Below are 57,671 nucleotides of genomic sequence, written 5' to 3'. Positions count from 1 at the left end.
AACCTTTACCAACTTCTCAAATGATGGCGTTAGAGGAACTAGAGGTGGAAAAATTAACTGTTTGGCAACTATCCAATAAACTTAGATTAGAGACTTCAACTGTAAGTAGATTGGTAGATAAGTTAGTAAAAAAGGGGCTTATTTATCGTGAAGTAAATGAAAAAAATAGAAGAGAACTTTTTCTGCACCTCACAGAAAAAGGTCACATAACTGTTAATTGCTTAAGAGAGCAATCCATTACATTTTATCAAAGTATTCTCAATAATTTATCAGAATCAGAACAAAAAATAGTTGTGGATGGTTTTGAATTATTTATTGATTCTATTTCTAAGCCTTTTGATTAGAGCGAGGTAAATCATAACATTTGGAGGGTAAAATGAGTTTGGATTTTGAACGTCCTATTATTGAATTAAAAGAGAAATTTGATGAATTAAAGAAAATTATGAAAGAAAATAATGTAGATTTATCGCCAGAAATTCATGTATTAGAAAAGCGTTTAAATAAAATGCAAGATAAAATTTATTCTAATATTACACCTTTTCAACGAGTTCAAATTGCAAGGCTACGTAACCGGCCCACGACATTGGACTATATACCTTTATTGTTTACAAACTTTCTCGAACTTCATGGTGATCGATTATATGGTGATGATAAAGCAATGATAGGTGGTATTGCAAAATTTAAAGGGATGCCCGTTACGGTTATTGGTCATCAAAGAGGTAGAAATACAAAGGAAAATATAGAAAGAAATTTTGGAATGGCACATCCAGAAGGTTATAGAAAAGCGCTAAGACTTATGAAACAAGCTGATAAATTTAATCGCCCTATTATTACATTTATTGATACAATAGGCGCCTATCCAGGGAAAGGGTCTGAAGAACGTGGAATTTCTGAAGCGATAGCTCGAAATCTATTTGAAATGGCTACACTTAAAGTGCCAATTGTTTGTATTGTAATTGGAGAGGCATCAAGTGGTGGAGCTCTTGGCATTAGTGTCGGTAACCATATCCATATGTTAGAGTATTCATGGTACTCGGTAATTTCGCCAGAAGGAGCAGCATCTATCCTATGGAAGGACGCTAAGTATGCTCCAGAAGCTGCTGAACATATGAAAATTTCAGCAAAAGATTTAAAACATTTAGGAGTTATTGATGAAATCATTCCTGAAATTAAAGGTGGAGCACAAAATGATATAAAATCACAGGCAAAAGTGATTGAGTCTGTAATCGAATCATCTCTAAAAAAATTGATACTATTATCCTCGGAAGAGCTTATACAACAGCGGTATGAAAAGTATAGACAAATAGAGAATTATAAATGAAAATATTTAAAGTCCGTATTACATTTCGGAGCATTCCCGCAAAAAAATTCTAAATATTTTGTAAGTAACCTCTTAAACTAGGATATGCTGATACTATTACTCTACAAAAGGTGTGTGATCGGTATGGAAAAGGAAAATTTGTTCAAATGGAAGCATTATCACATACCCATCAACTTAAGAAATTGATTGTTCCCCAAAACGAAAAAATGAGCTGAATTCTCATAAATAACTGTAAAAAGGTGAAAATTTCGGTATGGGGGTATCTCAAAAACTTAGGTTGATGGCAATGTGGCGTGACCCCTGTATGTAAAAATACATCCATTAAATCAATCTTTTTTGAGATAATGGATGTATTTTTTTATTTTTCATTTACCTACATTTTGATTATTATATTACATATAATACCGTAGATATTTAAATGTAACTACAATAAAAAAGGCACTACATCATTAAAATGTAATACCTTTTTAGTAGTTTGATTATAAATATTTTACCCTAGATAATAATTGTTGCAAGTTCTTTTCTATAAAACTATATTTTAAACGACTTCTTTATTAACAGCATAAACCAAATTAAAGTAACTGCCATCAACGAATGAGAAAAACCAACAATATAAGTTAACCCTTTAAAATCCGCTCCATTTAACTGAAGAAGCCCTCTTGCTGCCAATGAACCTAACATTAATATTAATGCGATATTATGTACAACAAACCACTTATTAAAACTTTTTGCTTCATGAAACGCGAATACTTTTGCTAATCCTAAAGCAATTAAAAAGAAGAAAAATCCAAGTACAAGTGTATGGGTATGCAAAAGATTTAACAAAGTAGATCCTACAATCCCCTTATACTTTCCATATTCCCTAGCGAAAATCCCTGATAATAAACCGATAATCAAATACGTAAACGATGCATTATATAATTTCTTCATTATGTACCTCCTTGAGTAGAATGTGTAGTGTGTCATATTTAGTAATAATGATAGTTATATAGTAAAAACTCCTAGTCACCTAGGAGTCATTGTATAAGCATCTCACTCTTTACAATCAATTTTAATTATAGAATATCCCTTTATACAAAACAAACGAACTTTATGTGAACAATCCGGACTATTTTAAAATATGTTGCGATTTTGCATTACACAATCCATACTAATTATTATAAATGTTAAAGGTGGTGCAATAGCTTGATAGTTCTTGAAACTGAACGCCTCGTTCTTCGCTGGTTTGATATAAAAGATGCTCCATTTATTCTTAAATTAGTAAACGATCCTGCATGGATTCAGTATATCGGTGATAAAAGGATTAAAAACTTAGAAGATGCAAAAAAATACATCTTAAACGGACCCATCGATATGTATAATAAAATGGGCTTTGGCCTTTACTTAGTAGAACGAAAAGAAGATTTCACTTCACTTGGTATGTGCGGTCTTATTAAAAGAGATTCATTAGAAGATGTTGATATTGGCTTTGCCTTTTTAGAAGAATTTCGTTCAAAAGGATATGGCTACGAGTCAGCCTCTGCTGTAATCGAATACGGAGTACAAAAACTAGGACTGAAACGAATTGTAGCAATTACTACTATTGATAACACCAATTCAGGAAAGCTTTTAGAAAAAGTAGGATTACAGTTCGAAAAGATCATTTCGGACTCAGGAGAAGATTTAAAATTATTTGGGTATAACGCATATTAAATTGACAGCGTTCTCTTTTAACCTAATCAAAAAATATTTCTTCAATATATGATTAAAATACTCATCTGTTTTTTAACGATATAACAACGCTAACATTTAAATCACAACCCTAATTTTCAGTACTGTATTTATTCTTAAAAACCCTCTATCTTGTTCTTAAATTTGTCAAAACTCTTATGTAGTTACACGAAAAGTTTATGCTAATATGTTACTAAGAAACTATGCGTTCCCTTAACCCTGTATCCGGCTCTGTATTTATTACAGGGCCTTTGTTTATTTAATTGACTTATCACGTGCTTATACACATTAATAGTCATTTCAAATGTAATAAACAATAAATAATAAAATAATTTTAAAATGAAATGTCCAAAAAAGCCTAATCTTTCTACAATACATTGAGAAATTAGGCTTTTTAATAGGAAAATTAAAATTCATAAACAATGAATAATTTACATGTTAGGCTTATCTGTTAAAGCAGAAATAATCCTGTTCACTAAGTCTTCTGGCATCCATTCATGATTTGTATCATTCGTTTCAGTTGGTCCTAAAGAATCAATGAACTTTTTAAACTTTGGAAATAAAACAATAGAAGTGATCCAATGTATCGTATGATTTATGGAGAAAAAATGAAAAACTCCTTGTTTTTCACCCTCCTGTAATATTGCTTTTAACTGTTCAAAACTACCTATAAAATACGGTTTAATCTTTTCTAATCTTGCACTTTCCTTAATAATCTCCTCATATGCCAATGTGCCAATTTCAGGATTTTCTTTTATATGTGTAATAAAGACTGTTAAATATTCTCTTAGAGCATTAATAGGATTAAATTGATTCTTCTCAAGAAAATTAGGTAACTCATTAGCAAGACCATATTTCTTAAACACCTCATAATATAGGTTTTCTTTCCCATTAAAATAGTAAGAAGCCATAGCAACATTCACTTTCGCTTCTTTTGCAATTTCTTGTATGCTCGTACCTTCATAACCACGCTCTCCAAATTTTTTCTTAGCAGCCTTCAAAATATTTTCCATCGTCTGCTCTCGAGATTTCCCCATTTCACACACCTCAAATAATATATATTTCACTTCAAAAATCCACTAAGGACTTTGAATAGAGTATCTTTTTAATGAAGTTTAATTATATATTTAAAGTAATAACTTAACAACCGATGAAGACTTGCTTACTTTAAACTATTCGCCACACAACATACTCCTCAAAAAGAAACATCTCCTGAACATCGCCTACCCTATGTCATCATACAAAGAATTCATTTAAAAATGAAATAAAAATAAACACCCTACTTAAAACAATATCTCCCTGCGTGGCATGAATAGCTTTCAAATACCTCACGTTCTTTTCTAATTGCGTATAAGAATGAAAAAAATAATAAGGGCCAGAGTTTATCTATCTTTACAGATAAACTCTGGCCCTTTCATTTGCAATTCATTTACTGATTAGATTTGTTTAATCTCAATATAAGGTCCTTTGATGTTTAATTTGTTAATGTCATTCGAAATATTACCTACAGTTGTTTTTTCATTAAACGTATAGATCTTTTCACCATTCACAAAGATACCCCAATTTTTATCCTCGTAACTAATACCATAACCAGCATTGCTAGATGTCGCTTTGAGCTGATTTCCATTCATTGAAAAAGATAATTTCCCTTTGCCTTTGTTAAGTTGGTTATTCACATTGTTGATACTACTCATTTGTTCTTCAAGGGCTTTTTGGTTATCAAGAGTAACTTGATGGTTTTTCCAGTCTAACTTATAGTTGTTTGTAAAGAACTCATTATATGTATCTTTATTATTTGTTCCCCACCATTTCGAACTTACCCATTCGATATTGTACTGATCTGATATTCTACGATTTGTTATTTTTAAATCAGATGTAGATTCTGTTTTATCTGCAGTAATAACTGCTACTACATTAGGAGAAAAACCATATCCTGTTAAAGCTGGTACTGTATCTTTTGAAACAAAATTATTCGTTCCTTCATTATAACTACGTGATTTCATAAATAGTTGATTACCGTAGAAAGTATTAAATGAATCACGATTATAAATTCCCCACTCCGGGTAATTAAATGATTGGAATCCTACTTTCCAATTTAATTTTTTATCTGTGTGAGTCTCTAATACCGTTTTATAGTCTACTTGATCATAAGATACACTTTCTTTCCAAGCAAAGCTACCTGTAATACTTGCATCAGCATTTGGGCCTTTATCATTTACCCCAACTTTAACACTTCCGCCAAGTGTATACCCTACTTCAGAAGTAACCTTTGCTGAAGTCATTGTATTAACTGGGGCAGCTTTATGGAATTGAGCGCTATCACCACTTGTTATTTCTGCTTCAGTATGATAAGCCGATGGCCATTTTAAACCTGCGTTATAGAATCCGCCATTAATTGTATATTTAGCATCTATATTACTACCATCTGTTGTAACAATTGCGATTTTTTTATCTGCATAAGGATCCTCAATAAAAGAAACCTTTATTGAATTTTTGATATTCTGCTTCATGTCATAAGTAGTTTTAAAACTATTATAGACTTTTCCACCATTTTGAAGATTTTCTACAGTTCCTTTAGAATCTGCAAATGCAGATGTTGCTTGTGCACCAAGTGATCCAGACATAATAACGGACGCTACCGCAACACTTTTAGCTATTCCTTTTGCTTTTTTCATACAGACATCCACTCCTTCTTAAACATTTAAAAGGTATAAACATATTACTTTTAGCTCTCAATACTAGAGATAGGTTCATAACTTTACAATGTAGAAATTTATTAATCTTTATGACAATAACTATCAACACTTGTTTTTCTAATTTCCATCTCTTTTTTTACTGATAACTATTATCAATATTATTAAAACACATAATAACGATTTAAACAACAATTTTAAATACACATTTAAAATTGTTGTTTAAAAAAATGCAAAAAAATTATAGAATTCTTTATTTCGAGAATTACTATATATTCATTTACTTATTGCAACCTATATTCAGATACATTATTCCCTTTCCATTCATAATAATCTAAAATTCCCTCATAAATGGCTTCTGCTGCAATCTGTCTTCCGTTTTCTGTAGATAACTTACTGTAATCAATACCATTATCTATAAAAGCAAGTTCCGTTAACACAGCTGGCATGTCATTTTCTCTTATAACATGAAGATCTCCATGTTTAACACCTCTATCACGTGTTTGAAGTGCGTCTACTAATCGTTCTTGAATTTTTTCAGCTAAAACACGACTTTCTTCCACATGAGGATTTGTTTTTTCAGATTTAGAAGATTTATAGTAATATGTTTCTGTCCCTTTTGCATTACCGTTAAAAGCATTTGCATGAATGCTTATAAAGATATCACCCTGATTTTGCTTAGCAAACTTAACACGTTCCTGTAAAGAGCTTTTTTGATCATGTCCAGGTCTAGTATCAGATTCACGAGTTAGTAAAACTGTAAATGGAGTATGTTTTTCAAGCAATTGTTGAAGACGTAAAGAAGTATCTAGTACAATCTTACTTTCAGGTAATCCCTTTGTGTTTTTTCCAGGATCTTCGCCGCCATGTCCGGGATCAATAATAATTGCTTTATTTTCTAAAGGATTACTTTGACTATATTGAAGCATATCTGTTTTTGCGGTTAGTTGTGCAGCTTCAGCACGTGTTATAAATCTATTTGGTTGCCAACCATGATCTGTACCAACTGAAATTTTCAAATCAATTAAGATGTTTGCGAACTTTTCACCCCAATGTCCCTTTAAATCTTCAAATTTACTTTGTCCATTGTTAATGCTTTTATTTTGTAGTTTATATGCATTCACTAGCATAGTAGCCATAGCAGCACGAGTAACTTTTCCAGAAGGATTAAATATTCCATTTCCTTCACCTTTAATTATTCCTGCCTTTTCAGCTGCGGCAATATATGGAGTTCCCCAGTGGTTTTGTGAATCTTTAAAAGATGGTTTTGCATTTAAATCAATTTGTATACCAAGAGCCCTTGTCATAATGGTTGCTGCAGAAGCTCTATCTAATGTGTCATTTGAACCAAAAGTTCCATCTGGATAACCACTCAATACTTGCTTATCAACTAAATAAGTAACGGATTTGTCAGCCCATGCAGGAACATCTGGGAATTTGTGAGTATCTGCAAAAATACTAGAAGAATAAGATAGTAGACTTCCAGCGAGAATTCCTGTAGCAATTAATTTGTTCTTCAAAATTTAGCACCTCTAAAAAATTATTACAATTTGGTAAATTATGTAAAGTATAGTTAATCTTTAAATAATATGAATTCGAATAAAGTATAGATTAAGTTGGCGTCATCACTATTATAAGATAAAGAATCTAGTATAGAATTATCATTCCGAAAAGAACCCTTCGACATACACTTATAGATTGAGACTATTACATATATTCACCAACATTGTGTAACTAGTATAGTTACTTATATACATGAGTGTCAATTGAAACAACCTTACATTTTTGTAAGGTAACCAAATTAATAATATATCAAGTAATTATTAAACGATGTAAATAATTATCTTTTATTTTAAGAAAAGATTGATTTAAAGCACACTCCTTCTAAATTATCATTGATGCCTCTTTCAATTCCTAATGCCCATCTTAAAAAGAGCACTTTTGAAAAGTGCTCTTTTTAAGAATTATGAAGCTACAAACCTAGAATTCCTACAATCTGGCGAGCCTTAACATTATCAATATAATAATGCATCTCTAATCCTCGTCTTTCTACACGGAGCACAGTTCCCCTTAATTTTGATAGATGCTGTGAAACAGTGGATTGTGGGAGTCCTAATATTTCTGTCAACTGTGTAACATTACACAGTTTATGGTGCATTAATTCATTTACAATTTTTAATCGAACGGGATGTGCCATTACCTTTAATACATCTACATCTTCCTCTCGGATTTTAGCTAGATCTCTATTAGATATTAATGTTGTCATTTCGCATTCCCCTTTATTATTAATTTCTATTTTCCAATTATCCTTATAAATAGTACTTATAGATATTTACCATTTGTCCTGTTGAGAAAATGTATTCTCGTTTTTAAACAAAAAAAGACACCAATCCAATAAACAGCTTTTACTGTTCCAATGAATTGATGCCCTCTAATTTTTAGCCAAACTATATTTTGTTTTAAAAGGATTATTTTATAGTCTATTATATGATTTTGGATGAGACTTAACATTCTTTGTTACATAAAAAGTAATACTTTTCTCCCTAGTTTAAGTATAAATTAAAATTCTGATTTTTCTTTCTCATATTGTAAAATTAAGATGAAATGTTTCTTCATTTCATCTTATACAGCATATATTATGTATTTCTCAACACCAATAAACGTAGCTAAATCCCCTCTAATGGTACCTCCAGATGGTAACTATTCCTTTTTAAAAGACCCTTTTCTTTAATTACAGGGCATTTTAACTTTCCTCGATTAAAATATCCTTTTTATTTCATTATCTTGTTAACCCCAATGATATGTAAACTTCTTTTAATCTATTAATCCCCTATTACGCTCCTTCATGTAGAGATAAGGGAGACTTCTCGTTCAAATAATAAATTATGCAACATTGCATTTGATAACCATTTTCATCGTAACTATAATGGTTACAGGATTACTGTTAATCCAAATACTCTACGTGGAGGTTTTATTATGTTTAAAAAAATCATTGTATCTTCTATGGCACTTACTATGTTGGGTGGGGCTGCAACTATGCTAGAAACACCTACCGCTCAAGCGGCTTCTTATAACTCAACATCATCTTCTTACTTTGATGTCACTCCTGAAGAAGCGGCTACTTTTTATCAATCTCAGGACTATAAAAAATTAAAAGTCTTTATGGATGACTTTGAAGCTAGAAATCCTTATGTTCCTGGTGGAGGCTACGCTCAAGGTAGTGTTCGTATGCAAAAATTCAATGATGCTCTTAGAGATGCTAAATTAACAAATGTATACCAAGAATTTATTAGAATTTCGTACTACAATCATTATCCAGAACCAAAATAATCTAAACAAATAAAATGCTTATTACTTTAACTTAGCCTAATTTTAAATGTATAGCCTAAAACTAGAAAAACCACTTATATAAGTGGTTTTTCTAGTTTCTTATGTAATTTAACTGAATTTCAAGTCACCTTCACTTTAAGATTTCTCAAAATCGACATTCTCATTTCAATATAGTTTCTTTCCAGTAAGTAAAGACTAAATTAACTTATAAAAAAGGTGTTTTAAATTTAATTCATAGATCTTACTGCAACTTGGAATTGTCCCTTAGAACCATCATTATTTGAAACGTAAATACTATACGTTCCAATTGGTAATGGAGATAAAGCATTCCGTACATTTGTAACATTAATTTGTTGTTCTCCAGGTTTTATATAACCACCAACAATTAGCTCCATATTTGGACCTTTGACACTATATCCCATTGTATGTTGACCATTATTTTTCATAAAGAAGCTTAAATTTTCACTCCCATTATATAAAAAAGAAGTTATAGCCTCTCCACTATAATCCATTGTTTGAGTTAATAATATGTCTGTAGGAATATGTTCAACTATATGAATTTTATCATTCAACTTGTTTACTTCTTCAGCATAAGTATTATTTCCTAACACACCAAGTGTTAATGCTGAAATTACTCCACAACTAAACACTAGTTTATTTAACTTCATTTTAAGTTCCCCCTTGATGTTTGTATTCTATTACCATCATACATTCTTTTTTAAGTACGTTTTTATGTAATAATTCATATCTTTAAACCTATATATCCTAAATTTACACCTTAATGGTTATTAAGAAACTGACATAGATAAGGCTACAGTATTATGCTTCATAAAAAAGAACATGTAAATTTCAAAGTCTTTTTCCCACAAGAATTCATACAATTAAATACCAAGACACTCAAATAAATAGTGTTTCCATTTCAGATAAAGTATACTAATAAAAAATTTTGAAATTTTCACTTTGTAATTTGATATATTCCATGTTAATATAACGAAGGTTACAAAACAGCAGTCACTACATACATTATCTTCACAGAATATTCACACTTAAAAATCATCATTTTATCAGTAACCCAATCCAAATTTCACCTATTCAAAAATCAAGTTCTAGTTTTATATATAAATATCTAAGTAGATTTTTTATCTATTATTTTTTCTAACTTCCTTATCAATTTTAATACGGATAATATAATAGTGCTTTTTCAAGTGCTCTTCCTATTTTAGATAGAAAGTCTACTGATACTAAACATCTAGGTTTAACTCATACATAATCCTATATACAAACTATCGGAGATGCAAAACTATGGGAATTTCTACTCTTTTATTAAATACCTTTATAATAATAATTTGTATCCTTAGCTACCACGTATTTTGGTTAGAATTTAAAGAAAAAATAACATGTAATCATATATTGATTTCTATCCTTTCCTCCGTTGCTATTATTTTTTGCATGACGTTTCCTTTTCATTTACATGCTGGATTTATTTATGATTTACGTTTTATTCCTATCATATTAGTTTTTCTATACGGAAATACAAAAAATATTGTTTTTATAGGAATTTTATATCTTTCTTATCGATTTTACCTAGGCGGAAATGGCGTTCTTCCATCATTTATTATCTTTACTATTATTTCTGTTATAACAATGTTCTTTCGTTACGTATTACCTAAGTATGTTAAAGAAAAAAAGCTATTATTAAGCTTGCTTCTTATTTTAGTATGTACAACTTCACTTTCTATCTGCGGTTTTGTAACTCAAATAAATAAAGGTGGTAAAATAGACTCTACTCTCATAGAATTTTTATTAAATTATATAATCATTAATATTTTCACAGTATTATTATCAGTTTATTTAATAGAGGGAATGATTGAGAAATATAAAATGAAAGAAAAGCTGCAACGGGCTGAAAAATTTTATATAGCTAGCGAACTAGCCGCGTCCATTGCACACGAAATCCACAATCCACTAACCACAGTACATGGATTCACTCAATTGTTAAATGAAAAACATGCCTCTAAGCTACCTCAGGATCAGTACTTAGAAATCATGTTAATTGAAATGCAGCAAATACAATCTACTATTAATAACTATTTATCTTTAACAAAACCACAGAACACCCTAAAAGAGAGAATAGATATTAATCATATTTTAAATCAAGTGAAAGACACTATTTCACCACTCGCTCTATCATATAAAGTTGAAATAAAACAAAATAGTACAGATTCCTTTTATATAAATGGAGACCCCGAAAAATTCAGAATCTGTCTAAACAACATCATACAAAACGGAATTGAAGCCATGATAAATGGTGGCGTATTACAAATAAATATACAGAAAATAAAAGGGAATATTATAATCGATATTATTGATTCAGGGTTTGGAATGTCCTCTCAACAAATAAAACGAATTGCTTTGCCATTCTATTCAACAACAGAAAAAGGGACTGGACTTGGCACTATGATTGCTTATAGCATTATTAAAGAATTAAACGGTGATATAGAAATAGAGAGTAAATTAGGTCAAGGTACACGATTTTCCATTAGTATCCCCTGCTAATATGACGGAATTGTTTAAATAATAAAATTTTTATATTTAACTTATTAAATAAATTTCAAAAATGCCGCTACTTAACTCATTAATCATCTTGATTTCGTGAATAAATTAAACGTAATAAGGACCAGAGTATATCTGTTTTTACGGATAAACTCTAGTCCTTTAATTAAATCAAACATACTTAAATTTTATTACTTTGCTCACATCTCTATGAAATCATAATTCATCGATTGTATCTCATTTACTGATTAGGTCTACTTAACTTCAAGATAAAGTCTCTTGATACTTGATTTCTTAATATCATTAGATACATTACCTATAGTTATTTTTTTATTTTAAATATTAAATTTTCAACATTCATAAAGATACCAATTTTTATCTTCATAACTGATATTGTAACCTGTATTACTTGATATAGACTTAAATTGATTTCCATTCATTGAAAGACAATTTCTCTTTTACTATTTCACTTCTACCGTATAATTCCCTGTTCCTCCGCCATACTGATACACATGTAAATAATATTTCCCTGGATATGTGTAGTAACTTCCTACTAACTTATTCCCTTCTTGCTGTGCATACGTAACATAATTATTTAAGTCTGTTTCCGAATAAAGAACCCAGTTTACTCCAATATTATTTTCCTTCGTTACATTAATTTGTAGGTTTTTCGCAGTTTCCACATTTATTTCAAAGTAATCACTCGTATCACCATTCCCTAAGCTTGCACGTAAAACTTGATTTAATTGCAGTTTATTTGCTGTTTGGAATGAGTTATTTGGCTCTTTTTCTACACTGTTATCTTCTTTCTTTTGAACCGTTACATTCGTTGTAACAGTATTCGTTAACCCTTTGTCGTCTGTTACTGTTAATTTTGCCGTGTACGTTCCTTCTTTTGTATACATGTGAGTTGGATTTTGTTCATTGCTTACAGTACCATCACCAAACTCCCATTTATAAGCAACAATTTTTCCATCTTCATCTTTTGATCCATCGCTTTTAAACGAAATTGCTTCATTTACATTTCCGTTATATGGACCATTCATAACCGCAACTGGTGCTTTATTCACAGCACCTTCTTCTGTATTCATACCATGGAATACAACATCATATTCAAATTGTCCTGATGCATTCACACGATAATTTACAAAGTAAGCTGTTACTGTTTTATAGCCTGTCCATTCTTTTGCACTTAAACGTTTTAACGTATCATTTACGTTTTGTGTAATTGTTTTCCAGTCTTCATATTCCCCTTTTGCAGTAGTACCTGTATACGTTCCTTGCAGTGTAAATGTATTAAAGAACTGTGATTTATTTTTCTTAACTGATACATTACTTAATTTTGCTTCTGCTGTAATTTCTGCCGCAATATCTGAAACTGGTTTTGGTGCGTGAGTTGCTAAATAATCATCTGATACTAATGGAACATTAAATTTCTCACGGTTATCGACTAACATTTGCATATAATCTTGATACTCTTTATTTAAATTCGCATCTTTACTTAAAGTAGAACGGTATGCATCATATGCTGTTACATCATTTTTTCTAATAAGATCATGAACTTTGTCAAACATATCATATCTCTTATTATACATATACGATTGTAAAGCGAATGAATAATTATAGAAATCCCACGTTCCATACTTTGCATTTAACGTTCGCTCTGCCGTATAACGTTCTGCTGGATTTGAAGATATTCCTCCTATAATGCTCTTTCTCGGTACAACATTATCCGTTCTCGTTGCCCCCGCAAAAAACTCCGCATTCCCTTCTTCAAACCAAGATAATCTCTCATTCTCATACATCTTACCTTGTCCCCAAAGCCCTGGTACTTCATATCTACCTTGTAAGTAATGAGTAAACTCATGTCGGAACAATTCTTCTAAACTATAAATACTTTCTTCTGGCGTACGTTCATAAGTAAAGAACGTACCTGTTCCTTCTATATAAAGGCCACCGTTATTCGTTTCATATCCGTACAATTGACGATTAAATTGATATTCAGCTGGACTATTATAAATAACCATCGTTAATACATCATCAGGATTTCCTTTTTCTAAAGGTTGATCACTTTCAACTGTACGATGGAATTGTGCCTTTACTTCTTTTGCCGCCCAATATAGACGTTTTACTTTTTCTTCTGTCACTTTATCTCCAGCCTTTAAAACAATTGCCCCATCATCAAACGTATACGTTTTCGGTAAATACTTTTTCTTCCCGTCTTCTCGTATTTGATCTAAATTCACAACATTTCCATTTGCATCTTTCCCGCCATAGTTCGTCGCAATTTGCTCAGCCGCTACGAAATATTGCTCTCCTAAATACGGATACATTTTCATTGCGTCCGTTACAACTTGCAATCCTTTCGTTCCTGTACTATGGAACGTACCAAGTCTACCTGTATAATAAATACCATTATTAATTAACCAACCATCCTTCTCTGTCACCGTTCCACTTAAAGCAAAACGACTTAATTCATTAATATAGCTATCAATTTTTTGGTACCATACTGTATCTTTCGGTGCTTTTCTCGTATCATACAAATACGATTGAATGTCGTAATCAACACCTTGCATAATATCGTAAATTGCATTTCCAGCTGAAAGATTGTCTACCAATGCAGAAAAATTATCGTTATATTGTTTAAAAATCTTTGCAGCTGATGTTATCGTTTCCACATCACTCGAAGCATTTCCTATTAATTTTCCGTATGATGATACTACTCTATTTTGTTCTAACGTATCGAGTTTGAAATTCGGGTTATTCGCAATCGTTTTTAATGCAGGTAAGCATTTATCATGATAGCTCCGCTCATTTAGTTTACTTAATTCTGTATGATAAAATCCTAAATAAAACCCTGAACGTAATACTTCTACTAAAGTCTCAATCCCTTTAGAATCATCTTTCGTATAAACTTGTCCTTGCTGCTTCAATTTATCAATAATTGCCTGCATCCTACTATCATTTTGATAGAATGCAAGGCTATCCTTATTAAATTGAAATAGACCCGTAATTTGCTCCCAATCAATTGTTACAAGTAAATCTACTAACTGCTGATTGCTTAATTGATTTAGTTCAGCAATTGTATAAGTTTTCGCTGCAGCTAATTGCTTACTTTCTTTTTTTACTTCAGGTGGTCTTTGCGACAAATCAGCAAATTGTAGCCTTTTCTCAAAAGACTTATTTTCAAGCACTTTTGATGAATGAGCTAATTCTTGCATTGGCAGTTGCACACCAACTGGCTCCATTTTGAGCACATTCCGATAAGAAACTTGCTCTCCCTTTTTACTTTCTGCCAATGTGCTCCCTTGAAAACCCCCTAACATTAAACTAGCAAAACTTACCCCTACTAACACTTTTTTTGAATAGCCTTTCATGCTCTCCCCTACCTTACATTTTTTAGTGTCCCGCACCATTATTTTACTATTCTTACTTTTTATTCTGTATTGAGAAAAAATAAGGTAACGTTCACATATGTATCCATACCGCGCAAAATTAACACTTGACTTTATTTGAATTTTATATCAAAAAAAGATAGATAATAGCGAAATTCCTGCTATATCTATCCTCGTTTTCACCGCTATGATTTTAACTTTATAAACGTAACTTCCGGTAATGTTTGCATATGCTGAATAAATTCATTCTTTTCTTCTGACGATATATTTTTCAGCTGCATCCCTACCTTATAAACTATTTCCGTACCTCGCTGTAAAGTTTCCACTTCATATGACAGTATTGGAATACCTTTCACTTGTAGCGTTTCTACTATTTGTTGTACCGCCTCATGTTTATTTATACACATTTGCACTGTTATATTTTGCGGAAATAAAAATTGCACCGTGAACTACTCACCACTTAACGTCCCTACGGACTATTTGAAGTGGGAGCTTCTTGGGAAGTAGATACTTTTATTAGCTATCTATATTTACCAAGCTATAAGGGTAGTACCTACCCCTAAAGAAAATACCAATTACGTGGCTAATTTTAGTAAGTTTATACTTGCGTTTACATCTCTATCATGATGGCTATTGCATTCAGGACAAGTCCACTCTCTAAGGCTTAGATTCTTGACTTCCTTATTTTTATAACCACAGCAAGAACACAATTGGCTACTCGCATAATTCTTAGGTGCGACTATCAAATCGCGACCTTTCCATATTGCTTTATAGTCAAGGTGCTCTCTGAATTTAGCCCAAGATACTTCACTGATTGCTTTTGCTAATTTGTAATTCTTTTGCATGTTCTTCACTTTCAAGTCCTCAATCACAATTACTTGGTTTTCGTTTGTGATTTCATTGCTTATCTTGTGAAGAAAATCATTGCGTTGATTCGCAATCTTCTCATGAAGTCTTGCAACTTGTAACCTGGCCTTGTTTCTATTGTTTGAACCTTTCTTTTTGCGCGATAAAGAGCGCTGCAGAAGAGCTAATCTTCTTTCGGCTTTTCTCAACCATTTAGGGTTCTCATATTTCTTGCCATTAGACAATATTGCAAAGTCTTTTAGCCCAACATCAATACCAACTTTTGCATCAACTTTAGGAAACATTTGCACATTTTCTTCTACTAAAATCGATACAAAGTATTTACCAGTAGGTGTTTGAGACACTGTAGTAGACTTAATTAATCCAAAGAATTGTCTGTGCTGTTTAATCCTTACCAAGGTCTTTAGTTTGGGCAGCTTGATATAACCACTCTCAATGTAAACCGTGCCTTTTTGGTTATTTGTTGTATAACTACGATGGTTATCTTTCTTACTTTTGAATTTCGGGAATCCAATAGATTTATCCCGGAAAAAGTTAGCGTATGCTTTATTCAAATTCATTTGAGCATTCGCCAACGCAAGACTATCAACTTCCTTTAGGAATGGAAATTCAGCCTTATATTGTGCAGGCGTAGGATATGTAACAGATTTATCAAGTTTATCCTGTGATTCTTGATAAGATTTGATTCTATCTGCAAGCATCTTGTTGTATACAAATCGAACACATCCAAATGTTTTTGAGAAAAACATTTGTTGTTCTTTATTTGGATAGATACGATATTTGTATGATCTTAACATTTCCTACACCTCACTTTCCTCTTGATCTTCAATATATTTCTTTACTACATCTATCGGTGAACCACCCATAGTAATCAAGCAAAAGCTTCTTGACCAAAACATTTCTTTCCAAAGTTTCTTTCTCACATGGGGAAAGTCTCTCTTGATGAGTCGAGAACTTGAATTTTTATAAGCATTAATGAACTTTGTCAGTTCTGTATTCGGATGTGCCTTGAATAAGATATGCACATGGTCTACATCATGATTCTATTCGATTAATGTAATATTGTGATTTTCAGATAGTTGGACAAACATATCTTTTGCATAGTCCGATATATCATCATCAAATACATTTCTTCTGTATTTCACGACCAATACAAGGTGATAATACAATAAGAACACTGAATGATTATTGCTATCTAACTTCATTGATATACCAACCTTTACCCTTTATAAGATTGATTATATTGGAGGTGAAAATAAAAGGCAAAGCCTTTTGGCTGCGCCAAACCGAAATTCATCTCTCACCTATCGTTGGGCTATGCCCTTCACACGCTTGAGGAAGGAGAATTCTTTCGGAAAATTCGTTAAAGCATTCCCTACCGCTACTAGGAAATGTGTTTTTAATCCCGCTTCTTTTGATCGAATTTCCCTTTCTATACCGATTATTGCTCCCAACAAACCCGCAACACCGATTCGTATAATTAAATCAAGATTTACACTCACGAGCCCTTCCCCCTTTCATTCATTATAGATAGATAAAACAAAAATTATCACACACATCCATTTATCGATATAAAAGCATTTCATTAAAATATACTTAATATCCTAGGTGATTTATGTTAATATTGAAAATATTAACATAAATAGAATTCAGCCCACTTTTTATACGAAAAACCTTAAACTTTACTTTCCATTTAAAAACGGGATATGGATTGCATAAAATGAGGTTGAGAAAGTTTAGAAAACGCTTACATTTTACACCATATTTTTTTATACATACTACATAAATAAAGGAGCTTACTAACAATGAACGTCTCTTTACTTACACCTACTATCGATTTACAAGAAGAATACTTAGATTTTTATAACGAATGGAAAGATAGCGGTGAAACAATGATTCCGTGGGTTATCTCAAAAGATCCCTCTAATTTCACGGCAATGATTCAAGAACTTCACGATGCACATAACGGAATAAACCTCCCTGAATCTTGGGTACCAGACTCTACGTATTGGCTCGTTACAGATGAAAATAAAATTGTAGGTGCTGTTAATATACGTCATAGTTTAACCGAGCATTTATTTAACGCTGGCGGTCATATCGGTTATGGCATTCGCCCTTCCGAAAGAAAAAAAGGTTATGCTACGAAGTTATTAAAATTATCCCTAGAAAAAACGAAGGAATTAAACATCAAGAAAGTACTTGTCGTTTGCGACGAAGTGAATACAGCTTCAGAAAAAACAATTTTACATAACGGAGGGATTCGTGATGATGATTTCATTGAGGAAGATGGAAATGTAGTAAGAAGGTTTTGGATTGAGCTATGAAGAAGTCATCCAATGAAAATAACCTTATTATAGAGAAATATAGTAGAAGTGACGAGCTAAAAATAAAACAACTTATTGATTTATACAATGAAGAATCTTATCTATTTAACTTATTACGAGATAATAAAACAAAATGTGCGTATGTTGCCTACTATAAAAAAGATGTAGTAGGCGTCTTTTTCACGTGGAACAGTAACTTCCATCCATACTGCACATACTTTCGAATATATACAAATCCTTTCTATTCAGAGCTACACATTGAACAATTTTTATTAAACGAGATTCAAAAACGAGAAAACTTCAAATTACCATTACAAACCTCTATATGGGAAACATCGGCTCATTTAAAAGCCTATTATGAAGAACATAATTTTACGGAAATCCGAAGAACATATATGCCGATATTAGACGTACGAAAAATCATAGCTATCGATACAATGCTTCATTCAAATTATGATGTACAAACCTTATCAAACATCTTGTCTAATAATAGCTTCTTTGAAAAGCTAGCTCACTTAGTAAAAACGAATTATGAGGATACTCACTTAGCAAATCCCGTTGCCTCATACCCGCTCGAAACTTGGAAAGAACAGATGTTAACTGATGATGTGTTACTAGATGGGAGCTTTGTAATGATAGATGAAAAGAATAAAATTATTGCGTACTCTTTCCTCCATACATCAGAAAAAGATGATACGGTAGAACTAGGATGGTGTGGGACTCACACTACAGAGAATTTATCCTTACTGAAACTTCTCGTTTTCAAACAAGCTATGTATGCAAGTAAACATGGTTATTCTTTCATTCAAGGTGAATTCGATTCAACGAGTATATATGCAATGGAGATATTAAAATCCTTTCCTTTCAATCCTTGTGCTACTTGGATTACGTATCAAAAAGAAGTCGGAAAGTGATTATACACCTTCCGACTTCTTTTATGCTGTCTCTATTTCAAACTGCACTGTAATACCACTAGGATCTACTACTGTAAATCCGTTTGTACTTTCGTTTACTTTATGTTGTTTTTCTATTAATCTTTCTTTCACTCCATCTAACGCTTCTTTATGCGGTAATACAATTGTATATACCTTAAGTCCAGTTGCATGCGCTGGTGGGTGCGGATTATTTACTCCGTTCCACGTATTTGCACCGATATGGTGATGATATCCTCCTGCAGAAATGAATAAGCAGTCATCTTCACGCTGTTGTACTTCAAATCCTACTGTCTCTACATAAAACTCGTGTGACTTCTCTATATCCGCTATTCGTAAATGTACGTGCCCAACGACAGTATTAGCAGGCAACCCATCAATCTCATAATCAACGAGTGTTGCCAGTTCTTTTAAATCAAGCGGCGTACTGCCTCCTGGTCCTTCTCCCCATTGATCGCGCGGACGGTCTGCATAAATTTCAATACCATTTCCCTCTAAGTCTTGTAAATAAAACGCTTCGCTATACGTATGATCGCTTGCGCTATTAAACCTTGAAATTGGTAAAATTTCATTTGAATATGTATAACGTCCCTCTTGCTCAGCCGGACTATCAATTACGTTCTTATTACGAATCACACCAAATAATGCCGAAGCAAAAGCCTCACGAGTTGGAACTAAAAAGGCTACATGATATATACCAGTCGTACGCGGTTCTTGCAGTACCCCGTCCTCTAATTTTTCAAGAACAAGTAACGTGTTCTTTCCACCTTTTCCTGATAAATATGCTTTATTCTCCTCACGCTGAATTACTTCTAAGCCTACTACATTCTCATAAAAAGCAATTTGGCGCTCTAAATTTTGCACTTTAAATTCAACATGACCAATACGTGTTTTCGGATGAATTTGTACCATGAATAACTTCCTCTCCAGTTCCCTTTTATTTTTATATAAGTTGATGGACAATAGCCACATTCAACGAACATATTTTAATTTTGTTTTTTTGTAGCATCAACTTTCAGCCATTTTTTTGATATTTCGCTTAATGTCCCATCTTGTTCTAATTCTTTCAACGCCTTGTTTATATCTTCTAACTTTTCGCTCTTTTTGGCAAATGGAAATGCAATCTCTCCCCATTTAAGTGGACCAAATCCTACTTTCACATTATCTAAATCCGCTTTTTTAATTGTTGTTTCTACTTGCACTTTATCATTATAGTAAGCATCTACACGGCCAAGTCCTACTTCATTTAATTCCGCTGTTGGATCCTCTGAGAACGTTTTAATTGTAAAAGCATTATTCTTATTTAAAGCTTTTAATTCTTGTTCCCCAGCTGTACCAAGCCCAACACCTACAGTCTTTCCTTTTAGATCTTCTAACGATTTAATTGTATTATTATCTTTCTTCACCGCGAAAACAGATCCTGAATATACATATGGAATTGAAAAATCATATTTCTTTTTTCTTTCCGGAGAAACCGATAATTCATTTGCAATCGTATCAATACGACCTGAATCTAATAGACCAAATAACCCTTCAAAATCAGAAACATTCCATTCAACTTTATATCCAGCCTTTTTAGCAGCAGCTTCAATAATTTCAGCATCAAAACCTTTTACTTTCTCACCCTCTTTAAAAATAAATGGGCTACGACCTGCAGACGTCCCAACTTTCACTACTTTTTCATCTGTCTTTTTGCTCGCTGTATCTGAACCACAAGCAGATAAAAGCCCAACCGATACTGTTAATGCCAATGTTAGTAATAATGATGATTTCCTCATAATTCTCCCTCCTAAATAACGAAATGATTGCCTTCTTCTGAAGCATTCAATTGTCGTAAAAACTTTTTCGTACGTTCATTTTGTGGGTTCCTAAAAATCTCCTCCGGCGTTCCCTGCTCTACAATAATGCCATCAGCCATAAATATAATGCGGTCCGCTACCTCTTTTGCGAAATTCATTTCATGTGTAACAATAACCATCGTTATATGCTGTCTTGCCAAATCTTTAATTACTTGTAATACTTCATTCACTAATTCTGGATCTAGTGCTGAAGTCGGTTCATCAAACAATAATATAGCTGGATTTAATGCCATCGCTCTCGCAATTCCAATCCTTTGTTGTTGCCCACCTGATAACATCGTTGGGTAGAAATCTTCTTTTTCAGCTAAACCTACTTGTTTTAATATTTCTCTTGCTATTCTTTTCGCTTCTTCTTCACTTTTTTTCTGTACAACTGTTAATGGTGTTGTAATATTTTGTAATGCTGTTTTATTTTTAAATAAATTATAGTTTTGAAAAACCATAGCTGTTTTTTGACGTAATTGTATTATTTCTTTTTTATAAAGCTTCTTTGCATGAATCTCTAAATCTTCAATTCTAATACTTCCATCCTCTGGTTGTTCTAATAAATTTAAACATCTTAATAATGTCGATTTACCTGAACCAGAAGGCCCAATAATGACTACCACTTCTCCTTTATTTACAGTAAGTGAGATTCCTTTTAATACTTCATTACTTTTGTAAGATTTATACAAATCACTTATCTCAATCACACATATCACCTCATTTCTATTACAAATACGGTGCATCAAGTTTCTTTTCTAACTTTTTCTGTCCCCAACTAATTACTATTGTAATAATCCAATATACAATCGCTACCGCTAAGTAACTTTCCATATAACGATACGATTGTGCCGCTAGCATCTTCGCCTGCGCTAAAATTTCAGCCACCCCAAGTGCAAAAGATAACGAAGATTCTTTTAACAATCCGACAAAATTATTTCCAAGTGACGGTACTGCGACACGAATAGCTTGTGGAAAGATAATCTGTCGCATCGCTTGCGCCTTTGTCATTCCAACTGATAAACAAGCATCCATTTGTCCTGATTCCACAGCATTTAATGAGCCCCGAATAATCTCTGACAAATATGCTGCATTATTTAAACTGAGACCGATTAAAGTCGCTTGCATCGCTGTAAGTACTGTAAAGGCTGGAAATATTTGCGGCAATCCGAAATACAACACAAACAATTGAACTAATAAAGGTGTTCCTCTAAAGAAAGATATATATACTCTTGCAATAGAATATAAAAATTTCGTTTTGTTTTTCGTTATGATCGCCAAGCCAATCCCTATAACAAAAGAAATAATCATTGAAACTACAGTAATCCCTAAAGTTATGTATACATACTTAAATAATTGCGGAAAACTTTCTAAAAAATACGTTACATCAAACTTCACTTTATCCCCCCTCTCTAAACAAAAAACTCTTCTTACACATATAAGAAGAGTTGAATGTTAATCCATTTCCCCTCATCTTCCAAACGCTTCATACGTTTGCTGGAATTAGCACAGTACTTTTGTAGCCTGTTGCTGAGATTTCATCGGGCCAGTCCCTCCATCTCTCTTGATAAGAAAACTAATAAATATTTCCATTTATTTAGTTGTTAATATGAAGAATACAGTTAATTATATATAATGTCAATAGGAAAAATAAGAATTAAATTCAACACTTTTTCGAATAGCTTATCCCTCACATTCACCCAGTCTTAAGGTGTATAATTTACACTGGATAAATCGCACAGAAAAAGCCATTATTTCTATTCTTAATAGAAATAATGGCTTTTTTATAGATTAATTATTCTTATCTCATTTTATGTACTTCGGCAACTAACTTTCCACCCTGAATGCCCATATAAAGTTTCACAGGTGCATCATTCGTGTTTTCAAACACTAAGTCTAAGTATGGATACGCAATTGTAGCATCTCTTCCTTGTGGAACATAACCTACCGTTTTAGAATGTGTCGTTCTCTCTACCATTTTCAAACCAGCTTGATCTGCTGCATTGTATAAAGTTGATGATGTTTGACAAACACCACCGCCGTATCCATCTACTAATTTACCATCTACAATTTCTTTTCCTAATTGGTATCCTTTATCTGGCGTTGTATCACCAATTAATGCATTGAAAGAGAAACGGTCTCCTTTCGCTAATACAACCCCATTTATGCCCGCTGCTGACAAGCGAATATTCTCAATACGGCCACCTGCTGAGCCACCTAAATTCGTTTCATATCTACCAATTACCGTACCACTTCCTTGCGCATCACTTAATGTTGCGATAGGCTTTTTCTCAACAATAGGTAATTGATAGGAAGAATCCCACATACCAACGTTTAATAATTTATCTACTAATTCTTTTTCCATTAACTCATAAGCAGGTTTTCCTTCTTGCCAACTTCCATCAGGTGCTACGCGTGAAGGAACCATCTTTTTATCAACGCTTTTCCCAACCTCACTAGCAACCTTCGTTACCGATTTTTTAAATTTTGCTTCATCTTCAAAATAACCTAGACTCGATAAATCTAGCTTTTTCACTTCCGTACCAGTACGACCATCTACTAAACTAATAGAATCCTGCACCTCTGCTTTAGCCTCTACCGTGTGGCCACCAATGTCACTTACTAATGCAACATCACTTACTTTTGCACCACAACCACTCACTATAGCTACACATAACACCCCAACTAATATACCCTTTACTTTACGGAACAATATACTCTCCCCTTTTTCCCAATATTACTTTTATGTATTATTTCATTTTTATGTATGTTTTGTTACAATCATTTTACAATATATTTATAAAATGTTACAAGTTATTTTTTACTCTATATAAATTACTCTTTTCTTTTCTAAATGTCTATACATATTTACATAAAAGTTGGAGTTCGATAGAATTGTAACCTTTATGTAACCTCACCTTTTTATCCAGTATATACCATAAAACGAAAGAAATACAAATGTAAAACTCCATATTCTTATTTATAAAGAAACACCTTGTGAACATAAATAGGTATTTGCCGTGCCACACTCCGCTTTTACACATACATTATGGTGAATTAACCTATTTTAAAGAAATGGAGGATGTTTTATGTACCCCTACAATCCATACGATCCATATAACCAAAATGCTTATCAGCCTCAATATGATTTACAAGCACAATACCAACAATATATAGATCCAGTAGAACAAGTTAATCCATATGATCAAAATCGACAATTCCAACTTCCAATCTCTTTTCCTGGTACTGGAAACCGTCAACTAGAAAGACGAGTAAATGAACTTGAGCAAAGAGTACGTCAATTAGAAAACACGGTTGAGCGTCATACACGTAGATTAAACCGCTTAAACCAGCGTTTACGTACAGTAGAAAACAGACTGAACATTCCATTTTCAGCATTAGAAGACGGATTTTAATTTCGAAAGTAAAAAATATATAAAGGAAGGGGCTCCCCCTTCCTTTATATAAATTGACGAAAGTTTTTTCCATCTCTATACTGATAAGAGTTAATGAAATGAAACAAGGTGATAAATATGGATTTTGAAATAAATTATCTTTCCTTTTATGTTGTACAAGTAGAAGGAAAAGGTGAAGCTGTTGATAAACGCTACAAACATTTTCAAACGTTAGACGCTGAAGAGTATGAAGATAGCTCCTTAAAAGAATTTTTGAATGGTGAATTATTAAAAATTTCAAAGCGAAAAGTAGAACGTCATGCGAAAACAGAACAAGCTCCGACAAAGATTGGTCGCTTCATTGTAGAAGAAGGGCACGAACTTGATTCAAACCCTCATTACAACCTCTTTAATCGCATTCGCTTTGCGGAAACAAAAGAAAACTTCAAAGATATGAGTGAACCTCTCGTTTATACATATCTGGACACAAGCGCTGTACGCGGTGGTGTATTTTTAATTGCGCAAGCAAAACTACGCAAATACTTTGATGATCCATTCGTTTTCGTTATGAAATGTGACTTCGAACCGAAAGTCGCTTCTATTTCAGATGAATCCACACTGATTCGTAACGTTGAAATGGCCATCACAACAAAAAACATGAAATCTATCCAATATCCGTACATGCCTGAAGAAGGTATGGTCGAAGTGGGTGAGCTAAAAATTCACCAAGCATCACACGCCCGCTACTTTGAAGACTTCTTAAAATTCGTCGAGTACGAACGCTCTATGCCTGAAATTATGAAAACACAAGTAATGGACATGGTATATGACCAAATTGAAGATGTATTTGAAGAAGGTACGGAAGAACGCGAACAATTCGACCAAGCAATGGAAGTATGGGCTGCCAGTCCGAAACGCGAAATTATGGAACAATTTTCAACTGAAGAAGTAATGGAGGCTACCGCTCAAATCGTCGAGCATGCTCCTGAAGTGGAATTAAAGTTAAAAGCAGACCATATCTCTGTGAAGGCGTTGCTTGCTGATTTCGGAGACCTGATTCATATCGCAAAGGTAAACGACCGATATGTATTAATGATTGAGGCTGATACACTTACGTTTGAAAAAGGATTCTCTCCAATTGAGTTTCTGAAGCCAGATGAATTGCAAGACGTAATTGAGCGGATTGAGAATAAGCAGCAGTATTCTTATGATCCGAACGGGATTGAATAAATCCTTCCATATATCTATTTTTACTGAGCGCTGTTAATAAGCGCTCTTTTATTTTGAACTTAGTTGACCTTTATATTAAAAACCGATTCTTAGTAGAATCGGTTTTTCTGCTTTATAACAAAATATGTTTATTTTTAATCCAAGATAACAATTGTTGCAGAATCCAGTAGATTCCTTCCTTGTTGTACAAGCGTATTTCGATTAGAGTAGTCACTATGTATGTTGGTAAAATGAAAATTTCACTTCACTACCTCAAATTTATTGTACTCGTAAAAAGATAATTGAAAACGATATTCTGGATGCTCTCTTACCCAATCATAGGCTTCTTCTAAAATATCCATTTTGTTTTGCAAGTCATTAAGTTCACTACATTCGTCCCTTTTCTGTTTGCACAGAGGGCAGAATCCATTCACTATTTCGGCACTCGTCGCCCTAATAGTTTTACTTTCTAAGTCAACTACTAGACGAAGAAGAAGAGAGTGCTCTTCTTTTGTAGTCACCGTCATTTCAGCAATCCCATCCTCATTCCAAAAGACACCGTTTAATTCCATCTGTACGGTGACGTCTTTAATATTCAAGTCTATCACTATCACACCTCCCTTGTATAAAACTCATATTTACTCTTCGATTTTAATCTTTAATACACCACGCTTTAAAGATATATTAAGCTTTTTCCAATTCTTCTTCTTTGCTATGAAAGGAAGTGCAATTACTGTTAATAGCGTGGTAAATATTATCCCAAAAACTAAAACTGTTACAATGTTAAAGATTACTTCCATTTAACTCTACCCTCTTTCATTTCTATGGGCTCTAATTTTATGAATGTATTTAAAAATTCTTACCACACCTTAATTTTCAAAGCAATTATTATGGCCCAAACACAACAAATCAATTCCTATTTAATATGAATACTTTATTCATCCATCAGTACAATGACGTTAAATTTATGTAGCTAGAAATAGAGGAGAATGTCATTTAACCTCTACATTCTCCTCCATCTCAGCCAAATACCTAATCTGCCTTTCCGCTTTTCTCACCGCCGTAGGAAAATGCTTTTTCAGAAGTGCTATTGTAGCTTCACTTATATAATATCTTTCCGTTATACTTTCCCACGTGTCACTATTTTCAAATGCACTCCAAACGAAAGGACGCTCTGTATTTTTTCTCATTTCTTTAAATACCCATTTTCGCATCTTTTTTTTCGCTTTTTCTGTTAGTTTTCCGTTCTCTACAAGTTCAAGCTCACCATGTCTTTTGTACCGTTTATGAATGTCTTTCTCGCTATATACTTTAAGAAGTATATTCGCTGTATTCTCAGCATCCGCTAAAGCTCGGTGCTGCTTCCCTTCCCACGTTAAACCAAGCTGTTCTACTGCAAATTGTAAACTTGGTGTATGCTCAAATAACTCTTCATACGCTTGGAAAACAAACTTCTGCAAATCAAATTTGCTCTCTTTTTCCATACATGGGCATTCTACACCGTGTAACGTACAATCATGAGATAAAAAACGATAATCTTCTCTTCCCCATGAAACAAATACAGAGTCTTCTCCGATAAATTGAATAAATTTCTCTATAATTTGCGGAAATTTCTCCACACCAATTAAATCTTCCTTTGAAATTCCCGTTAATTTTGTCGTATGACGAGTGAGTCGTGCACTCGGCTTTACTAACTCCGAAAATTCTCCAATTACCTTCATTGTACTTGCTTCTATTTTTACAGCTCCGATATCAACTATCTCTGACGGATCTTCTGATTTATACGGCCTGAAATTTCTCTCTATATCGAACACAATAAAATGTGTAGCGTTTTCCAATTTATTTACCTCTTTCTAAATTCCTTTTCACACACATACTCTATTTTCAGTATTTATTTATTCATTCATACACTTTATGCATGAAATACTTCGTCTAATAAACGAAAATTTAATCTCATTATTATATGTACATAGGAGGTTATTCAATAAAAATGCAAAAAAAAGAAGGGCAAGCCCTTCTTTTTTCCATAATTACTTCTTGTTAACGTTTGTAGCTTGAGGTCCACGGTTACCTTGTTCTACTTCGAAAGTAACTTCTTGACCTTCTTCTAAAGATTTGAAGCCGTCGCCTTGGATAGCTGAGAAATGAACGAATACGTCTTCTCCGCCTTCAACTTCGATGAAACCGAAACCTTTTTCTGCGTTAAACCATTTTACTTTACCGTTTTGCATTTAAAAAATCCTCCTACAATGTACCTATATGTACATATTCATTTTCAACCACTTTACAATAATACTTCAAAAATTAAAAAACTGCAACCCCAGAGGAGATTTAACATTGCTATCCTCCTCGGAAGTTACAGCTCATTTAAATCTCTATATTATTAAAAGTAAAATGGTTTAAAGTAACTATATCATATCAATATAATAAAAGTAAAGTTTTTTTTGCTATATAATTTTTTTCTTCCATTGCATCGCTTTTGATTCACCTGATCCAGCTACAACATAACCCTCTTTTTGGTTAACGATGCGCCAGCCATGCCCTTTAACTGAGTCACATACTGTAACAAGTCCTTCTTCTAGAAGTACACGACAAACCGTACTAATCCCCGCCTTATTTTGCGTTGACGTTGTATATAGCACATGTTGATCTACACTCAAGGCTAAATAGCTACTTGCTTTCTGCTCACTTTGACATGTGTGCCAATATGTTTTTTCACTCTCAATACTTTCATCTATTTTACAAAAAGAAATATTCCCGCTAATCCCCTTGCACGATCCACTCGCTGCTACTATATAAGAATTGTGTACAGTCAACGCTGAGATCATCTGATTCATCACGATTTTAATCCTCTTTAATTTACGTGTCTCCAAATTAAAGAGCCAAACACCACCATATTTAGCATGTATTTTCGTACCGATATATAAGTAATGTTTATATAAAAATAACGATCGAATAGATGGTGCCCCGCCACCATACTCAAGAAATGGATGAATGGTTTCCCATGTCGAACCAAAATCATTAGAATGATACAACGTTTTATCTCCATGAGCAATGACTGTTCCTTGTACATTACTACACACATTCCAACTCGTTGCTTTTGTTGGAAAACGCTGAACCGTCCAGTTCTCTCCACCATTCATACTACGAATAAAAATCCCTTCGTCACCTACACCATACACTACATTATCTTCGCTATGTAAATCCCTAATTCGTTTTTGAAAACCATTTAATATTTGTTTCCATTCTCCGTCTCGTTCAATAAATAAGCCATTATATGTAGTAGCTAACATAAGTTTTCCATCTCTTAACTTTGTAATAGCGGTCGCACTTAACATCGTCTCCACGTTGACACTCCCATTCTTAGAACTTCTCAGCAAATGCAATTGCAAAATTACTGCATTTTTCAACATCCTCTTCATCTTCTGGAGCTAGTTCGATTTTCAATCCTTCTTGTACAAGCTCTGCACCGCGTTCTACAAGTCTTTCTTCAAATATCGTTACCGCTTCACAAAATAGTTCATACGCCGTATCACCTGATCCGAATACCGCTACTTTCTTCCCTGATAAATCTATATTTTCTAAGTCCTCGTGGAAATCTTCCGCCTCAAACGGTAATTCACCATCGCCCCACGTATAAGATCCTAAAATGATTCCATCATAGGCTAATAATTCTTCAGCATCCATGCCTTCCATTTCTTGCAATACTACTTCATGATCAAAAGCATCTAAACTAACTTTTATTAAATCAGCAATACTCTCTGTATTTCCTGACATACTTGCATAAGCTATTAAAATTTTTGCCACTTCGGCATCCCCCTCTTACAATAAATGATTCTCATTCTCATTATATTAATAATGAGAATCAATTTCAATTATATTTTTCATTTTTATTTATTCCATACAAAAAAGCACAGATGACTATACAATCACCTGTGCTTTTTTATTACTTTTTAAAAATACCAAACGGCTTTCCAACTGGTAATACAACTTTACCGAAGTGTGTATTTAACACTGCTGCTGCTGAACCATAGAAAGATAATAATGAAATACATAGTTCAGAATACGCTGCTAAATTATGCATTGCATGCGGCATAACACCTAAAGTACTTAATGAAAGACCAATAAATAAGAAATCAATAAGGACGAAAATCATAAATAATACTTTATGTGTTTCCATTGCACCAATTGTCATAAAGATTGTAAAAATCAAATATCCAATAAAGGCTACACCCAGCTGTTTTGAATCTGCAGCTTGTGCTAATTTTTCGCCAAATACTCCAAGTTGAATTAACCAAGTCATTCCAACACCTAACCAAAATAGGCCGTATGCACCGAATGCTGTTGTACCGAACGTATTGTTATGCTTTGCATCGTGAATGCACGCAAAGATTTGTGCAAATCCTCCTAAAAAGATTGCCCACGGTAATACAAGTGAAACGCCATCTGTTAAGCCTAACTTTTGAGATGATGCTACAAGTGTTACCATCGCTAATCCAAATAGACCAATTCCAGATGGATCTGCTGTTGTCATTTTCACATGATGTGTAGTAGTTTGATTGCTCATATAAACCTCCTGATTATAAACATACTCGAATACAATACTTAAATCAGAAGACTATGTCAATGGTTTTTTTTGTATGTTGTCAGACCTTACTTTTTATAATGATTGAATATACTTCCGACCACTTCATACGGTTTTATACTCACTTTTTCCAACTCGTGCATCGGCAACCATAACGGAATATAACTCCCTCTATCTTTCAGTTTGAATTCTTCAGCTTTACCACTTCCGAAAACTCCATCTATAATATGGGCATTAAAATAATACTCCGTACCTTTATACTCCACCTTTGCAATCAGATGCTCCACTTTTATATGTACCCCTAATTCTTCATAAATTTCTCGCTTTGTTGCTTCTTCAGCTGTTTCTCCTTCTTCAATTCCTCCGCCTGGAAAAACATAATATGTTTCCCCTTCTCGAATACGTTTTATAAGAGCAATTTTCCCTTCCTGTACAATGATAGCCCCGCCCCGATTTCTTATCATTTTATTACCTCAATACGAATCGCAACTGTTCCCCACTTTTTTTCTTGTTCTTTCGTATATATTTTGTATGTACTTTCTAGCATTTCCTCTAAACTATCATTTTCACAATTCAATAATTTGTGATCAATTTGTTCGTACATCGCTTTAAAGCTTGCGTATCGTTTTATTTCCGTTACTTTTACAGTCATCATTGCTGCTGTCGTAAGGTTTGTAAATACAATATTATCGCCTTGTTTTATAAGTTGACGTTTTGTATCGTATAAACGTACTTCATATACTTTTTTTCCTGATTGAATTGACTGAAAAGGTTTATTATATAGCCCCATTTCGTATATCATTCATTCCACTCCCTTTTTATTCGTTGCACCTACTAATTGTGTATTACCAATTCATATAACACAGTTCCACTTATTCCAAGTTGCATATAATGTTCCATATCCATTACTTGCTTTAGAGAGGATGCTAAATTTGTTATGTTATTTTTAAATCAAAAACCTGAATATAATAAATATGATATTGGTGATTATACTTATAGTAAAGTAGGTCCAACCATTTTTTCTTGGAATGATGAAACAAAATTAAAAATAGGTAAGTTTTGTTCATTAGGAGAAGAAGTCGTTTTTATACTTGGCGGTGAACATCGCGCAGACTGGATAACGACATACCCATTTAATGCATTTTTTAATGAAGGAGCACATATTACTGGTCATCCTTCTTCAAAAGGTGACATCGTAGTCGGCAACGATGTATGGATTGGTTATCAATCCTGCATTTTATCTGGTGTTACAATTGGTAACGGAGCCATTATTGGGGCAAAGAGTGTTGTTACAAAAGACGTACCTCCATATGCAATTGTAGCTGGTAATCCTGCAAAATTTATTCGATATCGTTTCCCGCAAGAAACGATTGACAAACTAGAAAATCTCGCATGGTGGGACTGGGATATTTCTATTATAAAAGGAGCCATTCCATTTCTACTTTCCAACAAAATCAACGAGTTTTTTACCTCACCCGAAAATGAATCTATGTGATTAATACAAAAAGAGCATCCTATTCTTTCAGGATGCTCTTTTTGTTTTTATTTCTTATGTTCGTGCAAATGATTACACGGAGAACATTGAAATGGAATTTTATTTAAGCAATTAAAGTTCGTTTCACAAATTTGTTCGATCGTTGGGACGAACGGTATGACCACAATATTACTTTCTATTATTTGTGTAACAGGTGGTAACACTGTACCTACTTGATGTTCGAAGCGAATACTCGCTTGATTTATATAATTTCCTGAACCACTTGGCGCGCTCTGAACTACTACTTGGAACGAGACTGTGCGTGCTTCACCTGGATTTAAACTTCCTATAAGAAATCCTGATACTGGGTTTACATTTGGCACTGGCGTATTATCAACCTTTACACTTCCAAGAACAAATCGAACACTACTATCTAACATATCTTGAAAACGAATATTTTGTATCGCTGTATCTCCCGTATTTGTAATAACTGTCGTAAACGTAATAACATCTCCAATTGTTGCTGTTTGATGATCCGCCGTTTTTACGACTGTCGTTGAGACATTTTGAGGAATAAACGGGATAACAACTGTATTGCTATCGCCTTCAACTACTACAGGCGGTTCATTTGGATTCACAGTTGCAAACCCACTCGCTGTCGCTGTATTTGTAACTAAGTTATTTATTTGCCCTCCTGTTATTACAACTTGGAAATTAATAATAGCTGCATCATTTGGCTGAAAATCACCTAACGGAATACCAGTATTCGGGTTGGCAAATGGAAAAGGTACATCATTGACCGTTACCGTGCCATTTATAAATAGCGTATTCGAATCAATGATATCCGTTAAAACAATATTCGTCACAGGAACTGTACTATCATTTATAACAGCAATTCCGTAAGTGACAACATCTCCTACCATCGCTACTTCAAAGTTTGCTCCTTTTGCAACAAATAAAATCGCGTTGTTTACTGTTACAATCACAGTATTACTCGTGTCCATTACTGTAACCGGCGGCTCTCCTGGTACTAAAATATACTCTGCTAACGCTCCAGCAACGTTTACTACTGTACCACCATCTGGAAAGCTCGTAATCGTAGCTTCATATGTTACAATCGCCGTCTCACCGACTGGAATGTCTACAATCGTAAATCCAACCTGCGGATTTACTCCCGGACGCGCTACTCCATTTACCGTTACACTATTTGGGACAAAAACAGCTTCCGGAGATAGCACATCAATAAATTGAACATTCATCGCATCAGCAGTACCAGTATTTAATATTCGAACCGTATACATTACCGTTTCTCCTACTCCAACAATTGAATGATCTACTTCTTTTTGCATATCTAAACTGCCTCTATTTACTGGTGTGACTGTCGTATTACTTGAATTCGTAATTGTAAACGGAGGTTCTCCTGGAATTAATTCGAAATCACCCGTTACTCTCGCTGTATTCATAATGCTACTAGAAGGCGGAATTGCGATTACATTTACTTCAAATGTAATTAATACACTATCCCCTACTGCAAGATCAGGTAATAAAAAGCCTACAAATGGATCTAAACCTACTTGTGGAATCCCATTTATTTGTACACTTCCGGGAACGAATTCTAAACTAGGTGACGGAACATCAATAAATTGAACATTTGTCGCTGTTACCGTTCCTGTATTTGTAACTTGCACACTATACGTTAACGTATCTCCTAAACGTGTTGCTTCTTTATTTACAAATTTTATAACGCTGAATCGTCCTCTATTTATCCTTGTTATTGTCGTATTACTCGGCTCTGTTACTACAACCGGTGGCTCTCCTGGTACTAAAGTAAAGCTTCCTGTTATATTTGCAACGTTCGTAATTGTTCCTGATGCCGGGATGCTTGTAACTGTCGCTTGAAACGTCACTACAACCGTTTCACCAACTAGTATATCTCCAACTCCAAAGCCAGTAATCGGATTTAAGTTTGGTTGCAGGGCTCCATTTATCGTTACACTATTTGGTACAAATGACGCTCCTGCTGAAATCGTATCAATAAACTGAACATCATTAGCTGTTACTGTTCCTGTATTCGTTATTTGAACCGTATACGTTAATACATCTCCAACTAGGGTAGCAGCCCTATTTACCTGTTTTATAACATTAAATCGTCCTCTATTTACAGTTGTAAGTGTTGTATTGCTCGGTTGGTTTACTACAACTGGTGGTTCTCCTGGTACTAGTATAAAGCTTCCCGTAACATTCGCGGTATTAGCAATTGTTCCGTTTGATGGAACACTGACAACTGTTACTTGGAACGTAACTTCTACACTTTCACCTGGAGTTATATCTGGAAGCGGGAATCCATTATTAGGATTGAATCCAGGTTGTAACACACTATCTATCGTTACACTATCTGGGACAAATGTGATCGAGGACGGTAATACATCACTATATTGAACATTTGTCGCTACCACTGTACCTGTATTTTGAACTACTGTTGTATATGTGATTGTATCGCCTACTGCAACAACCGGCTGACTCACTGATTTTAAAACATTCAAACCAGGCTCATTGATTTTTGTTAATGTCGTATTACTTGTCGTTGTTTCCGTAATAGGCGGCTCTGTTTCACTTACAGCAAATGTTGCTGTAACGTCTACAAAGTTAACAACGGTTCCACCTTCCGGTATGCTTGTAACCACTTCCTGATATGTGACAAGTACAAAATCATCTACAGGTATATCTGGAACTGTAAAACCAATGAAAGGATCTAATCCTGGTGCCTGTACTCCGTTTATACTCACACTTCCTGGTACAAATGCTACACCAGTGGAAGTAGTATCGATAAATTCAACATTCGTCGCTGCCACTGTTCCAAAGTTAAAAATCAATACATCATACGTTAATATTTCTCCTACAGTGGCTACTTCTTTATCTACTAGTTTTAATGGGAAAATCGAAGCTATATTAATTGTCGTAACGACTAAATTCGTTAATATCGTTTCCGTAATCGGTGGTTCCTGAGGATTTGGTTGTGAAGTAAACGTAACGTCAGCATCGTTTAGGATGACTTCATTATCTGGAATTTCTGTAATTGTCACTTGGAATGTTACTGTAATACTTCCACCAGCAATTAATAATGGAGTAACTGTAAATCCTATTTCTGGATTTAAACCGAATTGCTGAACGCCACCTATCGTTACACTATTTTCAATAAATGTCGTTCCTTCTGGGATTACGTCTTGGAAGAGTACATCTGTAACAGGTATAATTCCTATGTTCGTAATTAGCACGCTATACGTTAATACATCTCCAATAGCCCCAGTTGCAACATCAACTGTTTTTGTTGCTGTTACTTCACCAGGAGGAGGTAACGGTATCGTAACTACTGTCGTATTACTTGTATTCGTCGTTGTTACAGGGGGCTGTAAAGGATTTAATAAGAAAGTGGCTGTAGCAGATGCCGTGTTTAGTACAGCTCCGCGCGTGGATGGCGCAACTACTGTTACTTGGAATGTTACAGTCAATGCTGTTCCAGCAGCGATATTAGGAAGCGTAAAACCTATATTTGGATCAAATCCAGGTTGAGGCGTTCCATTTATCGTTACACTATTTGCTACAAATGTTGTTTCTGGAGCAATTGGATCAAGGAAGGAAACATTCGTCGCTGTTACCGTTCCATTATTTCTAATGACAATAGAATACGTGTAAGTTTCTCCAAGTGCAGCTTGTTGTACAGATGAAGATTTTTGTATATTTAATCGAGCTGTATTTACTTGCGTCACTACAAAATTACTATTCGTAACAGTCGTAATTGGAGGATTTGCTGGATTTATAAGAAAACTTGCAGTAACGTTCGATTGATTTCTTATATTTCCACCGCTCGGAACGCTCGTCACTGTAACTTGAAACGTAATCGTAGCCGTTTGCCCGACCGGAATATTTGGTACTGGGAAACCTGCCATAGGATCCGCGCCTTGCTGAACGACTCCATTTATCGTCACACTATTTACTACAAACGCAGTACCAGACGGAATTGGATCTTGAAAAATAATATTCGTTGCAGGAACAGTTCCTGTATTTTGAATAAGAATCGTATACGTTAACGTATCTCCTACACCTGCTTGCGGTGTATTTATACTCTTCATTACATTAAGTGATCCTACATTCACTCGCGTTACAACAATATTACTAATTGTTACAATTGTAATTGGTGGCTGGAGAGGACTTATTTGGAAATCCGCAGTTACATTCGCATTATTCGGCAGAACTCTATTTGGCGGTACACTCGTGATTATCACTTGAAAAGTAACTGTTACCATCCCTCCTACTGGAATATTGGCAAGCGGAAATCCAGTTGTTGGGTTTAAACCTGGCTGAGGTGTTCCATTTATCGTTACACTATTTGCTACAAATGTTGTTCCAGATGGAATTGGATCAATGAATGATACATTTGTCGCTGCTACTGTTCCAATATTTTGTATACGAACTGTATACGTTAACGTATCTCCTACACCTGCTTCAGCAGCGCTTACACTTTTCATTACATTTAACCCTGAAGAATTCACCACTGTCATAACAGTATTACTTGGTACTGTTACAGTTATCGGTGGCTCTGTTGGATTTACAAGAAAATCTCCAGTTACATTCGCATTATTTACGACATTATTTCCTTGGGGAATCTCATCAATTAATACTTCAAACGCAACAATTACACTCGCGCCAGTAGGCAAATTATTTAATGGGAATCCAAGTTCTGGATCTGCCCCTTCTTGTAAAACCCCATTAACAACTACACTATTTTCAATAAATAATGTCCCTTGTGGAATTGAATCTTGAAAAAATACATTTGTAGCTGGTACACTACCTGCATTTATGATTTCAATTGTATATACTAAAATATCCCCTACCGTTGCAACATTCGTATTCACTGATTTCACAACTTCAAAGTTCCCTGATTGTACTGTTGTATTCACAACATTACTCGGAACATTGATTGTTACTGGTGGTTCACTCGGATTCACTTGAAAACTCGCTGTTACATTTGCTTGATTTAAAATATCTTCATTTTCTGGATCCTGTACAATTAATACGTCAAATGTGACTACAACTGTTTGAGCCGCAGGAATATTCGGAAGAGAGAATCCTGTATTCGGATTCAATCCACTTTGCGATACTCCATTAATGGTTACAGAATTTGCAACGAATGAAACAGCGGAAGGAATAGGGTCTTGGAAAAATACATTTGTTAACGGAACGTTTCCTGTATTTTGGACGGCAATTGTGTATGTTAAAGTATCCCCTACCGCCGCTTGCATTGTATTCACTTCTTTTATTACATTTAAACCGCCTGTATTAACTTGTGTCACAACTGTATTTGTTTGTCTATTAATCGTTACTGGTGGTTGATTCGGAATAACGACGAAATTAGCAGATACATTTCCGCGATTCGCAATCGTACCTCCTGATGGAGTAGATGTTACTCGTACTTGAAAAGTCACTGTCCTACTTCCGCCAGGAGATATGTTCGTTACTGTAAACCCAGTCGCTGGATTTGCTCCAGGCTGTGAAGCCCCATCCACAGTCACACTATTTGCGATAAAAGTCGTTCCAATTGGGATTGGATCTTGAAAAATAACGTTCGTTGCAAGTACATTTCCTGTATTTTCAATTGTTACAGTGTACGTAAGAATGTCATTTACTGTCGCAAAAGCTCTATCTACTGTTTTTCTCGTTCTTATGTCAGCTATATTAATAGTAGTAAATACAGTATTACTTGTCGCTTGCCCGGAAACTGGTTGTTGACCAGGTACTGGAGTAAAGTTAAATGTTGTACTCGCACGGTTCGGAATTGGATTGACAAGAGGATTAGATGTTACTCGAACTTGAAAGCGCACTACCGTCGTTTGCGAAGCATTAATACTTCCTAGATTAATACTACTTGCTGGATTTGCTCCTGGACGTGCTACCCCATTTACCGTAACACTATTTGGAACAAATGTTGTGCCACCAGGAATACTATCAACAAAAACAACATTATTTGCAGTGACATTTCCATTATTCGTCACATTAACTGTGTATGTTAATACATCATTAAGGGTTGCTGTCTGTAAATCTACAGATTTTTGCATACTTATAGTTGCTTGATTCACTGTCGTTTGTACTGAATTTGAAGAAGACATACTTGTAATTGGTGGACTACCGACGAAAGGACGGAATTGATATGACACCATTGCGCGATTCGGAATAGGATTTGGGTTCGGAAACGATGTTATTCGTACTTGAAATGTAACAACTCTTTGCGCGTTAGTTGGGATTGTGCCTAAATTAATTCCATTAGCAGGGTTCGAATTCGGCTGTGTTACTCCACCTACCGTTACACTACCTGTAACAAACGTCGTTCCGTTCGGAATACTATCTTGTAATATAACATTTTCTGCACTTCCCGTACCTGTATTAGGAACTGTAATTGTGTAGGTAAGAATATCTCCAACTCCTGCAACTGTTCTATTGACCGATTTAACAGGATTAATAATTGGCCCCGTTGCATCAATTTGAACCCCAAAACCAGCTGCAGCATATCCATCTCCATTAGTAACGAATCTAACCGTTGCTGACGTTTGATTATTTACTAATGATGCAGAGGCATTTACATTTGTAATATCCCACCCTTGTCTTCGGACGGCTAAAGCTATCCCTAAAGGCTGATTCAAATCTCCAAACGTTCCAGTTGTATCTAACTCTCCAATATCGTTACAAATTTGTGACTGAAAAAAATTATTTGCGGGGTTTCTCGGGCCGGATAATGCAACTGTAGTATTTGCATTTGGTCCAAAACGAAGTTGATCTCCAACAATGTTAGAATCACCTTCTTGAGCAGTTACGAGCACCCGTCCTGTTACAGCTCCTGTGGCTGGAGTAGCAAATCCTGAAATAGTAGCATCCACTGGTGGTGATGAAGCATCGATAATTTCTTGACCTGCATAAACTGATAAATTCCGAAGTGGCAAACTTGCATTTTGATACACAACCTCAAGTGTCCAACCAGCCGAACGACTAATTGTTGGATCAAATGAAGTTCTTGCAGCTGGCACTGCACCTGTAGTATAAGTTCCTGCCCCGCCTGCACTAACAAGATTCGTTACATTGGCAGAGCGCGCATAATAAAACTGATTCCCTACTGAACCTTGCTGCGCAGTAGCAGGATCTGGCGTAACAGAAAAAGTTCCAGCCGGTGTTGTAAATGTAATATTATCATTTAAAAACGGTAAAACATCTTCCGTATCAGTCCGGAAAGTACCAGCCCAAACTAATTCTGCATATAACACACTACTTCCCGCTAGAAGATTTAAAATTGCACTTGAAGAATTCAACTGCCATTCATCTGTTGTCCCTGCTGGGAATCCTGGTACTTGCAACGCTGTATTTACTGTCGTAAATACAGCAAGTGTACCGAAAATATTACCTGGCGCAGGCGATGTAGGGCTAAGCCCTAACGTATTCCCAGTGAACGTGACGGCACCAGGTACTGTTGTTGTAAAACGATTTATAAAAGGCACACAATCATCTCATTTCAATTATAGTAAAAAGTGCTCTATACTATAAAATGTAGACAAACTATGCAATGTACTTTGTCCAACAAAATTCCGCACATACGAGAGGAGCTTACTACACTATGCGCTATGTTATCGTAACAGGAACTTCACAAGGTTTAGGTGAGGCAATCGCCGCGCAATTATTAGAGGAAAACACAACCATCATCTCTATTTCTAGAAGAGAAAATAAAGAGCTTACTAAACTTGCAGAGCAATATAACAGCAATTGCATTTTCCATTCCTTAGATCTTCAAGATGTACATCATTTAGAAACTAACTTTAACGAAATCATTTCATCCATTAAAGAAGACAATGTATCTTCTATTCATTTAATTAATAATGCGGGTACAGTTGCACCTATGGAGCCGATTGAAAAAGCAGAAAGCGAACAATTCATTACGAACGTTCACATTAATTTACTTGCCCCTATGATTCTTACATCTACATTCATGAAACATACGAAAGACTGGAAAGTAGATAAACGTGTTATTAACATTTCATCTGGTGCAGGAAAAAATCCTTACTTTGGATGGGGCGCTTATTGTACAACGAAAGCTGGTGTAAATATGTTTACACAATGCGTAGCGACTGAAGAAGAGGAAAAAGAATATCCAGTAAAAATCGTCGCTTTTGCACCTGGTGTTGTGGATACAAATATGCAAGCACAAATTCGTGAAACAAATAAAGAAGACTTCACTAATTTAGAACGATTCATCACACTAAAAGAAGAAGGAAAGCTATTATCACCTGAATATGTGGCAAAAGCTATTCGTAGCTTACTAGAAACTGAGAACTTCCCGCAAGGTGAAGTCATTCGAATTGATGAATAACAAAAAGGCACGCTATAATAGCGTGCCTTTTCATTTTATTTCTCTAAAAATATAAGTACAGACTCCGCAATTTGTTCATAACCAATTTCTTGATAAATTTTATTAGACGTAGGGTTCGCTAAATCAGTATATAACGTAGTCGTCTTATATCCTTCATCTAACATACGTTGACTAAGTGCAGCGACACAACTAGATGCGTACCCTTTTTTCCGCGCTTCTTTCGGTGTATATACGAAATTAACTGTTATATTGTTTGTAGTCGGTCTCGTTTTTGCAGCTACAGAAACAAGCTTCCCATCTACATCTAAACCAAATAGCCGACGGTTCGTAATTAATGTATGAGCGGTTTGTTTCGCTTCTTCTTTCGTAGTAGGCAGGTTCACATCTTCGCAGAATTGATATATCCACTGTTCTATTAATGTTAGCTCATCACTACTTACTTCTCGAAAGACTCCATCTCCGTTCCACTTTTTCTTCACTTGTTTTAATTCATATATACCTTGCTTCATTGCAACAGTAGTTTTCTTATTTTCTAACTCCGCAATCTCTTCCGCTAATCTCTGTACCATTTTCTTATTACCAATCAATCCAGGAACATTTAAATATACTTTCGTTAATTTTTTTGCAAGTTCCACGATATCCTCTTCTGCAATTTCAGACGTAGCAACAATGATTTGTTTCTTTTCTTCAGTTTGAAGAAATACGACTACAATTTCTTCCTCTTGTTTTGCTACTCCCATAAATATCGGCTCTTGGACCATTTGTAATACACCTAATATGAGATTATTTTCCTGCTCATTCTTTTCTAAAAATGGTGTAACATCTTCTTTAAAATGAAGAATCTCTTTATATACGTGTAATTGAATCATCGACAATCTCTTCTCTCCATCTATATTTTAATTAAGTATTGGCGATTAATTCATTAAATCCTTCTTTTACGATTCAATATAATTCGAAGTTAACATATTCAAATCAGTTTCAGCTTGTAAAATTCTCTGTTTTTCTTTTTCAAATACCTCTTCTTCTTTTTGAAATGACTCTTTTCGATTGTTAATCATGCGCTCCATTTCTTTTTTACTCGGTCCACCGTATACATTTCTTTTTTGTATAAAAGCTTCTGGTGATACAATTTCTTCCCACTCTTTTTCTAATAAATGTATTTTAAATTTTTCTTGTAAGTATATATTTACATCTTTGAAATGTAATTCATGCAGCTCCTTTTGCTGCTCCAATGACATTTTCGCAATAACACTCGCTGCATGATGCGCATGCCGAAATGGAATGCTATAGTTTTTTGTTAAAACATCTGCGAAATCAGTTATCGTAATTGCATGTTTATAAGAACGACTCTTCAACGTTTCTTCTTCTACTTTCATCGTTCGAATAACTGCATTCATAATACAAAAAACACGAATGGTCTTTTCAATTCCTTTATATAAATACGGCTGCAGGTCATCTTCCGTATCGACAATATCACCAAATGGTGTATTATGAATCATTTGAAATACTGTAAATGCTTCTCCTAAAGCACTACTCGTAATCGCACGGGCGTGTTCAATGGAAACTGGATTTCGCTTTTGCGGCATAATACTACTTATTTGTACATATGGCTTTGCAACAGTAATACCATCATATTCTTTCGTCGCTAATAGTAAAAAGTCATGAATCCATCTGCTCGTATTCGTCATAATTACCATAAGTAACGAGCTAACTTCTAATAAATAATCCGCTCCAGCAACAGCATCATATGAGTTCTCAATTACATTTGTAAACCCAAGTAAATTGGCAACTCGCTCTCGTTTAATTGGGAAACTTGTTGTAGAAAGAGCGGCGGCTCCCATTGGAGACTGATTTAAAAGTTTGTACGTTCGTTTCATTCGTTCTAAATCTCTCTGCATCGTATCATAAATCGCTAACGTATAATGACCAAATGTTGTTGGCTGCGCTGGTTGTGTATGTGTATAAGCTGGCATAATCGTTTCTTTATGATCAGCAGCAAGTTGTAGTATACTTTCTTGCAATAACAAATGATGCTCCATTAATCGTAATACATATCGTCTTAAACTCATGCGATACATCGTTACACCCATATCATTTCTACTTCTACCAATATGCATATTACTTACAAAATCGCTTTTCGCTTCTTGAGAAATTAAATGTTCCACTAAAAAAAAGAGATCTTCATGCTGCTCTGTATAGAGCAATTGCTCTTCTGGAATTCCCTCTACCTTTTTTAATGCGTGTAGTATAACTTTAGCTTCTTCCTTTTTCATTAGACTTTCTTCTGTTAGCATCACAATATGCGCTTTATGCACTTGAAACATATCTTTCAATAAGTAATTTCGCTGAAAATGAAATACATGTTGTAATACGCAATCCACATATGTTTTTCCAGGGAAATCAGCGCCTTCACTCTTTATAAAATCTTCTTTACTTTGTTTCATCACCTTTTCCCCTCTCACCTAAGTATTACTACCCATCATACCCAAAGATAGGAAAAAAGTGCTTGTACATAAAGTGAAACTTTAATCAGTGGGGGTTTTCTTCATCCCCACTGATTATTAGTTGAACCAATCGGACTTTAATGGGCAGTTGATCCCCCACCTAACTTCTTTGCTTTCGCTGAATTTTGAGGTGGGGGTCTTACTGCCCATTAAAGCGGGATAAAAATAAACTCGGTGCTCTCTGCACCGAGTTTACTTAATAAAAGTCGCATCATACTTATCACTTTGCAACACTTGGAAATGTAAGTTTGCTAAATGTTTCCGTATTTCTGCACTGTCGTCCTCATTTAAATTATTTGCTAAAAACACTATTTCTGTACAATTCCCGCGTTTATCCATCGCATAAACTGCTTTTGTAACTGTCCATGGCGTATAGCCATTTTTTTGCCCTGCATGTCTAAATGTTTTACGATATTTTTTAGCACTCATATCTGTTTCAACGATATTCGCCCACACTTTTTCTTCGGCTTCTGTTAGGCCACCTTTATGATTTGCCTTTTGAAGCAGTACCATATAATCGTTTGCAGAAGCTGCTGGTAATCGATCTGACCAAATTTTATCGTAACGTTCCTCTAAATAAAGAGGAATTTCCTTCTGTAATAATGGTCCCTTCTTCTTTAAGCGTTCATGTATAATCATCGCATATTCACGATATTGCTCTTGAGACATCTCTTTTAACTTTTTCTCTATTTTATATTTCGGAACATGTAATTCTTTATGCAAATATCCAGGGATGTATAAAGATGAAACAATCGGAAATAGCGGCTGATGTGCTGGAAGCGATAAACTTTGTAAATTACGATTAATATTATCTAATCCTAACACTTCCATCAAATATTCAGCATTCGCATTCGAACTAAACTTAACCATTCCTTTTGCCACTTCTTCTAAAGAAACTGCCCCTTCTGTTATCTTTTCTGTCTTTTGCAAATACCTTTGCCATCTATCTTGTGCACCGCCATCTGTATTCGGCACATAATAACGATTTATATCATTAATGGAAACGAAACTAGACGGATCAATTTTCCCTTCCGTAACTTGTTTCGTATATTCAAGCGCCACAATTAACTTCATCGTACTAGCAACTGGCAATACAACATTTGGATTTACAGAATAAACAACTTTATCATTTCTCTTCACGAGAAGCGCACTATTTTTTTCATCTTTATGTTCTTCAATAAAGGATGCGATATACTGTGCATCATCATTATTTGAACTCCACACTTTTTTCACTAAAAAATTACCCGATATTAGCAAAACGAAAATACCCACAATCACTGCGCATACTATAGTTTTTTTCAAGTAAAATTCCTCTCCTATTGTATAACTCTTCTCTATCTATCTCTTTCAAACAAAATAATGGAGATGATTATTTTAGTAATCATCTCCATTATTTTAACTTGTATTCTCCTATTATGTCTACGTCATAATTTTCACGAAGTCTTCGAGAAATTTTTTATAATGTAATGACCAACCAATTCGCACCCAATTCTTTAAAGATTTTGCATCAGGTTGTGGACGGAAATCAGCAATACTTTCTCCCTTTGCAATCTCTACTGTATCTACATCGACACGACGGTACACATAATCCAAAATAGACGGATTCGCCGCAACCATCATTGTAACAACGTCATGTACTGGGCTACCTGTTATTTTCGGATTTAACTTTTTATACGCTTTATAATAATACGTAAATATCGGTTCAATTAATTTATTAAAATTCGTTTTAGAGTGTTTCGTAATATATTTCACCATTTCTGGCGTAATAATTGCTTCAGATGTAACATTAAGTGGCACCAATGTCACATTCTTGGCATTTTGCATTACTAATTGTGACGCAATCGGATCACCATGGAAATTCGCCTCTGCGACTGGTGTCACATTGCCGGGCACTAAAAAGGCACCACCCATTATATAATATTCTTTCACATACTTCATCATCGGCTTTTCTAAAATAAATGCTGTCGCTAGTGTCGTTGACCTACCAGCATCAACAATGATTAATTCTCCTTTATACTTTTCAAGAATATCAAAAAAAGTACAAAAAGGTTTTATATTTGGTGAAAAAGCTTTTGGAGGTTTAATTGGCCCTAAACCGTCTGCCCCATGAATTTCTGGATAATACGTTGTAACATCTCCGGATAAAGGAATTTTCGCACCATTAATAACAGGTATATCTTCCCGCCCTGCCATTTGTAGCAAATATGCTGCATTACTTGTCGCCTTTTCTTGTGTTACATTTCCATATCCGGTTACAACACCAACAATATCAATATCAGGATGCATAATTCCGTACATGATGGCTAAAGAGTCATCAATTCCTGGGTCTCCCAAAAATAATACTTTTTTCATCGACCTCAACTCCATCCCCTCAATTGTTATTAATTTATGAATAACAATTGGTATACAGAATAAAAAAGAACAAATTTATACGAAAAAACGCAGTCCTATAAGGACTACGTTCTTCCTCTAACCTATACTGTTTTTCTTCACAGCACTCATACTCCCAATGATATAAGCTATAAACGCTAAACAAATTGGGAAGACAACTGTATGTATACCGAACGGATTTGGGTAGAAAAGATGAATACACATATATGAGCCTACCCCAACTAAAATAGAGGCAAGCGCTCCTGTTGCATTTCCTTTTCTCCAATATAACCCTAATACGATTGGCCAAATGAATGCTGCTTCTAACCCACCGAAAGAAAATAAATTTAACCATATTAAAAAATCTGGTGGTTTAATTGCTGCTGCATAAACGAGTAGCCCTACGATACCAGTAATCCACAAACTTCCTTTTCTAATCGTACTGTCTGCTGCATCTTTATTTATGTAATTTACGTATATGTCTTTAATAATTGATGAACTTACAAGTAACAATAATGAGTTTACTGTAGACATAATTGCTGCCATTGGCGCAGCTAAGAAAACTCCAGCTAGCCAAGGTGGCAACACTTCCATCGCGAGTAGCGGCATGACTTTATCCGGTACCGTTATACCCGGAAGTACGACTCGCGCAAATACACCTGTTAAATGCATACCAATCATAATTGTACCTACAACAACCGTTCCGATTATTAACGCTTGATGCATAGCTTTTGAATTTTTATAAGACATAGCACGCACACTAATTTGCGGTAAACCAACAACGCCAATCCCAATTAAAATCCAAAATGATGTCACATATGATTTCGTTAAACTACCATCCGCTCCGAATGGTGTAATTAAATTCGGATTGATTTGAACAAGTTCCTGCATAATTTTTTCAATTCCACCACCGGCAATGACAGTAGCAATTAAAATGATTGTCGTTCCAACTAACATAATAATCCCTAATAACGTATCTGATAAAGCAACTGCACGAAATCCACCAATTAATACGTACACAAGTACAGAAAAAGTAAATAAAAATAGTGCTGTTGTATAAGATAGACCCGTTAGTGATTCAATTAATCGGCCACCACCGACCCATTGAGCTACTGTTGCTGAAAATAAGAAGATAATAATACATAACGCAGAAAGTATAACAACTGCTTTATTATTGTATCTTCCCTTTAAATAATCGATAAGAGTAATGGCTTCCATCTTCCTAGCGATAATTGCAAACTTTTTACCGATAACCGTTAAAACGATATACCCTGTTACAACTTGAATCGCAGATAATAATACCCATCCGAGGCCCATATTGTACGCAATACCTGGACCACCAATAAAGCTACTAGCACTACCGTACGTAGCAATCATTGTCATCGCTAATAATAAACCGCCAAGTTCACGCCCACCAAGAAAATATTCTTGTAAAAATTTATTATTAGCAGTCGCTTGTACGCGTCTTGAAGCATATACACCAATTAAAAATACAACGATAAACGAAATTATCATTGGAATGATTACATACCAATTCATCTATTATTCCTCACTTTTTTCTTCCTCATCGAGTGAAATATCTTGAAATACATAACGAACAACTAAACTAAGTAAAATAACCATAACGATAAATCCAACGATACAGCTATAAAAAAACCATGCTGGAAAACCGAATACATATGTATATTCACTTGGATTTTTACTACCAAGCCCATAAGCAAATCCGTACCATATTATAAAATTGATAATAGCAAGTCCAAGACCAATTAACGCTTCTCTATGGGCAATTCGAAAGCGTGGATCATCATGATAATTCTTCATTTTCTCCCTCCTCTCACGATGTATTATTGTACCATTGTTCTTCTAGTTTTTCCTACTAGAAAGCAAAAACAAGCAGGATTTTTTATAATCATATAGAAGTTTCTCTTACATTACATATTTTTTACAATTGTAACACAAATGAAATTTGAATTTTCAGTATTTGTTAATTATGATTAAAATTAGATGCTTTCCATCTAGTTCCCACATCCTTGATTTCGGAATAAACGCCGTCTCGTACTGCGTTTACATTATATTTTCAAGGGGGTTATACAATGAGTCAACTAGCTGTAAATCTTCATGAAAAGGTAGAAAAGTTTCTTCAAGGTACAAAAAAGTTATATGTGAATGGATCTTTCATTGAAAGCGCTTCCGGAAAAACATTTAAAACACCTAACCCAGCAACCGGCGAAACACTTGCCGTCGTTTCTGAGGCTGGTCGAGAAGATATTCATAAAGCTGTCGTTGCAGCTCGCATGGCTTTCGACGAAGGTCCTTGGTCTCGCATGAGCACTGCTGAGCGAAGCCGTCTTATGTACAAGTTAGCTGATTTAATGGAAGAACATAAAGAAGAGCTTGCACAGCTCGAAACATTAGATAACGGAAAGCCAATCCGTGAAACAATGGCAGCAGACATACCACTTGCAATTGAACATATGCGCTATTATGCTGGCTGGGCTACGAAAATCGTTGGTCAAACAATTCCTGTTTCTGGTAATTACTTTAACTATACACGCCATGAGGCTGTTGGTGTCGTCGGTCAAATTATTCCTTGGAACTTCCCACTTCTTATGGCAATGTGGAAAATGGGAGCAGCGCTTGCTACAGGATGTACAATCGTTTTAAAACCTGCAGAGCAAACTCCACTATCTGCTCTATACTTAGCTGAATTAATTGAAGAAGCTGGATTCCCGAAAGGTGTTATTAATATCGTTCCTGGATTCGGTGAATCAGCTGGACAAGCTCTCGTTAATCATCCACTCGTTGATAAAATTGCATTTACTGGTTCTACTCCAGTCGGTAAACAAATTATGCGACAAGCATCTGAATCATTAAAACGCGTTACACTTGAGTTAGGCGGTAAATCACCAAATATCATCTTGCCAGATGCTGATTTATCTCGCGCGATTCCTGGTGCACTTTCTGGTGTTATGTTTAACCAAGGACAAGTATGCTCTGCTGGATCACGCTTATTTGTTCCGAAGAAAATGTATGATAATGTCATGGCTGATCTCGTCCTCTATTCTAAAAAACTAAATCAAGGTGTCGGTCTTAACCCTGAAACAACAATCGGTCCTCTCGTTTCCGAAGAACAACAAAAACGTGTAATGGGCTACATTGAAAAAGGGATTGAAGAAGGCGCTGAAGTACTTTGCGGAGGAGGCAATCCATTCGATCAAGGCTACTTCGTTTCTCCTACAGTATTCGCTGACGTAAATGACGAAATGACGATCGCAAAAGAAGAAATTTTCGGTCCAGTTATTTCTGCAATACCTTTTAACGATATTGATGAAGTAATTGAACGTGCAAATAAATCACAATTCGGCTTAGCGGCTGGTGTGTGGACAGAAAATGTTAAAACAGCACACTATGTTGCAAGTAAAGTACGTGCTGGTACTGTATGGGTAAACTGTTATAACGTCTTTGATGCAGCATCTCCATTCGGAGGATTTAAACAATCTGGTCTTGGCCGTGAAATGGGATCTTACGCATTAAATAACTATACAGAAGTGAAGAGCGTTTGGCTCAACTTAAATTAATGAAAAAAGAACCTGGCCTATCCGGTCAGGTTCTTTTCATTATGTATTCCTTTAAACTTGTAGCCCTCCGCTCACATTCAATACTTCTCCTGTAATATAGGATGCGTATTCTGACGCTAAAAAGGCAGCTGCGTTCGCAATATCTTCTGGCGTTCCAATTCTACCAACTGGAATCGCGCCAACCATCTTTTCTTTCACTTTATCTGGTATCGTTTTTGTCATATCTGTATCCATAAACCCTGGACAAATCGCATTGCACGTAATGCCGAAGCTTCCAACTTCTTTCGCCGCTGTTTTCGTTAAACCTACAACTCCTGCCTTTGTAGCAGCATAATTCGCTTGACCTATGTTTCCTTCTCTACTAATTGAAGATATATTAATAATGCGTCCATACCCTTGTTGTCTCATGTAAAGAAGCGCTGGCTGCATACAATAAAAAACACCTGTTAAATTTACTTGCAGTACTTGTTCCCATTCTGGTTTCTCCATTTTATGTAACATAGCATCTCGCGTTATTCCTGCATTATTTACTAAAATGTGCAGTGTACCAAATGTTTGGACAGCGTATTCAATTAAGGACTTCGCATCATTTTGATTACTCACATCACAACGATACTGCTTCACTTCATATCCTTCATCTGATAATTCACGTGTCGTTTTTTGTAGCTTCTCTTCATTTACATCGCTAATTAATACTTTAGCCCCTAGTTTTGCATAAACCCTTGCAATCTCTTTTCCAATTCCCTGTGCAGCTCCTGTTACTACAGCTGTTTTCCCATTTAAAAACTCCATCCCTATCCCCCATTTCTATTACTTATACTGTATATTTCGGCTCTTTGCTTCCCAATTCCTCTTTGTATAAAAAAGTCTATTTGTGTCAAACTAACTTTGCAACGTCGCATAAAACACAAGGAGATTGTGTCGAATGAACAAAAAAAATTTCAAGCAAAACAAAGCTGCTGATGGCATTGATGTTGAGTTCTCTCGTGAACTCGCTGACCACAATGACTTAGAAGCAAACGCACGTGCAAATGCCGCTGATGCACGTCAAAAACGCCAGTCAACAGAAAAATAAGGAACGCACAACCTTATTCTTTTCAACAGGGACCTACTACCCAACAAAATAAACCGAGAGATATCCTCTCGGTTTATTTTCTATATTTTTTTATATAATGTGCCAAAGTAAGTAACGGATATATATATGCATAGCTATGATAATGAATATAAAACCCACCTGGTAAACCTGTTCCGGTAGGATATTTTTCATTTACATAAGGATTCGCAAGCAAATATGAAATACCTTTTCGAATAGCTGGTGTTTCTTCATCATGGTAAGAAATGAGAGCATCTAACGCCCATGCTGTTTGGGATGGTGTACTAAATGGTAAAGTAATGAACCTTTTTTCCACGCTACTTTGGCACGATTCCCCCCACCCACCATCTTCATGCTGTATATGTTCCAACCATAAAGCTGCTCTTTTCATTGATGGATTGCTAGATGGAATTCCGAGTGACCGTAAACCAGTCATAACAGCCCACGTACCGTATATATAACAAATCCCCCATTTCCCATACCATGATCCATTTTCCTCTTGCACATTCATTAACCAATTTATCGCACTTTGTTTTTGTTTCTCAGGCAATTCATTTTGCGCGTATGTCCCGAAAAGCTCTAACACTCTTCCTGTAATATCTGGTGTAGAGGGATCTGTGATCATATCGCTTGCATTTTCGATTGGTAAATTTGCTAATAAATTGCTCGTCACACCTTTTTCAAATGCTCCCCAGCCACCATCATTATTTTGTAATCCTTTAACCCAATTGACCCCTTTCTTCCAAGCATTATCTACATTTTCGTTCCCTCTACTTCTTGCCAACGCTCTTAGCACAGCTGTTGTATCATCGACATCTGGAATTGTCGTATTCACATCCGAAAAACCCCAACCGCCTGGAGTCAGCGCCGGAGCATGTACGCTCCAATCAGCTTTTTTTGTATGCTGTTTTTTTAATACATACGCTGCTGCATGTTGAATCACCTTATTATCTTTCGAAGCGTGGGCCTCTTGTAACGTATAGCTGAGTAAAGCCGTATCCCATACAGTTGAAGGAGAGTTTTGCAAATGATTCCCTTTTTCCATCTTCCATATATAAGATGTTATCCCTGCTATAGCTTTTTGAATCATCGATGATTGAAGAGAATGTCCTAACGCGAGTAAAGCATAAATCATATAAAATGAGGCAGTTGCGTAACTATATAACGTTCCATTTTCATCAATACGCTCTTTCATAAAACGTTCGACTTCCTCATATCCTTTATGGTGTAAAGAAAGGGGATACGATATGATTTGTTTTACATCACTTAATAACGTTTGAAACAACGGAGACCGCTCCTCCCGAAACCATTTCCCGCCCCCGCCTGCGATATGATTTAAATTTGGCAGTAACTTTTTTCCTACTCGAAATCTTTTATTTAAACAAACCATCATCGGAATTAAATGAATACGTGCTGAGCTACTCAATTCAAATATACTGAGGGGAGAATCTTTTTGCAGAAACATGATTGGTGTTGGTAAATGAAAGAGTGAAGGATATTCATATTCTCCATGAATCGCTAATAAAAACTTCGTCATAAAATGAGCACGCGCTACCCCGCCACGCTCATTTATAAACATTTCCGCTCGTTTCATATTCGCATCTTCTTTTGTATATTTTTTCGATGCAAGCAAGGCAGCATAAGATTGAATTGTAGCAGATAAATTGCCACCCACTTCATCTTCATACAATTTCCATGTTCCTTCATTTGTTTGAAGTGATGCTAATCTTTTTACAAACGGTTCTATCTCTTTATCTCTACCTAATAATTTTAATAAAAAAATCATATGGCAATCTGTTAATGGTGCTCCTTCAAAACAAAACTGCCACGTTCCATCTTGCCGTTGCATCGTTTGAAGTGCAGTTGTTCTTCTCGCTATTTCTTCATGCACTTTTTCATATAATAACAAGTTACTCACCCACCCTTTCGAAATCCGTATAACGATATTCAAAAAGGTAGCTAAATATGTATGAAAACAAAGAAAAACAGAACATATAAAATGTTCTGCTCATAAGCAATATCCCACTCCGACAATAATCCCTACTAAAGCACCGACTACTACTTCATACGGTGTATGCCCGACAAGTTCATTTAACTTCTTATATTCTGTTTGTCTACCGTGAAAGAACTCATTCAATATTTTCGCTTGTTTACTAACTGCAAGTCTTACTCCTGAAGCATCATACATAACAATTATTGCAAAGATAGCAGCAATAGCAAATAAGGTACTTTCCACACCTTCCACAACGCCAACACCTGTCGCAAGTGCTGTAACAGTTGAAGCATGAGAACTCGGCATCCCACCTGAAGCGAAAAACTTTGCAAAATCAAATTCACCCGTTTTGAATAATTTAAATACTACTTTCGTAAATTGTGCTAGAAACCATGAAATTACAGCGGCCATAAGCGGATCATTATGTAAAATTGTTTCCACGTTCTCAGCTCCCTACTGACTATAATGGAAATCTATATAGTATCAGTATAAAGAAAAATGCGTAGAAAATACTACGCATTATGATACTTTTGCTGATTTATTTTTTATAAATTTCGGTTGCTTCTGCACTAAAAACTTTGTTTTCGCTATTGAAAACACAAATAATGCAACCCATATACAGAAAAATGCCATCATATGAGTAGATGTGAAATGTTCACCAAATACGAATACACCTAAAATCAAACTAATCGTTGGTGCAATATATTGTAAAAATCCTACCATATACAGCGGAATAAGTTGTGCTCCTTTTGCAAAATAAAAAAGTGGTAAAGCTGTAACAATGCCTGCTCCTATTAATAGTAACGTCGATGACATGGAAATAGATCCAAATGAACCGAATCCATGCGCTCCTGTCATAACGAGATAAATAATTGCAAACGGCGTCACTAACATTGTTTCCATCGTAAGACCAATTGTCGCATCATAGTTTAACAATTTTTTCGTTAATCCGTATAATCCAAACGAAAAGGCAAGTGATAAAGAAACCCACGGAATAGATCCGAAACGGACTGTTAAAATGATAACCCCTATTCCAGCTAAACCAACTGCAACATATTGCCAAAAGTTTAACTTTTCCTTTAAAACGACTGTACCAAGTAAAATACTAATAAGCGGATTAATATAATATCCAAGACTTGCTTCAATGACATGATTATGATTAACGGCCCATATGTAGACAAACCAGTTTCCGCTAATCAAGACTGAAGCTATTGTTAATGACATTAATAATTTAGGTCGTTTAAAAAGGTTCACGAACTCCCCAATAAACTGACGAAACCTCTTCGTAACACCTAACACAAGTAACATAAAAACAAACGCCCAAACGATGCGGTGTGCTAATATTTCATCTGCTGGAACTTCCTCAACCCATTTCCAATAGATTGGTAGGATTCCCCACATCGTATAAGCACCAGCTGCATATATAATCCCTTTTTTTTGCTGTGCTGATTGACTCCCCATCTTCCCTTTTCTCCTCTTCTCATTTTTCTCCATTATACGGTCCCGCATGCTCACTTTACCAATAATCAATCTGCAATTCTTTCGACATTTCTCATACAACAAAAAGTAAACATACTGTTATAACGACAAGTAATGGTATACCGAAAACAAATTTCTTTTTATGTGTTTTATGGTGAAACATATACATACCGATCCAAGCACCAACTGCGCCTCCAGCTGCCGCTGATAAAAACAACGTACTTTCTGGCGTTCTCCACTGTTTCTTCTTCGCTTTTCGTTTATCAAGCCCCATAAGGCTAAAAGCTATAACGTTAATAATAATAAAATAAATCCATTTCATCGCTTTCTCTCCCTATGAAAAATTCGCTTAATGGTAACATGAAAAAACGATGGAAACAACTGAAGAACACTTTTTTTTATTAATTAGTTACCTTTATATTTAAATAACGAACTAAAATCGCAGTTAAAGCAATTAAATAGAAAGATGTTATAAGCAGAATCTTATATTGCATTCCCTTCATCCACTACCATATCATCGAAAAAACTTCTCTCAATCTCTTTTTCATCAAAATGAAGAACTACAATTAGTCCTACATATAAAGAAACGAAATTTAGAAACCATTCCCCATTATCATCTTTCTTAGCTAAACATTTAAATATCTCTTGAAATTGCATACGTTCATCTGCAGCAACAACCGAGCGCACACCAAAATATTTCAATACGAAATGTAGGTTCAGCTGCACGGATAATGATAAAATATATTTTAATATCTCCGTATACTCCGCACTATCTTTTTGACTATACAACTTCACAAGCTTTTGATGTAAAGTAGAAATCGATAATTCTTCGTCAGTCATTTTAATTGCTTCTATCGTTTCAATCATCTTTTTCATATCCATTACATTCACCCCTTCTGCAAAAAAACAAAAGCCAAAGCGTATTTATTTTATAATCAGCAATAATTGAGTATTTCTCATCTCTCGTTCTTCTTCACTAACTAAGTCATACTTCTTTAGAAGATGAAAGACATCATTTAATATTCCCTGTGAATGATTCCCTCGCAAAAATCCCTTCAATCCTGTAAAAATCTCTTTAGGCAAAAAACTCTTCTGACTTTCAAGCTTCTTCATTACATCTTCCATAGAATGATCGATATTACACGCCATACTAAACTTCCCCCTCTATCCTTTATAAATAATATCCTCCGCTAACGATGTAAACACTTCTCCTACAAGAGAGTCTTCATCATATACAGATGAACCGTTATTTTCTTCTCGTTTTGCAAAAGGTATTTGTGCAATCACTTCTGTTTGCAATTGTTCTGCAAGCATTTCGCCGCCACCTTTTCCGAAGAGATAATTTTTTGATCCATCTTGTTCTTCATAATAAGCCATATTTTCTACAATCCCTAAAATCTCGTGTTTCGTATGTTTTGCCATAACACCTACTCTAGATGCTACGAATGAAGCTACGTTGTGTGGTGTTGTAACGATAATTTCTTGCGCCTGCGGGATCATTGCTGCAACATCAATAGCTACATCTCCTGTGCCAGGTGGTAAATCAAGAAGTAAATAATCTAATTCTCCCCAGTGCGTATTCGCAAGGAAATTTTGAATCCATTTATTTAACATCGGTCCGCGCCACATAACTGGGTTATTTCCTTCCGTAAAAAATCCCATCGACATAATTTTAACACCGTGACTAACAACTGGAATTGCTGTTTGATCAATCATCGTCGGTTTTTGATTCGTTTCCATCATAGCTGGAATGCTAAAACCATATATATCTGCATCTAATATCCCCACTTTTTTGCCCATACGAGCTAAAGCAGTGGCAAGGTTAATTGTCACCGTTGATTTTCCAACTCCACCTTTACCGCTCGTTACAGTAATAAATCGTACCCCTGAATCAAGGCGAAGCATGCTCGGCATTCCAGTTTCTGTTCTACTATTTTTCTTTAACTTATCTGTTAGCGCAGCTCGTTCTTCTTGTGTCATAGAACCAAATGTCAAATCTACTTTAGATGCACCAATTGCCTGAAGAGACTCTTCCACATCTTGTTGAATTTTTGCCTTTAATGGACAGCCTTGAATCGTTAGCACTACTTCAAGTTTAACCTCTGTTCCATTCATTTGTATATTTCTAACCATATTTAATTCTACAATACTTTTGTGTAACTCCGGATCCTCTACATGTTTTAATGCGTTCATTATTTGTTCTTGAGTAATCATAGAACTCATCCCTTCTCGTATTCGAATTTATATACAACATCTTCTTGGCGAAAAAGCTTATTATCCCCCACTAACGGGCGGGATTAATGCGACTATATCTCCAGCTTTTATCATCTCTTCATCCGTTACAAATTCTTCATTAACAGCCACCATCACTCTATCAAGCGATTGTAAGCAATAGCTTGCTTTGAGCCATTCTTTTAATTGCTGCACTGTCATTTCTTGTTTTTCTGAAATTATTAATTGATCCGATCCGATTTCCTCACGCAAATTTGCGAACAATAAAATTGTAATCATCTTCTCATTCTTCCTTCTTCGGTTTTCCTTCTGGATATGCCGTATTTTCAAGTTGATCTCCAATCCACATCGTCCCATCTTCCCAAAATTCTTTTTTCCAAATTGGGACGATTTGTTTTATACGTTCAATCGCGTATTCATTCGCTTCATACGCTACTTTACGATGCGGTGCTGAAACTGCAATAACGACCGCAATATCCATGATTTCTAGCCGCCCTACACGGTGCTTAATTGCTACTTTTGCGTCCGGCCATTTCCCGTTAATTTCTTCACCAATTTTTGTAAGTTGTTTTACTGCCATCGGTTTATATGCTTCATACTCTAAATGTAACGTTCGTTTTCCTTTTGTTAATTCTCTCACCGTACCAATAAATGTTGTAATTGCACCTGCTTCTCTTCTTGCGACTTTATTCGTTACTTCTTCAACTACAATCGGTATATCTACAATCTCAAATAGCGCTTGTCCCATTAGAAACACCTCTCACTTTATAAAATGCCCAAGGCCATTCACTACCTTCTTTATCTTCCAGCAAAAGAACATCTACGAACATATCTTTTTTATAACCTCTCGTACCACCTGGAAGTACAATAAATATATTTGTCTCTGCTAGAGAAGAAACCGAGCTAGATTTATCAAACCCTGACGGATAAGCGATTAATTGCCCTTCGTTATATGTCAGTTTTGCTCGCACAAATCTGGTAAATGGGTTTGGTTTTAGAAAATCTTCTCCTAATAACGCTTTTTCTCTTTTTATATGTGCTTTTTCACTAAACATATACGTCCGAATACACGGTCTTACAAATAATTCAAATCCTACGTAACAAGCAGATGGATTTCCTGATAAACCAAATAATAACTTGCCATTTAATTGTGCTACAGTCGTAACACTACCTGGCCGCATTGCAACTTTATTGAAAAGAACCGATGCACCTAACTTTTCGTAAATAGCTGGTAAATAATCGTAATCCCCTACTGATACACCACCTGTTGTAATGAGCATATCCACACGCTTCTTTTACAGCTGTGAAGCATGTATGAAACTCATCGCTAAACTTCCCAAAATATTTTACTCTTCCGCCCGCTCTTCGAATTTGAGACAATATCATATACGTATTACTATTTCGGATTTTCCCTGGCTGCAATGAATCATTTACATCCAGTAATTCACTACCAGTCGCTAACAATCCAATTACAGGCTTTCTCGCCACTGGTACCTCACTATATCCGAACGTAGCAAGAAGAGCTGAAATCCCTGGATGAATGTATGATCCTTTTTTTGCAAGAACCGTTCCTTTATGAGCATCTTCACCTTGAAAAGAAATATTGTCGCCCATTTTGAATGATCGCTTCACTTCCATATAATTGTTGCCAGCTTCCTCATATTGACGAGTCAGCTCTAACATAACAACCGCATCACACCCATTCGGAATTTGTGCTCCCGTCATAATTCGAACCGCTTGAAACGGACCTACTTTCTCGTGGAATATTGATCCCGCACCAATTTCACCAACTACTTCAAACACAATTGGCGTTTCATAACCCGCTAAATTCGTATCTTCTGCTCTAATAGCAAATCCGTCATACGGTGAACGATTGAATGAAGGTACATCATGGTCAGCTATTAAATCCTCCGCTAATATACGTCCGTAAGCTAATTCAATAGGTAGTAACTCCTTTAATCCCTCATTAGCAAATCCCATTACTTTACGAACAGCTTCTTCAACCGTAATTGGCACTCTTCTTTCCATTATTGACAACCCTTTCTATTAACCGAATACGCGATAATATAATTGTTTCGCTTTCGAAATATCATTTGTACCATGAATGAAAACACGACCATCTCGAAAAATAACGACGCGGTAATCATTTAGTTGGCAAGATAGTAAATACCGATTCCGATCTACTTTCCCTAGTTTGTTTAATACTTTTTCTATATCGTCAAAATCGTACTTCCTATTTTCTACCGGCCTAATTTGCACTGTATTTCTTCCGCATAAAGCAGCTACCTTCGTTTGGTTTTCGAATGATAAATAAGGATAAGTTCGATGCGAACCGCACGAAGGGCAATCGTCTGTTTTGATTTTCCCTAGTTTTATAAAATGGTTT

53 protein-coding genes, 5 pseudogenes and 1 riboswitch (2 of these 59 only partly in view) are annotated in these 57,671 nt (G+C 35.1%); of the genes and pseudogenes, 13 read left to right on the top strand and 45 right to left on the bottom strand.

The window, feature by feature from the left end; all coding sequences use genetic code 11:
- Together ACUN0F_RS15530 and ACUN0F_RS15525 are read left to right on the top strand one after the other, a co-directional pair.
- A protein-coding gene (locus tag ACUN0F_RS15530) for a MarR family winged helix-turn-helix transcriptional regulator (protein WP_000817662.1) crosses the window boundary here: on the top strand, positions 1-344 show its 3' portion. The gene continues 103 nt to the left of window position 1, outside the view; only the last 344 of its 447 coding nucleotides appear in the window; the start codon falls outside the window, past its left edge; the stop codon is at positions 342-344.
- Between the two features lie 32 nt (positions 345-376).
- Positions 377-1,321 (top strand): acetyl-CoA carboxylase carboxyltransferase subunit alpha, encoded by a 945-nt coding sequence (locus ACUN0F_RS15525; protein ID WP_000050728.1) that lies wholly within the window; start codon positions 377-379, stop codon positions 1,319-1,321.
- 531 nt (positions 1,322-1,852) lie between these two features.
- Here the strand turns inward: ACUN0F_RS15525 and ACUN0F_RS15520 are convergent.
- Positions 1,853-2,251, bottom strand: a complete 399-nt coding sequence (locus tag ACUN0F_RS15520; RefSeq protein ID WP_000737904.1) for a DUF2871 family protein — start codon at positions 2,249-2,251, stop codon at positions 1,853-1,855.
- Positions 2,252-2,506: 255 nt separating this feature from the next.
- Here ACUN0F_RS15520 and ACUN0F_RS15515 point away from each other — a divergent pair, with 255 nt between their 5' ends.
- Positions 2,507-3,013 carry a GNAT family N-acetyltransferase gene (locus ACUN0F_RS15515; protein ID WP_000636231.1) on the top strand — a complete coding sequence of 169 codons (507 nt, stop codon included), beginning with the start codon at positions 2,507-2,509 and terminating at the stop codon, positions 3,011-3,013.
- Positions 3,014-3,462: 449 nt separating this feature from the next.
- Here the strand turns inward: ACUN0F_RS15515 and hlyIIR are convergent, their stop codons facing one another.
- The 4 genes from hlyIIR to ACUN0F_RS15495 all read right to left on the bottom strand — a co-directional run bounded on the left by hlyIIR (position 3,463) and on the right by ACUN0F_RS15495 (position 7,990).
- Entirely contained in the window at positions 3,463-4,068 is a 606-nt protein-coding gene (gene hlyIIR / locus ACUN0F_RS15510) for a hemolysin II regulator HlyIIR (protein WP_445539647.1), read from the bottom strand.
- A 399-nt stretch (positions 4,069-4,467) separates the two neighbouring features.
- On the bottom strand, positions 4,468-5,706 hold the full coding sequence (hlyII, locus tag ACUN0F_RS15505; RefSeq protein WP_060487861.1) for a hemolysin II HlyII: 1,239 nt from the start codon (positions 5,704-5,706) through the stop codon (positions 4,468-4,470).
- A 302-nt stretch (positions 5,707-6,008) separates the two neighbouring features.
- Complete coding sequence (locus tag ACUN0F_RS15500; protein ID WP_445539646.1) at positions 6,009-7,244, bottom strand: N-acetylmuramoyl-L-alanine amidase; 1,236 nt, start codon at positions 7,242-7,244, stop codon at positions 6,009-6,011.
- Positions 7,245-7,696: 452 nt separating this feature from the next.
- Complete coding sequence (locus ACUN0F_RS15495) at positions 7,697-7,990, bottom strand: ArsR/SmtB family transcription factor (protein WP_087981433.1); 294 nt, start codon at positions 7,988-7,990, stop codon at positions 7,697-7,699.
- Positions 7,991-8,700: 710 nt separating this feature from the next.
- Here ACUN0F_RS15495 and ACUN0F_RS15490 point away from each other — a divergent pair.
- Positions 8,701-9,054, top strand: coding sequence for a hypothetical protein (locus tag ACUN0F_RS15490; RefSeq protein ID WP_445539645.1), 354 nt, complete (start codon positions 8,701-8,703; stop codon positions 9,052-9,054).
- Positions 9,055-9,281: 227 nt separating this feature from the next.
- Here the strand turns inward: ACUN0F_RS15490 and ACUN0F_RS15485 are convergent, their stop codons facing one another.
- Positions 9,282-9,722 (bottom strand): hypothetical protein, encoded by a 441-nt coding sequence (locus tag ACUN0F_RS15485; RefSeq protein WP_000773511.1) that lies wholly within the window; start codon positions 9,720-9,722, stop codon positions 9,282-9,284.
- Between the two features lie 634 nt (positions 9,723-10,356).
- On the opposite strand from ACUN0F_RS15485, the gene ACUN0F_RS15480 reads away from it, so the two are divergent.
- Positions 10,357-11,610: an ATP-binding protein gene (locus ACUN0F_RS15480; protein ID WP_445539644.1), complete on the top strand. Its 1,254-nt coding sequence runs from the start codon at positions 10,357-10,359 to the stop codon at positions 11,608-11,610.
- A 251-nt stretch (positions 11,611-11,861) separates the two neighbouring features.
- Here ACUN0F_RS15480 and ACUN0F_RS15475 read toward each other — a convergent pair.
- From ACUN0F_RS15475 to ACUN0F_RS15450, 6 genes and pseudogenes are all read right to left on the bottom strand, one after another.
- Positions 11,862-12,050: pseudogene (locus tag ACUN0F_RS15475) on the bottom strand (beta-channel forming cytolysin); the annotation flags it as partial.
- Positions 12,051-12,068: 18 nt separating this feature from the next.
- Complete coding sequence (colA, locus tag ACUN0F_RS15470) at positions 12,069-14,984, bottom strand: collagenase ColA (RefSeq protein WP_445539643.1); 2,916 nt, start codon at positions 14,982-14,984, stop codon at positions 12,069-12,071.
- Positions 14,985-15,187: 203 nt separating this feature from the next.
- Positions 15,188-15,451 (bottom strand): annotated as a pseudogene (locus ACUN0F_RS15465) (MgtC/SapB family protein); the annotation flags it as partial.
- A gap of 126 nt (positions 15,452-15,577) precedes the next feature.
- Complete coding sequence (gene tnpB / locus ACUN0F_RS15460; protein WP_445539642.1) at positions 15,578-16,666, bottom strand: IS200/IS605 family element RNA-guided endonuclease TnpB; 1,089 nt, start codon at positions 16,664-16,666, stop codon at positions 15,578-15,580.
- 3 nt (positions 16,667-16,669) lie between these two features.
- Positions 16,670-17,074: pseudogene (gene tnpA / locus ACUN0F_RS15455) on the bottom strand (IS200/IS605 family transposase).
- A 132-nt stretch (positions 17,075-17,206) separates the two neighbouring features.
- A pseudogene (locus tag ACUN0F_RS15450) lies at positions 17,207-17,371 on the bottom strand (MgtC/SapB family protein); the annotation flags it as partial.
- A 303-nt stretch (positions 17,372-17,674) separates the two neighbouring features.
- Here ACUN0F_RS15450 and ACUN0F_RS15445 point away from each other — a divergent pair.
- Together ACUN0F_RS15445 and ACUN0F_RS15440 are read left to right on the top strand one after the other, a co-directional pair.
- The gene (locus ACUN0F_RS15445) at positions 17,675-18,193 is read left to right on the top strand and encodes a GNAT family N-acetyltransferase (protein WP_088092167.1); all 519 of its coding nucleotides are present in this window, start codon (positions 17,675-17,677) and stop codon (positions 18,191-18,193) included.
- A complete protein-coding gene (locus tag ACUN0F_RS15440; protein WP_445539641.1) occupies positions 18,190-19,107 on the top strand; it encodes a GNAT family acetyltransferase in 918 nt (305 codons plus the stop codon). The genes ACUN0F_RS15445 and ACUN0F_RS15440 overlap by 4 nt, the downstream gene beginning before the upstream one ends.
- Before the next feature lie 21 nt (positions 19,108-19,128).
- Here the strand turns inward: ACUN0F_RS15440 and ACUN0F_RS15435 are convergent, their stop codons facing one another.
- From ACUN0F_RS15435 to ACUN0F_RS15415, 5 genes are all read right to left on the bottom strand, one after another.
- The gene (locus ACUN0F_RS15435) at positions 19,129-20,037 is read right to left on the bottom strand and encodes a VOC family protein (protein ID WP_445539640.1); all 909 of its coding nucleotides are present in this window, start codon (positions 20,035-20,037) and stop codon (positions 19,129-19,131) included.
- Positions 20,038-20,111: 74 nt separating this feature from the next.
- Positions 20,112-20,903, bottom strand: a complete 792-nt coding sequence (locus ACUN0F_RS15430; protein ID WP_264462000.1) for an amino acid ABC transporter substrate-binding protein — start codon at positions 20,901-20,903, stop codon at positions 20,112-20,114.
- Positions 20,904-20,914: 11 nt separating this feature from the next.
- Positions 20,915-21,676, bottom strand: a complete 762-nt coding sequence (locus ACUN0F_RS15425; RefSeq protein ID WP_000570171.1) for an amino acid ABC transporter ATP-binding protein — start codon at positions 21,674-21,676, stop codon at positions 20,915-20,917.
- Between the two features lie 19 nt (positions 21,677-21,695).
- Complete coding sequence (locus ACUN0F_RS15420) at positions 21,696-22,364, bottom strand: amino acid ABC transporter permease (RefSeq protein ID WP_098191209.1); 669 nt, start codon at positions 22,362-22,364, stop codon at positions 21,696-21,698.
- A 69-nt stretch (positions 22,365-22,433) separates the two neighbouring features.
- Positions 22,434-22,540: riboswitch (SAM riboswitch) on the bottom strand.
- A gap of 227 nt (positions 22,541-22,767) precedes the next feature.
- Complete coding sequence (locus ACUN0F_RS15415) at positions 22,768-23,679, bottom strand: VanW family protein (protein ID WP_445539639.1); 912 nt, start codon at positions 23,677-23,679, stop codon at positions 22,768-22,770.
- Positions 23,680-24,055: 376 nt separating this feature from the next.
- Between ACUN0F_RS15415 and ACUN0F_RS15410 the strand changes: the two genes are divergently transcribed.
- Positions 24,056-24,382 (top strand): hypothetical protein, encoded by a 327-nt coding sequence (locus tag ACUN0F_RS15410; RefSeq protein ID WP_445539638.1) that lies wholly within the window; start codon positions 24,056-24,058, stop codon positions 24,380-24,382.
- A gap of 117 nt (positions 24,383-24,499) precedes the next feature.
- Positions 24,500-25,591 carry a DUF3900 domain-containing protein gene (locus tag ACUN0F_RS15405; RefSeq protein ID WP_016135104.1) on the top strand — a complete coding sequence of 364 codons (1,092 nt, stop codon included), beginning with the start codon at positions 24,500-24,502 and terminating at the stop codon, positions 25,589-25,591.
- Positions 25,592-25,830: 239 nt separating this feature from the next.
- On the opposite strand, the gene ACUN0F_RS15400 is transcribed toward ACUN0F_RS15405, so the two are convergent.
- From ACUN0F_RS15400 to ACUN0F_RS15360, 9 genes are all read right to left on the bottom strand, one after another.
- Entirely contained in the window at positions 25,831-26,178 is a 348-nt protein-coding gene (locus ACUN0F_RS15400; protein ID WP_445539637.1) for a hypothetical protein, read from the bottom strand.
- A 30-nt stretch (positions 26,179-26,208) separates the two neighbouring features.
- Complete coding sequence (locus ACUN0F_RS15395; RefSeq protein ID WP_445539636.1) at positions 26,209-26,370, bottom strand: hypothetical protein; 162 nt, start codon at positions 26,368-26,370, stop codon at positions 26,209-26,211.
- A 192-nt stretch (positions 26,371-26,562) separates the two neighbouring features.
- Positions 26,563-27,408, bottom strand: a complete 846-nt coding sequence (locus tag ACUN0F_RS15390) for an exonuclease (RefSeq protein ID WP_046954609.1) — start codon at positions 27,406-27,408, stop codon at positions 26,563-26,565.
- 192 nt (positions 27,409-27,600) lie between these two features.
- On the bottom strand, positions 27,601-27,801 hold the full coding sequence (gene cspB, locus ACUN0F_RS15385) for a cold shock-like protein CspB (protein WP_001179147.1): 201 nt from the start codon (positions 27,799-27,801) through the stop codon (positions 27,601-27,603).
- 216 nt (positions 27,802-28,017) lie between these two features.
- A complete protein-coding gene (locus ACUN0F_RS15380; RefSeq protein WP_000449521.1) occupies positions 28,018-28,917 on the bottom strand; it encodes a WD40/YVTN/BNR-like repeat-containing protein in 900 nt (299 codons plus the stop codon).
- A 16-nt stretch (positions 28,918-28,933) separates the two neighbouring features.
- Entirely contained in the window at positions 28,934-29,377 is a 444-nt protein-coding gene (locus ACUN0F_RS15375) for a flavodoxin (RefSeq protein WP_001062763.1), read from the bottom strand.
- Positions 29,378-29,516: 139 nt separating this feature from the next.
- Positions 29,517-30,137, bottom strand: coding sequence for an acetate uptake transporter (locus ACUN0F_RS15370; protein ID WP_000070936.1), 621 nt, complete (start codon positions 30,135-30,137; stop codon positions 29,517-29,519).
- Positions 30,138-30,223: 86 nt separating this feature from the next.
- Positions 30,224-30,619 (bottom strand): NUDIX hydrolase, encoded by a 396-nt coding sequence (locus tag ACUN0F_RS15365; RefSeq protein ID WP_060487876.1) that lies wholly within the window; start codon positions 30,617-30,619, stop codon positions 30,224-30,226.
- Positions 30,616-30,957, bottom strand: a complete 342-nt coding sequence (locus ACUN0F_RS15360; RefSeq protein ID WP_445539635.1) for an ASCH domain-containing protein — start codon at positions 30,955-30,957, stop codon at positions 30,616-30,618. Before ACUN0F_RS15360 ends, ACUN0F_RS15365 begins: the two co-directional genes overlap by 4 nt.
- 135 nt (positions 30,958-31,092) lie before the next feature.
- Between ACUN0F_RS15360 and ACUN0F_RS15355 the strand changes: the two genes are divergently transcribed.
- Positions 31,093-31,650: a CatB-related O-acetyltransferase gene (locus tag ACUN0F_RS15355; protein ID WP_046954606.1), complete on the top strand. Its 558-nt coding sequence runs from the start codon at positions 31,093-31,095 to the stop codon at positions 31,648-31,650.
- A gap of 47 nt (positions 31,651-31,697) precedes the next feature.
- Here the strand turns inward: ACUN0F_RS15355 and ACUN0F_RS15350 are convergent, their stop codons facing one another.
- On the bottom strand, positions 31,698-39,170 hold the full coding sequence (locus tag ACUN0F_RS15350; protein ID WP_445539634.1) for a DUF7507 domain-containing protein: 7,473 nt from the start codon (positions 39,168-39,170) through the stop codon (positions 31,698-31,700).
- 116 nt (positions 39,171-39,286) lie between these two features.
- On the opposite strand from ACUN0F_RS15350, the gene ACUN0F_RS15345 reads away from it, so the two are divergent.
- On the top strand, positions 39,287-40,036 hold the full coding sequence (locus ACUN0F_RS15345; RefSeq protein WP_445539633.1) for a (S)-benzoin forming benzil reductase: 750 nt from the start codon (positions 39,287-39,289) through the stop codon (positions 40,034-40,036).
- 35 nt (positions 40,037-40,071) lie between these two features.
- Here ACUN0F_RS15345 and ACUN0F_RS15340 read toward each other — a convergent pair whose 3' ends face one another.
- From ACUN0F_RS15340 to ACUN0F_RS15315, 6 genes are all read right to left on the bottom strand, one after another.
- Entirely contained in the window at positions 40,072-40,905 is an 834-nt protein-coding gene (locus ACUN0F_RS15340) for a GNAT family N-acetyltransferase (protein WP_445540821.1), read from the bottom strand.
- A 66-nt stretch (positions 40,906-40,971) separates the two neighbouring features.
- Positions 40,972-42,480: an argininosuccinate lyase gene (argH, locus tag ACUN0F_RS15335; RefSeq protein ID WP_445539632.1), complete on the bottom strand. Its 1,509-nt coding sequence runs from the start codon at positions 42,478-42,480 to the stop codon at positions 40,972-40,974.
- A gap of 252 nt (positions 42,481-42,732) precedes the next feature.
- Entirely contained in the window at positions 42,733-43,842 is a 1,110-nt protein-coding gene (locus ACUN0F_RS15330) for a serine hydrolase (RefSeq protein ID WP_097889894.1), read from the bottom strand.
- Between the two features lie 117 nt (positions 43,843-43,959).
- Positions 43,960-44,892 (bottom strand): nucleoside hydrolase, encoded by a 933-nt coding sequence (locus ACUN0F_RS15325; protein WP_445539631.1) that lies wholly within the window; start codon positions 44,890-44,892, stop codon positions 43,960-43,962.
- Between the two features lie 117 nt (positions 44,893-45,009).
- Positions 45,010-46,449 carry a sodium/pantothenate symporter gene (gene panF, locus ACUN0F_RS15320; RefSeq protein WP_001104843.1) on the bottom strand — a complete coding sequence of 480 codons (1,440 nt, stop codon included), beginning with the start codon at positions 46,447-46,449 and terminating at the stop codon, positions 45,010-45,012.
- Between the two features lie 3 nt (positions 46,450-46,452).
- A complete protein-coding gene (locus tag ACUN0F_RS15315; protein ID WP_046954599.1) occupies positions 46,453-46,731 on the bottom strand; it encodes a YhdT family protein in 279 nt (92 codons plus the stop codon).
- Between the two features lie 272 nt (positions 46,732-47,003).
- On the opposite strand from ACUN0F_RS15315, the gene dhaS reads away from it, so the two are divergent.
- Positions 47,004-48,488, top strand: coding sequence for an aldehyde dehydrogenase DhaS (gene dhaS / locus ACUN0F_RS15310; protein ID WP_046954598.1), 1,485 nt, complete (start codon positions 47,004-47,006; stop codon positions 48,486-48,488).
- A gap of 51 nt (positions 48,489-48,539) precedes the next feature.
- On the opposite strand, the gene fabG is transcribed toward dhaS, so the two are convergent.
- Positions 48,540-49,280, bottom strand: a complete 741-nt coding sequence (fabG, locus tag ACUN0F_RS15305) for a 3-oxoacyl-ACP reductase FabG (RefSeq protein ID WP_000395032.1) — start codon at positions 49,278-49,280, stop codon at positions 48,540-48,542.
- 133 nt (positions 49,281-49,413) lie between these two features.
- On the opposite strand from fabG, the gene ACUN0F_RS15300 reads away from it, so the two are divergent.
- Positions 49,414-49,563 carry a YfhD family protein gene (locus ACUN0F_RS15300; RefSeq protein ID WP_001035806.1) on the top strand — a complete coding sequence of 50 codons (150 nt, stop codon included), beginning with the start codon at positions 49,414-49,416 and terminating at the stop codon, positions 49,561-49,563.
- Positions 49,564-49,636: 73 nt separating this feature from the next.
- On the opposite strand, the gene ACUN0F_RS15295 is transcribed toward ACUN0F_RS15300, so the two are convergent.
- The 11 genes and pseudogenes from ACUN0F_RS15295 to ACUN0F_RS15245 form a co-directional block, all read right to left on the bottom strand.
- Positions 49,637-51,490 carry a terpene cyclase/mutase family protein gene (locus tag ACUN0F_RS15295; RefSeq protein ID WP_445539630.1) on the bottom strand — a complete coding sequence of 618 codons (1,854 nt, stop codon included), beginning with the start codon at positions 51,488-51,490 and terminating at the stop codon, positions 49,637-49,639.
- A gap of 99 nt (positions 51,491-51,589) precedes the next feature.
- Positions 51,590-52,015: a divergent PAP2 family protein gene (locus tag ACUN0F_RS15290; RefSeq protein WP_000447813.1), complete on the bottom strand. Its 426-nt coding sequence runs from the start codon at positions 52,013-52,015 to the stop codon at positions 51,590-51,592.
- A 78-nt stretch (positions 52,016-52,093) separates the two neighbouring features.
- On the bottom strand, positions 52,094-53,035 hold the full coding sequence (rarD, locus tag ACUN0F_RS15285; protein ID WP_000535553.1) for an EamA family transporter RarD: 942 nt from the start codon (positions 53,033-53,035) through the stop codon (positions 52,094-52,096).
- A 91-nt stretch (positions 53,036-53,126) separates the two neighbouring features.
- Complete coding sequence (locus tag ACUN0F_RS15280; protein WP_000871327.1) at positions 53,127-53,375, bottom strand: DUF1294 domain-containing protein; 249 nt, start codon at positions 53,373-53,375, stop codon at positions 53,127-53,129.
- 161 nt (positions 53,376-53,536) lie between these two features.
- Positions 53,537-53,935, bottom strand: coding sequence for a dUTP diphosphatase (locus ACUN0F_RS15275; protein ID WP_264461991.1), 399 nt, complete (start codon positions 53,933-53,935; stop codon positions 53,537-53,539).
- Positions 53,936-53,977: 42 nt separating this feature from the next.
- Positions 53,978-54,202, bottom strand: a complete 225-nt coding sequence (locus ACUN0F_RS15270) for a hypothetical protein (protein WP_264461990.1) — start codon at positions 54,200-54,202, stop codon at positions 53,978-53,980.
- 15 nt (positions 54,203-54,217) lie between these two features.
- On the bottom strand, positions 54,218-55,267 hold the full coding sequence (locus tag ACUN0F_RS15265; RefSeq protein WP_445539629.1) for a P-loop NTPase: 1,050 nt from the start codon (positions 55,265-55,267) through the stop codon (positions 54,218-54,220).
- A gap of 60 nt (positions 55,268-55,327) precedes the next feature.
- A complete protein-coding gene (moaD, locus tag ACUN0F_RS15260; RefSeq protein WP_087982170.1) occupies positions 55,328-55,564 on the bottom strand; it encodes a molybdopterin converting factor subunit 1 in 237 nt (78 codons plus the stop codon).
- Positions 55,565-55,568: 4 nt separating this feature from the next.
- Positions 55,569-56,033: a molybdopterin synthase catalytic subunit MoaE gene (moaE, locus tag ACUN0F_RS15255; RefSeq protein WP_193672264.1), complete on the bottom strand. Its 465-nt coding sequence runs from the start codon at positions 56,031-56,033 to the stop codon at positions 55,569-55,571.
- A pseudogene (moeA, locus tag ACUN0F_RS15250) lies at positions 56,014-57,313 on the bottom strand (molybdopterin molybdotransferase MoeA). Before moeA ends, moaE begins: the two are co-directional and overlap by 20 nt.
- Before the next feature lie 18 nt (positions 57,314-57,331).
- Positions 57,332-57,671, bottom strand: the final stretch of a protein-coding gene (locus ACUN0F_RS15245; RefSeq protein WP_445539628.1) for a molybdopterin-synthase adenylyltransferase MoeB. 677 nt of this gene lie beyond the right edge of the window; the window shows 340 of its 1,017 coding nt (coding positions 678-1,017); its start codon lies off the right edge, out of view — the gene reads right to left on this strand; its stop codon occupies positions 57,332-57,334.

The sequence above is a fragment of the Bacillus sp. 1A genome, assembly GCF_052682215.1.
This window is presented reverse-complemented; position numbering and strand designations above follow the sequence as displayed.

Excerpts from the sequence above, each read along its gene's own strand:
- ACUN0F_RS15525 (WP_000050728.1), top strand. The coding sequence starts at position 377 with ATGAGTTTGGATTTTGAACGTCCTATTATTGAATTAAAAGAGAAATTT.
- ACUN0F_RS15520 (WP_000737904.1), bottom strand. The coding sequence starts at position 2,251 with ATGAAGAAATTATATAATGCATCGTTTACGTATTTGATTATCGGTTTA.
- hlyIIR (WP_445539647.1), bottom strand. The coding sequence starts at position 4,068 with ATGGGGAAATCTCGAGAGCAGACGATGGAAAATATTTTGAAGGCTGCT.
- hlyII (WP_060487861.1), bottom strand. The coding sequence starts at position 5,706 with ATGAAAAAAGCAAAAGGAATAGCTAAAAGTGTTGCGGTAGCGTCCGTT.
- ACUN0F_RS15495 (WP_087981433.1), bottom strand. The coding sequence starts at position 7,990 with ATGACAACATTAATATCTAATAGAGATCTAGCTAAAATCCGAGAGGAA.
- ACUN0F_RS15490 (WP_445539645.1), top strand. The coding sequence starts at position 8,701 with ATGTTTAAAAAAATCATTGTATCTTCTATGGCACTTACTATGTTGGGT.
- ACUN0F_RS15485 (WP_000773511.1), bottom strand. The coding sequence starts at position 9,722 with ATGAAGTTAAATAAACTAGTGTTTAGTTGTGGAGTAATTTCAGCATTA.
- ACUN0F_RS15480 (WP_445539644.1), top strand. The coding sequence starts at position 10,357 with ATGGGAATTTCTACTCTTTTATTAAATACCTTTATAATAATAATTTGT.
- colA (WP_445539643.1), bottom strand. The coding sequence starts at position 14,984 with ATGAAAGGCTATTCAAAAAAAGTGTTAGTAGGGGTAAGTTTTGCTAGT.
- tnpB (WP_445539642.1), bottom strand. The coding sequence starts at position 16,666 with ATGTTAAGATCATACAAATATCGTATCTATCCAAATAAAGAACAACAA.
- ACUN0F_RS15445 (WP_088092167.1), top strand. The coding sequence starts at position 17,675 with ATGAACGTCTCTTTACTTACACCTACTATCGATTTACAAGAAGAATAC.
- ACUN0F_RS15440 (WP_445539641.1), top strand. The coding sequence starts at position 18,190 with ATGAAGAAGTCATCCAATGAAAATAACCTTATTATAGAGAAATATAGT.
- ACUN0F_RS15435 (WP_445539640.1), bottom strand. The coding sequence starts at position 20,037 with ATGGTACAAATTCATCCGAAAACACGTATTGGTCATGTTGAATTTAAA.
- ACUN0F_RS15430 (WP_264462000.1), bottom strand. The coding sequence starts at position 20,903 with ATGAGGAAATCATCATTATTACTAACATTGGCATTAACAGTATCGGTT.
- ACUN0F_RS15410 (WP_445539638.1), top strand. The coding sequence starts at position 24,056 with ATGTACCCCTACAATCCATACGATCCATATAACCAAAATGCTTATCAG.
- ACUN0F_RS15405 (WP_016135104.1), top strand. The coding sequence starts at position 24,500 with ATGGATTTTGAAATAAATTATCTTTCCTTTTATGTTGTACAAGTAGAA.
- ACUN0F_RS15395 (WP_445539636.1), bottom strand. The coding sequence starts at position 26,370 with ATGGAAGTAATCTTTAACATTGTAACAGTTTTAGTTTTTGGGATAATA.
- cspB (WP_001179147.1), bottom strand. The coding sequence starts at position 27,801 with ATGCAAAACGGTAAAGTAAAATGGTTTAACGCAGAAAAAGGTTTCGGT.
- ACUN0F_RS15370 (WP_000070936.1), bottom strand. The coding sequence starts at position 30,137 with ATGAGCAATCAAACTACTACACATCATGTGAAAATGACAACAGCAGAT.
- ACUN0F_RS15365 (WP_060487876.1), bottom strand. The coding sequence starts at position 30,619 with ATGATAAGAAATCGGGGCGGGGCTATCATTGTACAGGAAGGGAAAATT.
- ACUN0F_RS15360 (WP_445539635.1), bottom strand. The coding sequence starts at position 30,957 with ATGATATACGAAATGGGGCTATATAATAAACCTTTTCAGTCAATTCAA.
- ACUN0F_RS15355 (WP_046954606.1), top strand. The coding sequence starts at position 31,093 with ATGTTATTTTTAAATCAAAAACCTGAATATAATAAATATGATATTGGT.
- ACUN0F_RS15345 (WP_445539633.1), top strand. The coding sequence starts at position 39,287 with ATGCGCTATGTTATCGTAACAGGAACTTCACAAGGTTTAGGTGAGGCA.
- ACUN0F_RS15340 (WP_445540821.1), bottom strand. The coding sequence starts at position 40,905 with ATGATTCAATTACACGTATATAAAGAGATTCTTCATTTTAAAGAAGAT.
- argH (WP_445539632.1), bottom strand. The coding sequence starts at position 42,480 with ATGAAACAAAGTAAAGAAGATTTTATAAAGAGTGAAGGCGCTGATTTC.
- ACUN0F_RS15325 (WP_445539631.1), bottom strand. The coding sequence starts at position 44,892 with ATGAAAAAAGTATTATTTTTGGGAGACCCAGGAATTGATGACTCTTTA.
- panF (WP_001104843.1), bottom strand. The coding sequence starts at position 46,449 with ATGAATTGGTATGTAATCATTCCAATGATAATTTCGTTTATCGTTGTA.
- ACUN0F_RS15315 (WP_046954599.1), bottom strand. The coding sequence starts at position 46,731 with ATGAAGAATTATCATGATGATCCACGCTTTCGAATTGCCCATAGAGAA.
- dhaS (WP_046954598.1), top strand. The coding sequence starts at position 47,004 with ATGAGTCAACTAGCTGTAAATCTTCATGAAAAGGTAGAAAAGTTTCTT.
- fabG (WP_000395032.1), bottom strand. The coding sequence starts at position 49,280 with ATGGAGTTTTTAAATGGGAAAACAGCTGTAGTAACAGGAGCTGCACAG.
- ACUN0F_RS15300 (WP_001035806.1), top strand. The coding sequence starts at position 49,414 with ATGAACAAAAAAAATTTCAAGCAAAACAAAGCTGCTGATGGCATTGAT.
- rarD (WP_000535553.1), bottom strand. The coding sequence starts at position 53,035 with ATGGGGAGTCAATCAGCACAGCAAAAAAAAGGGATTATATATGCAGCT.
- ACUN0F_RS15280 (WP_000871327.1), bottom strand. The coding sequence starts at position 53,375 with ATGAAATGGATTTATTTTATTATTATTAACGTTATAGCTTTTAGCCTT.
- ACUN0F_RS15275 (WP_264461991.1), bottom strand. The coding sequence starts at position 53,935 with ATGGATATGAAAAAGATGATTGAAACGATAGAAGCAATTAAAATGACT.
- ACUN0F_RS15270 (WP_264461990.1), bottom strand. The coding sequence starts at position 54,202 with ATGGCGTGTAATATCGATCATTCTATGGAAGATGTAATGAAGAAGCTT.
- ACUN0F_RS15265 (WP_445539629.1), bottom strand. The coding sequence starts at position 55,267 with ATGATTACTCAAGAACAAATAATGAACGCATTAAAACATGTAGAGGAT.
- moaD (WP_087982170.1), bottom strand. The coding sequence starts at position 55,564 with ATGATTACAATTTTATTGTTCGCAAATTTGCGTGAGGAAATCGGATCG.
- moaE (WP_193672264.1), bottom strand. The coding sequence starts at position 56,033 with ATGGGACAAGCGCTATTTGAGATTGTAGATATACCGATTGTAGTTGAA.